52 protein-coding genes and 3 tRNA genes (2 of these 55 only partly in view) are annotated in these 56556 nt (G+C 61.4%); 45 read left to right on the top strand and 10 right to left on the bottom strand.

The window, feature by feature from the left end; all coding sequences use genetic code 11:
• Window positions 1-455, bottom strand: the 5' portion of a protein-coding gene (gene parA / locus CWS72_RS04695) for a ParA family partition ATPase (RefSeq protein ID WP_420824047.1). 205 nt of this gene lie to the left of the window's left edge; the window shows 455 of its 660 coding nt (coding positions 1-455); it begins with the start codon at window positions 453-455; its stop codon lies off the left edge, out of view.
• A gap of 222 nt (window positions 456-677) precedes the next feature.
• Window positions 678-1940: a D-amino acid dehydrogenase gene (locus tag CWS72_RS04690; RefSeq protein WP_101249402.1), complete on the bottom strand. Its 1263-nt coding sequence runs from the start codon at window positions 1938-1940 to the stop codon at window positions 678-680.
• A gap of 289 nt (window positions 1941-2229) precedes the next feature.
• On the opposite strand from CWS72_RS04690, the gene CWS72_RS04685 reads away from it, so the two are divergent.
• Complete coding sequence (locus CWS72_RS04685; RefSeq protein ID WP_101249401.1) at window positions 2230-3771, top strand: NAD(P)H-hydrate dehydratase; 1542 nt, start codon at window positions 2230-2232, stop codon at window positions 3769-3771.
• Window positions 3741-5180: a malonyl-CoA decarboxylase gene (locus tag CWS72_RS04680; RefSeq protein WP_101249400.1), complete on the top strand. Its 1440-nt coding sequence runs from the start codon at window positions 3741-3743 to the stop codon at window positions 5178-5180. The genes CWS72_RS04685 and CWS72_RS04680 overlap by 31 nt, the downstream gene beginning before the upstream one ends.
• Before the next feature lie 49 nt (window positions 5181-5229).
• Here CWS72_RS04680 and CWS72_RS04675 read toward each other — a convergent pair whose 3' ends face one another.
• Window positions 5230-6561, bottom strand: coding sequence for a globin-coupled sensor protein (locus CWS72_RS04675; protein WP_101249399.1), 1332 nt, complete (start codon window positions 6559-6561; stop codon window positions 5230-5232).
• Window positions 6562-6710: 149 nt separating this feature from the next.
• The gene (locus tag CWS72_RS04670) at window positions 6711-8009 is read right to left on the bottom strand and encodes a globin-coupled sensor protein (protein ID WP_241911576.1); all 1299 of its coding nucleotides are present in this window, start codon (window positions 8007-8009) and stop codon (window positions 6711-6713) included.
• A 256-nt stretch (window positions 8010-8265) separates the two neighbouring features.
• Here CWS72_RS04670 and CWS72_RS04665 point away from each other — a divergent pair.
• The 7 genes from CWS72_RS04665 (at window position 8266) to CWS72_RS04635 (ending at window position 15984) form a co-directional block, all read left to right on the top strand.
• A tRNA-Leu gene (locus tag CWS72_RS04665) sits at window positions 8266-8350 on the top strand.
• Between the two features lie 90 nt (window positions 8351-8440).
• Entirely contained in the window at window positions 8441-9841 is a 1401-nt protein-coding gene (gene tig, locus CWS72_RS04660; RefSeq protein ID WP_101249397.1) for a trigger factor, read from the top strand.
• 160 nt (window positions 9842-10001) lie between these two features.
• Window positions 10002-10646 carry an ATP-dependent Clp endopeptidase proteolytic subunit ClpP gene (gene clpP, locus CWS72_RS04655; protein ID WP_101249396.1) on the top strand — a complete coding sequence of 215 codons (645 nt, stop codon included), beginning with the start codon at window positions 10002-10004 and terminating at the stop codon, window positions 10644-10646.
• 217 nt (window positions 10647-10863) lie between these two features.
• Window positions 10864-12129 (top strand): ATP-dependent Clp protease ATP-binding subunit ClpX, encoded by a 1266-nt coding sequence (gene clpX, locus CWS72_RS04650; RefSeq protein WP_101249395.1) that lies wholly within the window; start codon window positions 10864-10866, stop codon window positions 12127-12129.
• 151 nt (window positions 12130-12280) lie between these two features.
• Window positions 12281-14695, top strand: a complete 2415-nt coding sequence (lon, locus tag CWS72_RS04645) for an endopeptidase La (protein WP_101249394.1) — start codon at window positions 12281-12283, stop codon at window positions 14693-14695.
• A gap of 238 nt (window positions 14696-14933) precedes the next feature.
• Window positions 14934-15209, top strand: coding sequence for an HU family DNA-binding protein (locus CWS72_RS04640; protein ID WP_241911575.1), 276 nt, complete (start codon window positions 14934-14936; stop codon window positions 15207-15209).
• A gap of 322 nt (window positions 15210-15531) precedes the next feature.
• Window positions 15532-15984, top strand: a complete 453-nt coding sequence (locus tag CWS72_RS04635; protein WP_146002621.1) for a hypothetical protein — start codon at window positions 15532-15534, stop codon at window positions 15982-15984.
• A gap of 90 nt (window positions 15985-16074) precedes the next feature.
• Here the strand turns inward: CWS72_RS04635 and CWS72_RS04630 are convergent, their stop codons facing one another.
• Window positions 16075-17049: a zinc ribbon domain-containing protein gene (locus CWS72_RS04630; RefSeq protein WP_146002620.1), complete on the bottom strand. Its 975-nt coding sequence runs from the start codon at window positions 17047-17049 to the stop codon at window positions 16075-16077.
• Window positions 17050-17156: 107 nt separating this feature from the next.
• On the opposite strand from CWS72_RS04630, the gene CWS72_RS04625 reads away from it, so the two are divergent.
• The 21 genes from CWS72_RS04625 to CWS72_RS04530 all read left to right on the top strand — a co-directional run bounded on the left by CWS72_RS04625 (window position 17157) and on the right by CWS72_RS04530 (window position 36588).
• Entirely contained in the window at window positions 17157-18929 is a 1773-nt protein-coding gene (locus tag CWS72_RS04625; protein ID WP_101249390.1) for a caspase family protein, read from the top strand.
• Between the two features lie 2 nt (window positions 18930-18931).
• Window positions 18932-19912: a 4Fe-4S binding protein gene (locus tag CWS72_RS04620; protein WP_101249389.1), complete on the top strand. Its 981-nt coding sequence runs from the start codon at window positions 18932-18934 to the stop codon at window positions 19910-19912.
• A 57-nt stretch (window positions 19913-19969) separates the two neighbouring features.
• The gene (locus CWS72_RS04615) at window positions 19970-20332 is read left to right on the top strand and encodes a hypothetical protein (protein WP_101249388.1); all 363 of its coding nucleotides are present in this window, start codon (window positions 19970-19972) and stop codon (window positions 20330-20332) included.
• 147 nt (window positions 20333-20479) lie between these two features.
• Window positions 20480-20626: a hypothetical protein gene (locus tag CWS72_RS27670; protein ID WP_158240508.1), complete on the top strand. Its 147-nt coding sequence runs from the start codon at window positions 20480-20482 to the stop codon at window positions 20624-20626.
• A gap of 133 nt (window positions 20627-20759) precedes the next feature.
• Window positions 20760-20835, top strand: a tRNA-Val gene (locus CWS72_RS04610).
• A gap of 455 nt (window positions 20836-21290) precedes the next feature.
• Window positions 21291-21367, top strand: a tRNA-Asp gene (locus CWS72_RS04605).
• Between the two features lie 197 nt (window positions 21368-21564).
• Window positions 21565-21930, top strand: a complete 366-nt coding sequence (locus CWS72_RS04600) for an NADH-quinone oxidoreductase subunit A (RefSeq protein WP_101249387.1) — start codon at window positions 21565-21567, stop codon at window positions 21928-21930.
• Entirely contained in the window at window positions 21921-22472 is a 552-nt protein-coding gene (locus CWS72_RS04595) for a NuoB/complex I 20 kDa subunit family protein (protein ID WP_101249386.1), read from the top strand. Before CWS72_RS04600 ends, CWS72_RS04595 begins: the two co-directional genes overlap by 10 nt.
• Window positions 22473-22496: 24 nt before the next feature.
• Window positions 22497-23096 (top strand): NADH-quinone oxidoreductase subunit C, encoded by a 600-nt coding sequence (locus CWS72_RS04590; RefSeq protein ID WP_101249385.1) that lies wholly within the window; start codon window positions 22497-22499, stop codon window positions 23094-23096.
• Between the two features lie 2 nt (window positions 23097-23098).
• Complete coding sequence (locus tag CWS72_RS04585) at window positions 23099-24277, top strand: NADH-quinone oxidoreductase subunit D (RefSeq protein WP_101249384.1); 1179 nt, start codon at window positions 23099-23101, stop codon at window positions 24275-24277.
• Entirely contained in the window at window positions 24274-24903 is a 630-nt protein-coding gene (gene nuoE / locus CWS72_RS04580) for an NADH-quinone oxidoreductase subunit NuoE (protein ID WP_101249383.1), read from the top strand. The genes CWS72_RS04585 and nuoE overlap by 4 nt, the downstream gene beginning before the upstream one ends.
• Window positions 24904-24907: 4 nt before the next feature.
• Entirely contained in the window at window positions 24908-26191 is a 1284-nt protein-coding gene (nuoF, locus tag CWS72_RS04575) for an NADH-quinone oxidoreductase subunit NuoF (protein ID WP_101249382.1), read from the top strand.
• A 9-nt stretch (window positions 26192-26200) separates the two neighbouring features.
• Entirely contained in the window at window positions 26201-28261 is a 2061-nt protein-coding gene (nuoG, locus tag CWS72_RS04570) for an NADH-quinone oxidoreductase subunit NuoG (protein ID WP_101249381.1), read from the top strand.
• Entirely contained in the window at window positions 28254-29267 is a 1014-nt protein-coding gene (gene nuoH / locus CWS72_RS04565) for an NADH-quinone oxidoreductase subunit NuoH (protein WP_101249380.1), read from the top strand. The genes nuoG and nuoH overlap by 8 nt, the downstream gene beginning before the upstream one ends.
• An 11-nt stretch (window positions 29268-29278) precedes the next feature.
• Window positions 29279-29767 (top strand): NADH-quinone oxidoreductase subunit NuoI, encoded by a 489-nt coding sequence (gene nuoI, locus CWS72_RS04560; protein ID WP_101249379.1) that lies wholly within the window; start codon window positions 29279-29281, stop codon window positions 29765-29767.
• Between the two features lie 256 nt (window positions 29768-30023).
• Window positions 30024-30635, top strand: a complete 612-nt coding sequence (locus CWS72_RS04555) for an NADH-quinone oxidoreductase subunit J (RefSeq protein WP_101249378.1) — start codon at window positions 30024-30026, stop codon at window positions 30633-30635.
• A 2-nt stretch (window positions 30636-30637) separates the two neighbouring features.
• Window positions 30638-30946 (top strand): NADH-quinone oxidoreductase subunit NuoK, encoded by a 309-nt coding sequence (gene nuoK, locus CWS72_RS04550; RefSeq protein ID WP_101249488.1) that lies wholly within the window; start codon window positions 30638-30640, stop codon window positions 30944-30946.
• Between the two features lie 6 nt (window positions 30947-30952).
• Window positions 30953-32881, top strand: a complete 1929-nt coding sequence (gene nuoL, locus CWS72_RS04545) for an NADH-quinone oxidoreductase subunit L (protein WP_101249377.1) — start codon at window positions 30953-30955, stop codon at window positions 32879-32881.
• Between the two features lie 4 nt (window positions 32882-32885).
• Window positions 32886-34400 carry an NADH-quinone oxidoreductase subunit M gene (locus tag CWS72_RS04540; RefSeq protein ID WP_101249376.1) on the top strand — a complete coding sequence of 505 codons (1515 nt, stop codon included), beginning with the start codon at window positions 32886-32888 and terminating at the stop codon, window positions 34398-34400.
• A 17-nt stretch (window positions 34401-34417) separates the two neighbouring features.
• Complete coding sequence (nuoN, locus tag CWS72_RS04535; RefSeq protein WP_101249375.1) at window positions 34418-35857, top strand: NADH-quinone oxidoreductase subunit NuoN; 1440 nt, start codon at window positions 34418-34420, stop codon at window positions 35855-35857.
• Window positions 35854-36588 carry a biotin--[acetyl-CoA-carboxylase] ligase gene (locus CWS72_RS04530; protein WP_101249374.1) on the top strand — a complete coding sequence of 245 codons (735 nt, stop codon included), beginning with the start codon at window positions 35854-35856 and terminating at the stop codon, window positions 36586-36588. Before nuoN ends, CWS72_RS04530 begins: the two co-directional genes overlap by 4 nt.
• A gap of 225 nt (window positions 36589-36813) precedes the next feature.
• Here CWS72_RS04530 and CWS72_RS04525 read toward each other — a convergent pair whose 3' ends face one another.
• Window positions 36814-38001 carry a trans-sulfuration enzyme family protein gene (locus CWS72_RS04525; protein WP_241911573.1) on the bottom strand — a complete coding sequence of 396 codons (1188 nt, stop codon included), beginning with the start codon at window positions 37999-38001 and terminating at the stop codon, window positions 36814-36816.
• 228 nt (window positions 38002-38229) lie between these two features.
• Here CWS72_RS04525 and CWS72_RS04520 point away from each other — a divergent pair, with 228 nt between their 5' ends.
• The 3 genes from CWS72_RS04520 to mce all read left to right on the top strand — a co-directional run bounded on the left by CWS72_RS04520 (window position 38230) and on the right by mce (window position 41158).
• Window positions 38230-39003, top strand: a complete 774-nt coding sequence (locus tag CWS72_RS04520; RefSeq protein ID WP_101249372.1) for a type III pantothenate kinase — start codon at window positions 38230-38232, stop codon at window positions 39001-39003.
• The gene (locus CWS72_RS04515; protein ID WP_101249371.1) at window positions 39000-40658 is read left to right on the top strand and encodes a ribonuclease J; all 1659 of its coding nucleotides are present in this window, start codon (window positions 39000-39002) and stop codon (window positions 40656-40658) included. Before CWS72_RS04520 ends, CWS72_RS04515 begins: the two co-directional genes overlap by 4 nt.
• Before the next feature lie 95 nt (window positions 40659-40753).
• The gene (gene mce / locus CWS72_RS04510; protein WP_101249370.1) at window positions 40754-41158 is read left to right on the top strand and encodes a methylmalonyl-CoA epimerase; all 405 of its coding nucleotides are present in this window, start codon (window positions 40754-40756) and stop codon (window positions 41156-41158) included.
• A 73-nt stretch (window positions 41159-41231) separates the two neighbouring features.
• On the opposite strand, the gene CWS72_RS04505 is transcribed toward mce, so the two are convergent.
• Window positions 41232-41513: a hypothetical protein gene (locus CWS72_RS04505; protein ID WP_101249369.1), complete on the bottom strand. Its 282-nt coding sequence runs from the start codon at window positions 41511-41513 to the stop codon at window positions 41232-41234.
• Between the two features lie 342 nt (window positions 41514-41855).
• On the opposite strand from CWS72_RS04505, the gene CWS72_RS04500 reads away from it, so the two are divergent.
• From CWS72_RS04500 to CWS72_RS04470, 7 genes are all read left to right on the top strand, one after another.
• Window positions 41856-42392: a DNA-3-methyladenine glycosylase I gene (locus tag CWS72_RS04500; protein ID WP_101249368.1), complete on the top strand. Its 537-nt coding sequence runs from the start codon at window positions 41856-41858 to the stop codon at window positions 42390-42392.
• A gap of 316 nt (window positions 42393-42708) precedes the next feature.
• Window positions 42709-43176: a hypothetical protein gene (locus CWS72_RS04495; protein WP_101249367.1), complete on the top strand. Its 468-nt coding sequence runs from the start codon at window positions 42709-42711 to the stop codon at window positions 43174-43176.
• A gap of 84 nt (window positions 43177-43260) precedes the next feature.
• Window positions 43261-44916 carry an NAD+ synthase gene (locus tag CWS72_RS04490; protein ID WP_101249366.1) on the top strand — a complete coding sequence of 552 codons (1656 nt, stop codon included), beginning with the start codon at window positions 43261-43263 and terminating at the stop codon, window positions 44914-44916.
• 8 nt (window positions 44917-44924) lie between these two features.
• The gene (gene gltX, locus CWS72_RS04485) at window positions 44925-46262 is read left to right on the top strand and encodes a glutamate--tRNA ligase (RefSeq protein WP_101249365.1); all 1338 of its coding nucleotides are present in this window, start codon (window positions 44925-44927) and stop codon (window positions 46260-46262) included.
• Between the two features lie 255 nt (window positions 46263-46517).
• Complete coding sequence (cysS, locus tag CWS72_RS04480) at window positions 46518-47897, top strand: cysteine--tRNA ligase (RefSeq protein ID WP_101249364.1); 1380 nt, start codon at window positions 46518-46520, stop codon at window positions 47895-47897.
• A gap of 12 nt (window positions 47898-47909) precedes the next feature.
• The gene (locus CWS72_RS04475) at window positions 47910-48824 is read left to right on the top strand and encodes an ABC transporter ATP-binding protein (RefSeq protein ID WP_101249363.1); all 915 of its coding nucleotides are present in this window, start codon (window positions 47910-47912) and stop codon (window positions 48822-48824) included.
• Window positions 48814-49626, top strand: a complete 813-nt coding sequence (locus CWS72_RS04470; protein WP_101249362.1) for a hypothetical protein — start codon at window positions 48814-48816, stop codon at window positions 49624-49626. The genes CWS72_RS04475 and CWS72_RS04470 overlap by 11 nt, the downstream gene beginning before the upstream one ends.
• A 108-nt stretch (window positions 49627-49734) precedes the next feature.
• On the opposite strand, the gene CWS72_RS27345 is transcribed toward CWS72_RS04470, so the two are convergent.
• The gene (locus CWS72_RS27345; RefSeq protein ID WP_146002619.1) at window positions 49735-49998 is read right to left on the bottom strand and encodes a helix-turn-helix domain-containing protein; all 264 of its coding nucleotides are present in this window, start codon (window positions 49996-49998) and stop codon (window positions 49735-49737) included.
• A complete protein-coding gene (locus tag CWS72_RS27340) occupies window positions 49949-50209 on the bottom strand; it encodes a hypothetical protein (protein ID WP_146002618.1) in 261 nt (86 codons plus the stop codon). Before CWS72_RS27340 ends, CWS72_RS27345 begins: the two co-directional genes overlap by 50 nt.
• Before the next feature lie 179 nt (window positions 50210-50388).
• On the opposite strand from CWS72_RS27340, the gene CWS72_RS04465 reads away from it, so the two are divergent.
• The 5 genes from CWS72_RS04465 (at window position 50389) to CWS72_RS04445 (ending at window position 56377) form a co-directional block, all read left to right on the top strand.
• A complete protein-coding gene (locus CWS72_RS04465; protein ID WP_101249361.1) occupies window positions 50389-52605 on the top strand; it encodes a CRISPR-associated helicase/endonuclease Cas3 in 2217 nt (738 codons plus the stop codon).
• Window positions 52606-52616: 11 nt separating this feature from the next.
• Window positions 52617-52868 (top strand): CRISPR-associated protein Cas5, encoded by a 252-nt coding sequence (cas5, locus tag CWS72_RS28885; RefSeq protein ID WP_476718206.1) that lies wholly within the window; start codon window positions 52617-52619, stop codon window positions 52866-52868.
• Between the two features lie 87 nt (window positions 52869-52955).
• The gene (locus tag CWS72_RS04455) at window positions 52956-54131 is read left to right on the top strand and encodes a YncE family protein (protein WP_199175542.1); all 1176 of its coding nucleotides are present in this window, start codon (window positions 52956-52958) and stop codon (window positions 54129-54131) included.
• Window positions 54132-54395: 264 nt separating this feature from the next.
• Complete coding sequence (locus tag CWS72_RS04450; protein WP_101249360.1) at window positions 54396-55730, top strand: AAA family ATPase; 1335 nt, start codon at window positions 54396-54398, stop codon at window positions 55728-55730.
• Window positions 55727-56377 (top strand): DUF4276 family protein, encoded by a 651-nt coding sequence (locus CWS72_RS04445; RefSeq protein ID WP_101249359.1) that lies wholly within the window; start codon window positions 55727-55729, stop codon window positions 56375-56377. Before CWS72_RS04450 ends, CWS72_RS04445 begins: the two co-directional genes overlap by 4 nt.
• 117 nt (window positions 56378-56494) lie before the next feature.
• Here CWS72_RS04445 and CWS72_RS04440 read toward each other — a convergent pair whose 3' ends face one another.
• Window positions 56495-56556: the end of a family 4 glycosyl hydrolase gene (locus tag CWS72_RS04440; protein ID WP_101249358.1), read on the bottom strand. Its footprint extends 1222 nt past the window's final position; 62 of the gene's 1284 nt are visible here — the last part of the coding sequence; its start codon lies beyond the right edge, outside the window; it ends in the stop codon at window positions 56495-56497.

Below are 56556 nucleotides of genomic sequence, written 5' to 3'. Positions count from 1 at the left end.
TCGAGCAGCTTGCCGCGCGCAGGGGCGCGGTTCAGCAGCAGGAGAGCCGCGCCCTTTTCACGTTTGGCCAATTCCAGTGTGGGCTTGGTCGCCCACAAATCCACGGGACTCGGCTGCAGGGGGACAAGAATCAGGGAGGCGGCGCGCACCGCAACCCGCGCGTCTGTTTCGGCATGGGGCGGGGTGTCGAGCAGCAGGACGTCATAGTCGTTTTTCAATCGGTCGATTTCGGTGGACAGCTTCCATCCCGGGATATCGCCGACGAACAGCGCTGGTACCGTCCCTGCCGTCTTGCGCAAGCCATGCCAGGCCGACATCGAGCCTTGCGGGTCGACATCCAGCATGGCGACCCGGTATCCCGCCAGCGCCCAGGCGACACCCAACTGGACGGCAATGGTGGTTTTGCCGGCGCCGCCTTTTTGCTGCGCGATGGCCACTGTCTTGGCTGTCATCATCCCTCCCGCCCTCATTTCCGAGCGTCGCGGACATCATGGAGGTTTTTCAATATTTAGTCGAGCAGTGGTAAGCGATTTGCTCTTGAGGGTTGGTTGTCGACCGGGGCAAAATCCTGTCCCGGATCCATGCAGCCCGAGCGGCGCCTGAGCCCGGGCGGCAAGCGGAGCGGAGGCGTCTTAATGGCATCCTGAAGGTTTGGGACAAATTTTTGTCCCAAACCTTCAGGACAGGGCGAAGCGATCCAGTCCGAGGCCGGTCATATCGATATCGGGGGGGCGGTTGGAAATCAGGTCCGCCAGGACCCGGCCCGAACCGCAACTCATGGTCCATCCCAAGGTACCGTGACCGGTATTCAAGAACAGATTGTCGATTCGGGTGCGGCCCAGGATGGGAACGGAATCCGGCGTAACGGGACGGAGACCGCACCAGATCTGCGCCTTGTCGAAATCTCCTGCGCCGGGAAACAAGGCTCGCGAGTGGGTGGTGACGATCGAGGCCCTGACCGCGCTCATATTCAGGTTCCATCCGGCCAGTTCCGCCGTTCCGGCACAACGCAGACGATCACCCAGCCGACTGAAGACCAATTTGTGCTCGTCGTCGGTAATGGCGATTGTCGGCGCCTTGGTCGGATCGGTGACGGGGAGCGTGGCCGAATAGCCTTTGGCCGGATAGATCGGCAAGGTCAGTCCGACATGCCGGGCCAACTTCGGACTCCAACTGCCCAGCGACATGACGAAGGCGTCGGCACGGAGCCGGCCCTTGTCGGTGGCCACCGAAACCATGCGCCCACCGTCCATTTCAAGGCCCAGGATGGTTGTACCGTAATGAAAGACGACGCCCTTTTGTGCGCAGAGAGCGGCCAAATTCTGGGTGAAACGATGGGCGTCTCCGGATTCGTCGCCCGGGGTGAAGATCCCTCCCGCCAACTCCTTATGGGCGGCGTCCAGCGCCGGCTCGAGGGCCAGGGATTCCTCCACGGACTTGACTTGGCGCTCCAGGCCCATCCCCGTCATCATCTCGGCGGCGCCGACGGCGTGCTGGAAGCTTTGCGGATCGCGGTAAACGTGCAGGATACCTTGGGTTTTCTGATCGTACTCGATGCCCGTCTCGGCCCGCAGGCTTTGCAGGCAGGCACGGGAATAGATGGCGACGCGCAAGGTGCGATCGGTATTGATGCTCGCGCGGGACGCCGTGCAATTCAGCAGAAAACGCGCTCCCCACGCCCACAGCCAGGGATCCCAGCGCTGCCAGCGAAAGGCCAGCGGAGCGTCTTCCCGTCCCATCCATTTCAACGCCGTCTTCGGCGTCGATGGATTGGCCCAGGGTTCGGCGTGGCAGGGAGAGATCTGGCCGCCGTTGGCAAAGCTGGTTTCAAGCCCTGCGCCGGGTTGACGGTCCACCACCACCACCTCATGTCCCGCCTTGGCGAGATACCATGCCGAAGTAACGCCAACCACGCCTGCGCCAAGTACGAGTACCTTCACGATCCGTCCTCTCCGATTCCCTTTGGCGCCCCACTTCGGTAAAAATCGCGTGGGTCGCCGGCCGTCTGGAAAATGGCGCGGTGGGCGCCCATAGTCCGATCGCGTCGTCCGGGCCCGTCCATCCATGGTGGGCGTCGCGCCGCCGACCGCGACCTATATAACGCCCTTCACCGTCAGCGACCAGTGCGCTGGCGGTGAGATCACCTATGAATTTTATGGTTATATGCCCCTGTGGGGTTGCCAAGCCGTCGATTGGGTTTAACCTTTAACCAGAGCGCCCGGGAGGCCGATGTTGAGTTGCCTGCTGTCCACCGCTGAAATGTTTGCCGCCGATGAGGCTGCTCTTGCCCTGGGCATCCCGGGCGAGATCCTGATGGAGGCGGCCGGGTGGCAGGTCGCCACGGCCATCCGCAAACGCTGTCCTCCTCGCCTGGTGCATGTGCTGTGCGGTCCGGGAAACAACGGCGGCGACGGATTCGTGGTGGCGCGCCTGCTTGAATCCTGGGGCTGGCCCGTTCGTCTGTTCCTGTTGGGCGAACTCGCCGGTCTCAAGGGCGATGCCGCGCTGATGGCATCGCGCTGGCGGCATGAAATTTTGCCGCTCACACTCGCAAGCCTGGATGGGGATCCCCTGGTGATCGACGCCCTGTTCGGCGCCGGCTTGTCCCGGCCGCTCGAAGGCTTGGCGCGCCGGGTGATCGAGGAGATCGGCATTCGCGGCCTCGACATGGTGGCCGTCGACGTGCCGAGCGGGATCGATGGAAACAGCGGGCAGATGCTGGGGGCCGCGGCCCAAGCCTGGTTGACCGTTACCTTCTTTCGGCCGAAGCCCGGTCATCTGCTGTTGCCGGGACGCCTTTTGTGCGGCGAGTTGGTCGTCGGCGACATCGGCATACCCGAAACCGTGCTGGCCGATATCGCTCCGCAGACATTCGTCAATACGCCGAGCCTGTGGCGCGACAAGATCAAATGGCCGCAGCCGGCCGGGCATAAGTACGACCGCGGTCATCTGCTGGTGGCTGGCGGCGCAGTTCTCACCGGTGCCGCAAGGCTGGCGGCAATGGCGGCCCGCCGGGCCGGGGCCGGACTGGTCACTCTGGCGGCTCCGGAAGGCACCGCCGACGTTTATCGGGGCGATCATCCGGGCGTGATGGTGCAGCCGTCGATCGCCTGGGAACGTCTGGTGCTCGATCGCCGGGTGACGGCCGCGGTCATCGGGCCGGGATTGGGCATCGGACGCGGGACGAAAGCCCTGGTCGCCGATGCGCTCTCGGCCGACAAGCGTTGTGTGCTCGACGCCGACGCCTTGACCAGTTACGCGGACGATCCGCAGGCTTTGTGGCAACTGGGCAAGATGCCGGTGCTGACTCCGCATGACGGGGAGTTCAACCGCCTGTTCGATCATACCGGCGACCGCCTGACCCGGGCGCGGCGGGCCGCCGCCACGAGCGGCGCGGTTATCCTGCTGAAGGGATCGGACACGGTGGTGGCCGCGCCCGACGGCCGCGCGGCGATCTCCGTCGGCGCTCCTCCCACCTTGGCCAGCGGGGGGACGGGAGATGTCCTGTCCGGTTTGATCGGTGGATTGTTGGCGCAAGGGATGGATCCTTTCGAAGCCGCCTGCCTGGGTGCGTGGATGCATGTGCAGGCGGCGCAAATGATCGGTCCAGGATTGATCGCAGAAGATCTTATCGGAGAGATGGCGTCCGTCTGGCGGCGCCTTTCCGACGACGATATCCCGTCTTGGTCGGAGAGGACGGGCGGACCGGAACGCTTTCATCTCCGGCGGAGGAGAGCGACATGGACGACGGAAAGCTGGCGGGACTTGTGACGCAGGCCGCCAATTACGGACTGTTCGACCGATTGAAGACGTTGCGCGGGCTTTGGCGTGATATCGCCCAGTCCCTGGGTGGCGCTCCGAAAATCGATCCCGAGTTGCCTGCGGATGACGCGGCCTTGCTGCGCAACCAGGTGCGGGAATGTTTGCAAGGCCGGGGGGGCGAGGTATCCGCCCGAGCGCGGGCCGCCACCCTTGGGCGCTCCTATTTGGAGCTGAATGCCGTCGGCCGGCGAAACTTTCTGAAAATGGTGGCCGACGAATTCGGTCCCGATACCGGCCAGGTCGACAAGGCGATGGCCGATGTGGCCAAGGCTTCCGGACCCGCCGAGCGTCATGCCGCGGAGCGTTCCTTGCGTGAAGCCCTGGAAAGCCCCCGCCAACGGCTTCTCACGCAGTTCAATGCATTGCCGGAAGGCGTGAAGTTCCTGGTCGATATGCGGGCCGAGCTTTTGCCTCTGAGCAAGGGCGATCCCGCCATGCAGGCTTTTGAGGCCGATTTGAAGGAGCTGTTAAGCGCCTGGTTCGACGTCGGTTTCCTGGAATTGCAACGCATCACCTGGCGGTCCCCGGCCCTGATTTTGGAAAAAATCATGGCCTATGAGGCTGTGCATGCCATCCAGGGATGGTCTGATCTTAAGAATCGACTCGATTCCGACCGGCGTCTTTACGCCTTCTTCCATCCCCGCATGCCCGACGAACCGTTGATTTTCGTAGAGGTGGCGCTGGTTCGCGGCATCGCCGGCAATATCCACGATCTGTTGGATGAGCATGCTCCGGTGGAAGATCCGAAGAAGGCGGATACCGCCATATTCTATTCGATCAACAATGCGCAGAAGGGATTGGTCGGCATCAGTTTTGGCAATTTCCTGATCAAGCGCGTGGTCGATAGCCTGTTGCACGAATTTCCCAATCTGAAGACTTTCTCCACCCTGTCTCCCATCCCCGGTTTCCGGACCTGGCTTAACCGCCGTTTGGCCGAAGGCGAGGACGCGATATTGGAGCCGGCGGAACTGCGCGCTCTGGCGGCATTGCCGGCGAAAGGAGAGGGGGCTCCGCAGGGGTTCGCGCAATTGCTCGATAGCCGCTGGGTTGACGATGGAGCCACTGCCCAGGCCCTGCGCACACCTCTGATTCGCCTCTGCGCGCACTATCTTTTGGAAAAGCGCTCCGGAACGTCGCGGGCGCTGGACCCGGTGGCGCATTTCCACCTGACCAACGGGGCGCGCATGGAGCGCCTGAACTGGCTGGCCGACACTTCCGACAAGGGCGTGGCCCAGTCGGCCGGCATGATGATCAATTACCTTTACAAACTTTCAGAAATCGAAGCCAACCACGAGGCTTATCGGGGGCAAGGAAAGATCGTCACCTCGGCCGCCGTTCGTGCGCTCGGCAAAGGCTGAATGGAACAGTTCTTCCGTGCGGCGGGGATTGCCCATCGCACGGAAATGGTCAACTCGCGCGGACGGCGACGAGGAAATTGCCGACGGCGCCGGACAGGCGTTCCGACTGTTTGGACAATTCGCCGGTCGCGCTCAGCACTTCTCTCGCCGCATGTCCGGTTTCCCCGGTGGCCTGCGTGACGGAGCCGATGTTGGAGGTGACCTGATCGGTCCCTGAAGCCGCTCGTTGGATATTGCGGGCGATTTCCTGCGTCGCCGCGCCCTGCTGTTCGACGGCCGCGGCAATCGCCGCGGCGACCCCGTTCATTTTTCCGATCGTTTCGCCAATGCCGGTGATGGCTGCCGCGGCCTCCTTCGTCGCGTTCTGCACCGCGAGGATCTGCGCGCCGATATCCTCGGTCGCCTTGGCGGTCTGATTGGCAAGATGCTTGACCTCGCCGGCGACCACGGCGAAGCCTTTCCCGGCGTCTCCGGCTCTGGCCGCTTCGATGGTGGCGTTCAAAGCCAGCAGATTGGTCTGAGAGGCGATGTTGTTGATAAGTTTGACCACCTCGCCAATACGCAGGGCCGCTTCGGTTAGTCCCTGCATTTTCTGGTTGGTGCGGTCCGCTTCATCGGCGGCGGTACTGGCGATCTTGTTCGACTGGACGACCTGCCGGTTGATTTCGTGAATCGATGAGGACAGCTGTTCGGTGGCGGCGGCGACGGTTTGCACGTTTTCCGAGGCCTGTCGGGCCGCCGCGACGACGACTTCCGCCTGTTGATTGGTTCGCTCGGCGGTGGAAACCATTGAACGGGACGTACTTTCCAACTCCGTGGTGGCGGCGGTGACGATGCCGACGATGGAAGACACGTCCCGTTCGAAAAGCGTGGCCTGGCCATTCAGTTTTTCATGCAGGGCGTCGATATAGACCGAGATGGCGAGATCCATGTCGAGAAAAGCCGCCTTGTTGATGGCGGCGATCACCTGGCCCAGACGCTCGGGAGCCGTCTTCTTCTTGCCGCCGTAATGTGCGCAGGCGAGATGGACCATCTTGTCCAGGCTGAAGCAGTAGGACGCGGTGTACCATCGCGGTTCCAATCCGATGCGGGCATGCGCCTGGCCGATCTTCTGAACCTGCTCAAAATAGGCGTCATCGAATCTGCCCGAGAAGACGTTGTCGAGCCAATGCTGCTTTTGCATGAGACGAGCCCGGTCCATGGAGTTTCCCGCGAAGGTCCTGGCCGCTTCGGGCGTTGTTTGGGCATGGCGATAGAAGTCATCGAGAAGGACATCGATCGCCGGTGCCAGGATCGCGTGGAATTCGCGAAGAGCCTCTCGCACCCCCTCATCAATGAGAAGAAATTTCAGCCGACCAGCTCTATCAAGATCATTACTCATCAATAACTTCTCCTAATGGGAGAAGTTAACCCTAGCTCGGCAAAACCAGGGCGGCAATATCTGAGTATGATAATGATCGATTTGGCGAGGCGTGGCCGGGCCGGTTAATAAAGGGACATCCCCGGGCCCGTCGGGCCCGGGGGGATGGGTCAGGCTTCCCGGATGACCTCGAGGAACATGTCGATGTCCGTCGACAGTCTGGTCGACTGCACCGAAAGTTCCCCGGCGGCGGACAAGACCTCCTGAGCCGCCTTTGCCGCATCCGTGGCGGCATCGGTGACGCCGCCGATGTTGGTCAGCACCTCGCCGGTGCCGGCGGCCGCTTGTTGGACATTGCGGGCGATTTCCTTGGTGGCGGCGCCCTGTTCTTCGACGGCCGCCGCGATGGCCGAGGCGATCTCGCTCATTTTTCCGATGGTGCCCCCGATGCCGTTGATGGCACCGACGGCATCCTTCGTCGCGTTTTGCACGGCAAGGATCTGGACCGAGATTTCGTCGGTGGCCTTGGCGGTCTGGTTCGCCAGGCTTTTGACTTCGCCGGCGACGACGGCAAAGCCTTTTCCGGCTTCGCCGGCCCTGGCCGCCTCGATGGTGGCGTTCAGCGCCAAAAGGTTGGTCTGGCTGGCGATATTGTTGATCAGCTTGACCACTTCGCCAATACGGAGCGCGGCATCGCTCAGTCCCTGGACCATATGATTGGTTCGCGACGCCTCGCCGACCGCCGAATTGGCGATTTCGGTGGATTGGACGACCTGCCGGCTGATCTCCTGAATCGAGGCCGACAGTTCTTCCGCTGCGGAAGCCACGGTCTGGACGTTTTCCGAGGCATGGTCGGCCGCCCGGGCGACGGCGGCGGCCTGACGGCTGGTCTGTTCGGAACTGGCGGCCATCGTCTGGGCGGAAGCGCGCAACTGCGTAGCCGCCGATGCGACGACACCGACCGACGAGGCGACATCGTGCTCGAAGTTGGTGGCGCTGCCCCGTAAGCGCGCGTCCTTCTTCCTCAAGGCCTCGATATAGACGGAGACGGCAAGGTCCATGTCGAGAAAGGCGGCTTTGTTGATGGCGGAAATCACCTCGACCATTCGTTCGGGTTTCTTGCGGTAGGTTTGCGCCGCCAGGCGGAGCAATTTATTGACGGTAAAACAGTATCCGGCCGTGTACCATCGCGGCTCCAATCCGACCTGGGCGTGCATCTGGCCGATTTTCGTCACCTGGGAAAAATATTCGTCGTCAAATTTTCCCGAGAAGACATTGTTCAGCCAGTGATGTTTCTGCATGGAGCGGGCATGTTCCATGGAGCGTCCGACAAATATTTTCGCGGCCGCTTCCGTCCGCCCGACATGGCGGTAAAAATCGTCAAGAAGGTCATCAATCACCGTCGCCAGGATGGGGCGAAATTCTTGCAATGCGTTTTTGACATTGTCGTCGATGAGTAGAAAACCCAAGCGGTCGTTCCTATTGAAATCCCCGGTCACTTATTTCCCTCCGTCAAGAGCGTTAGGAGATTCCTCCTTTGCGGTCTCTTATAACATTAAGTTTTCTAGGGTAATTCCCCTGGAATTGCTAATACTAAAGACATATATCGGGGATTTTTTGAATGATTAACCGTCGGTGCCGCCACGCGGTTTTGCGCTGTTTCCTGAAAAATGTCTGTGCTATAGACATCGGCTCCGGCCGGACGGCCGGGGCTTCGGCATGTCCGCGGGCGTGGTGGAACTGGTAGACACACTGGATTTAGGTTCCAGCGGCTTCGGCCATGGGGGTTCAAATCCCTTCGCCCGCACCACAACGCCCAGCGCGGCGCCGATTCCCCGGTCAAGGTTGCAAAACCGCCTGACGCGGTCGATATAGACATTTTCGATTGGCAGAGAATTCAATGCAGGTAACTCAAACCAATGCTGACGGCCTGAAGCACGAATTTAAGGTCGTTATTCCCGCCGGACATCTGGAAGAGAAGGTTTCGACCCGGCTCGCCGAGGTGGGGCGGACGGTCCGCATTCCCGGGTTCCGTCCCGGCAAGGTGCCGATGGGCATTTTGCGGAAGAAATACGGTTCCTCCGTCATGGGCGAGGTGCTCGAGTCCGCCGTCAACGACGGCACTCAGCATGCGCTTGATGAACATAAGCTGCGGCCGGCCGTGCAGCCGAAGGTCGAAATCACCTCCTTCAAGGAGGGCGACGACCTCGAGTTCACCATTGCCGTCGAAACCTTGCCCGAGGTGAAGATTTCCGGCCTCGGCGATCTGGCCCTGGAAAAGCCGGTGGCGGAAGTCACCGACGTCGAGGTCGAGCAGGCGCTGCAGAACATCGCCAGCCGTCAGGAAAAGACCGAAGCCGCTGAGAAAACCCACGCAGCCGAGTCCGGCGAAGTGGTCGTTATCGATTTCCTGGGTAAGGTCGACGGCGTTGCCTTCGACGGCGGCAAGGCCGAGGGTTATTCGCTGAAACTTGGATCGGGCAATTTCATTCCCGGTTTCGAGGACCAGTTGATCGGCGCCAAGGCTGAAGAAGAGCGGGTGGTCAAGGTGACTTTCCCGGCCGATTACGGCAGCGATGCCTTGGCCGGCAAGGATGCCGAGTTCGAAGTCAAGGTTCACGAGGTGCGCAAGGTCGTGCCGGCCGTGCTTGACGACGAGTTGGCCAAGGGTGTCGGCCTCGAGACCCTGGACGAGTTGAAAAAAGCCGTGCGCGAGGAAATCGAGCGCGACTATACCAACCTTTCCCGGGCTCATCTGAAGCGCCACCTGCTTGATCAGTTGGCCGCTCAATATGATTTCGGTGTGCCCGAAGGCATGGTTGAGCTCGAATTCGACGCCATCTGGAAGCAGTTGGAGAAGGACAAGAGCGAAGGCCGGCTCGATGCCGCCGATCAGGGCAAGAGCGACGAGACCCTGAAGGAGGAATATCGGGCCATTGCCACGCGTCGCGTGCGTCTTGGTCTGGTTCTCTCCGAAGTCGGGCGTGAAAACAACATCACCATCGTTCAGGAAGACCTGAATCGTGCGGTGATGGCCGAAGCGCGCCGCTATCCCGGGCAGGAGCATCTGGTGTTCCAGTACTTCCAGAAGAACCCGGACGCCCTGAACAGCCTGCGTGCGCCGATTTTTGAAGAGAAGGTCATCGACTTCATTCTCGAATTGGCCAAGGTGACCGAGAAGGTCGTCTCCATCGACGATCTGCGCAAGGATCCCGAGGATGAGACGGCGTCCGAAGCGGCCGATGCCGCTCCGAAGCCTAAAAAGAAAGCGGCGAAGAAGAAGGTCGCCGCTGAAGAATGACGCCGTAACTCAAGCCATCCCAATCCGTCTGCCGGAGGGAACGACCGCCTGCGTGGCCGGTCCCGGCCGGCGGCGGTCCGGGTGGTGGATGGAAATGGCGTCGGCGGGACACCGGTTGCGGTGAATGCCACCAGACGGAAGCATCAGGACGAGGTTGAAGATGAAAGACCGGGATCCCATCGAACTTTATATGAACACCCTCGTTCCCATGGTGGTCGAACAGACCAACCGGGGCGAACGTTCCTATGACATTTATTCCCGCCTGTTGAAGGAACGGATCATTTTCCTGACCGGTGAGGTATTCGACCAAGCCTCGGCGCTTATCTGCGCCCAGCTTCTGTTCCTTGAATCGGAAAACCCGACCAAGGACATCTTCTTCTATATCAATTCGCCGGGTGGCGTGGTGACGTCCGGTCTGGCCATCTATGACACGATGCAATACATCCGCCCGCCCGTGGCGACGGTTTGCATCGGCCAGGCGGCTTCCATGGGCTCCCTGCTGTTGACGGCGGGTGCCGCCGGCAAGCGGTTCTCCCTGCCCAACGCGCGGATCATGATCCATCAGCCGTCTGGCGGAGCGCAGGGGCAGGCCACCGATATTGAAATTCAGGCGCGCGAGATCCTGGCATTGCGGGCTCGGCTGAACAATATGTATGTGGAGCACACCGGCCAGACCCTGGACGTGATCGAAAACGCCATGGAGCGCGATAAATATATGACGGCGAACGAGGCCAAGGATTTCGGCTTGATCGACGAGGTGGTGACATCCCGTCCGCCGGTTCCGGAGGCAACCTCCGCTGCCTAAGCAAGTCGCCTTATTTTCCGCCACATTCCACCTGTTCCGCGGAGACGCGGAACAGGACGATTTCTGTCCGATCAATCCGGCGTCGACCGTTCGAACCGCACCCCGGCGGCGGGACGGCGGACCCGAGTGGTCGAGCCCGGCCATATTTAGCATTGTCTGGCGGCGGCCCAAGGGTCTAACATAATTCTGCTGCGGCCGCACACCTTATGGAGAACCGATGACTAAGTCCACCAGCAGCGATTCCAAAAACACCCTCTACTGCTCCTTCTGCGGAAAGAGCCAGCATGAGGTGCGTAAGCTGATCGCTGGGCCGACCGTGTTCATTTGTGATGAATGCGTCGAGCTGTGCATGGACATTATCCGCGAGGAGCACAAGACGCATCTCGTCCGCTCCCGCGATGGCGTCCCGACCCCGCGCGACATCTGCGCGGTCCTGGACGACTATGTCATCGGCCAACAGCACGCCAAGCGCGTGCTGTCGGTGGCGGTGCATAATCATTACAAGCGCCTCGGTGCCGGAGGAAAGAATTCGGACATCGAAATCGCCAAGTCGAACATCCTGCTGGTCGGCCCGACGGGCTGCGGCAAGACGTTGCTGGCGCAGACGCTGGCCCGGATCCTCGATGTGCCGTTCACCATGGCCGACGCCACGACATTGACCGAAGCCGGTTATGTCGGCGAGGATGTGGAAAACATCATTCTGAAGCTGCTGCAATCGGCCGATTACAATGTCGAGCGCGCGCAGCGCGGCATCGTCTACATCGACGAAGTGGACAAGATCAGCCGCAAGTCCGACAACCCGTCGATTACCCGCGACGTCTCGGGCGAGGGCGTGCAGCAGGCCCTGCTGAAGATCATGGAGGGAACCGTCGCTTCGGTTCCACCGCAGGGCGGCCGCAAGCATCCGCAGCAGGAATTCCTGCAGGTCGACACGACCAACATTCTGTTCATCTGCGGTGGTGCCTTCGCCGGTCTGGAAAAGATCATCGGTGCGCGCGGCAAGGGCACCTCGATCGGTTTCGGCGCCGATGTGCGTGGTCCCGATGAGCGTTCGACCGGCGATATCCTGCGCGAGGTCGAGCCCGAGGATCTGCTGAAGTTCGGTCTTATCCCCGAGTTCGTCGGTCGCCTCCCGGTGCTGGCCACCTTGACCGACCTGGACGAGGCCGCCCTGGTCGACATCCTGTCGAAGCCGAAAAACGCCCTCGTCAAGCAGTACCAGCGTTTGTTCGAGATGGAGGACGTCCGTCTGTCCTTCAACGAGGATGCGCTGAAGACCATCGCTCAGAAGGCCATTCTCCGGAAGACTGGCGCGCGTGGTCTGCGTTCGATCATGGAGAGCATTCTGCTGGACACTATGTTCGATCTGCCGGGCCTCGACAGCGTCGAGGAAGTCGTGATCAACGGCGAAGTGGTCGAAGGGCGCGCTCAGCCTCTTTATATCCATGCCGACCGCCGCGAAGACGTCGGATCGAGTGCCTAGAGCTTTGCGGTTGCCTTTGACTTTATCCCGGGAAGTGGGGTTCGGTCGGGTAGCCCCCCTTGACCCGGCGGAAAAGGAACCGAAGTATTAGTCAAAGGGCTGCGAAGCAACACCTTCCGGCTAATCCGAACGCTCGTGAATAAGAGGTAGCATGGTCGAACTTTCGCGCGGAGACGTTTTTCCCGTTCTTCCGCTTCGGGACATCGTCGTCTTTCCACATATGATCGTCCCCCTGTTCGTGGGCCGCGAGAAGTCGGTTCGCGCCCTGGAAGACGTCATGAAGGACGATAAGCAGATTCTTCTGGTCGCCCAGAAGAACGCTGCGCAGGACGATCCTACCGCTGACGACATTTACAAGGTCGGTACGGTAAGTACCGTTCTGCAACTGCTGAAATTGCCTGACGGCACCGTCAAGGTGCTGGTGGAGGGTGGTCAACGGGCGCGGATCACCGGTTTCACCGAGAACGAAGTGTTCTTCCAGGCTTATGGCGAAATGATCGGCGAGAACTCCGGCGACTTGCAGGAGTTGGAGGCGCTGTCGCGTTCGGTGGTTGCTCAGTTCGAGCAATATATCAAGCTGAACAAGAAGATTCCGCCCGAGGTGCTGGTTTCGGTCAATCAGATCGAGGACCCCGGCAAGCTGGCCGACACCGTGGCCTCGCATCTGCAGCTCAAGATCTCCGAGAAGCAGGAGCTTCTCGAAATCGAGACGGTGTCCGAGCGCCTGGAGCGCGTCTATTCCTACATGGAATCGGAAATCGGCGTTCTGCAGGTCGAGAAGAAGATCCGGAACCGCGTCAAGCGGCAGATGGAAAAGACCCAGCGCGAGTACTACCTCAACGAACAGCTCAAGGCCATTCAGAAGGAATTGGGCGAGGGTGAGGACGGCAAGGACGAATCGGCGGAGATCGAGGAGCGTATCGGCAAGACGCATCTCTCGAAGGAAGCTCATGAAAAGGCCGTTGGCGAGCTGAAGAAGCTCCGCAATATGAGCCCGATGTCGGCCGAAGCGACCGTGGTCCGCAACTACCTGGATTGGATCCTGTCCATTCCGTGGAAAAAGCGAAGCAAGGTCAAGCGCGACCTCAAGCAGGCCGAGAAGATCCTGAACGCCGACCATTACGGTCTGGAAAAGGTCAAGGAACGTATCCTCGAATATCTCGCCGTGCAGCAACGCACGGTGAAGGTAAAGGGGCCCATTCTTTGCCTCGTCGGCCCGCCCGGCGTGGGAAAGACCTCGCTCGGCCGTTCGATCGCCAAGGCGACGGGGCGCAACTTCGTGCGCGTGTCCTTGGGCGGCGTTCGCGACGAATCCGAGATTCGGGGACATCGCAGAACCTATATCGGATCGATGCCGGGCAAGATCATCCAGGGGATGAAGAAGGCCAAGTCGTCCAATCCCCTCTTTTTGTTGGATGAGGTCGATAAATTGGGTGCCGACTGGCGCGGCGATCCGGCCTCGGCTCTTCTTGAGGTCTTGGATCCTGAGCAGAACAGCACTTTCAACGATCACTATCTCGAGGTCGACTACGATCTGTCGGACGTGATGTTCGTCACCACGGCGAACACGCTTCGGATGCCGCAGCCTCTTCTTGATCGTATGGAGCTCATCCGTCTGTCGGGTTACACCGAGGATGAGAAGGTTGAGATCGCCAAGGGTCATCTGATCGACAAACAGATCAAGGCGGCCGGTCTCAAGAAGGGTGAATGGTCGATTTCCGACGAGGCGTTGCGCGATTTGATCCGCTACTACACGCGGGAAGCGGGCGTCCGGAGTCTCGAACGTGAAATCGCCAATCTCGCCCGCAAGGCGACGAAGGAGATTTTGACCAAGGGCACGCCCGGCGCCAAGGTCACGGTTACCCGCCGCAATCTGGAGAAATACGCCGGAGTCCAGCGCTTCCGCTATGGTGAGGTGGAGCTTGAGGATCTGATCGGTGTCGTCACGGGTCTGGCCTGGACCGAGGTGGGCGGCGAACTTCTCTCGATCGAAGCGGTCTCCATGCCCGGCAAGGGCGTCTTCACGCATACGGGTAAGCTTGGCGATGTGATGCAGGAGTCGATTTCGGCCGCGCGCTCTTATGTTCGCGCCCGATCGGTCAATTTCGGCATCAAGCCGTCGGTCTTCGAGAAGCGTGACATTCACGTGCATGTGCCGGAAGGGGCCACCCCGAAGGATGGACCGTCCGCGGGCGTCACCATGTGCACGGCGATCGTCTCCGTGTTGACCGGTATTCCGGTACGCAAGGATGTGGCGATGACCGGCGAAATCACACTGCGGGGTCGCGTTCTGCCCATCGGCGGTCTGAAGGAAAAATTGCTGGCGGCCCTGCGGGGTGGCTTGAAGACAGTGATTATTCCAAAGGACAATGAAAAGGACCTGGCCGATATCCCCGACAATGTGAAGCGGGGGCTGACGATCTTGCCGGTGTCAACAGTTGACGAAGTATTGAGCAACGCTTTGACTGCTCCTTTTTCTCCGATCGAGTGGGAAGCCGAGCAACAGCCGGTTACCATGGCCAAGCCCGAGCCGAGCGAGGAGGAGGTGGGGGTCGTCACCCACTAAAGCCGTAAATCGCTTGAGTTTTCCGTGAAGGCCGCCTCGGTGACGAGGCGGCCTTTCCTTTTGGTTGGGCAAACCGCTTCCAGCTCGCCAAATGCAGCAGATTCGGCAGAAAAGCTGGGGATAGCTGCGCTTCTTCGATTGACGAGTATCCAAGTGCCGTTTTAGACTGCCTGCATCCTTTATGGTAGTTGTCTTGGAACTGACTATAACTTGCAGTTTTAACGGAAGGGGGCAGCAAGTGGCTAATAAGAACGATCTCGTGGCCGTCGTGGCGAGCGCCGCCGGGCTTTCGAAAGCCGACGCGGGTAAGGCGGTCGATGCCGTGTTTGCGGCCATCACCGATTCTCTCAAGAAGGGGGATGAAGTGCGCTTGGTCGGCTTCGGCACCTTCGCGGTGTCCGAACGTGCCAAGTCGGAAGGGCGTAATCCTCGGACTGGCGCGAAGATTGAAATTCCGGCATCCAAGCAGCCGAAGTTCAAGGCTGGCAAGGGTCTCAAGGACGCTGTGAACTAAGCGTTTTTTTGCCGAATTCATTGATAATGCCGGCAGCTTGCTGCCGGCATTATTATTTTGGGCCGGGCAATCGCTGCCGGCCGACATTTTCTCCCGGGAATAACTGAGGGACAAGGGACGGCCTGACGGCCGGGCCGGTCTTGATCCGTGTCCGCCTTGATCCGTAACGTGCCTCTTGCTCTTTCCTGGCTGGGCCGAGCCATGCCGATTGCGCGCAGCCGGCTTGTGTGGGGCGGATGGCGCCGGGCCAAACGTCGGTTGACGCTGGGGCGGCAGGTGGGAATGCTATGGGCCATCGCAAGAGCATCCGATCGAGGGTCGCGTGACAATACGTTTTTTCCAACGCACCAGTTTGGCGTTATGCGCCGGATTGGTTTTCTGGTCGGGTTCGGCTGCCGCCGTCACTTTGATTACCGATGACGAAGCCAAACGTCCGAATGATCCACAAGTTACGGCAACCCGCGGGATTACCCGTGGGCCCAGCATTCTGTTCGAGCCGCCGGCGACAGGACCGGCGCCGCATGCACCATTCGACTTTCGTGTGCATTTCGAAGCGCACGGCGGGGCCACCGTCGACCCGGCCCATATCCGCATCATTTATCTGAAGATGCCGAACGTCGATTTGACCGAGCGTCTGCGGCCGTACATCACGGCCGAGGGGATCAATATGCCGGCCGCCCAGATTCCGTCGGGCGAACATCTGTTCAAGATCGAAGTCGAGGATAGCGACGGCCGCAACGGAGAGGCGACCTTCACCGTGAAGGCCGCCAAGTAAGCCTCATTCCGGCGCTTCCCGGTTATCGGCCGGTTTCCTTGTCTGGCGGGCTTGAGGCGATATTCTCTTCAAGCCCGCCAGGACATCGTATTAGTGGAAGAAACGGCCGACACCGGTGGCGATGGAGCAGGCGGCTGTCACCATCAGGGCCATGATATTCAGCCAGTTCGCAATAGCCTCGACGCGTTGCTTGGCATGGACCTTGGTTTCGTTGCGCGGCGCCGAACTGCGCGCCAGCAGGGTGGCCATTTCGTAGACCAGCGAATGTCCGGCTTTGGCGGGAGACTTCCTGGCCGCCCACCATTCCGCCACCAGGCGGCCTGATCCGTAAGCCAACCCGATGCTGGCGACATATTCCAATGTTTCGATCCAATCCCGCGTTCCCTGGGGCAGCACCGGCACATGGTCGATGGCTCCGGTGATGACCAGCATGCCCCAAACCGCGGCGACGGACGCCGTTGCCGCCATCCCGATGGTGGCGCGGAGCGAGCGGGGGCCGGTCAGTCCGAAGGGCAGGGGGATGAGAATCGAGACGAGTCGCAGCACCAACGTATTCAGATCGAGAATGCCGATAATCACCCAGTGGGCGATCAGCAGCAGGGCGACCAGCGCCACGAAATGCCCTACCATGCGGCGGACGGCGGCGAAGTCGCCAAATCCGGAGCCGGCTGCGGGGGGCAGGCTGTTCGTCCGGACGGTGTCGACATGTCCGGAAAGGGTGTGCAAAGCCGTTTCGACGGCGACGAGTCGCGTTTCGATATCGGCGAATCGATCGAGGACGGGGCGCAGGATCAGCAGGTCGCGTCCGCAATGTTTGCAGACGGTTGCGCGATCCTTAATCTCTTCGTCGCAGAATGGGCAGTTCAACGGGGCCTCCCGCAGCGTCGACGCCGATGCGGGCGTGCCGACCGGATGGGGCGCCTTGAGCGGGATGCTCGATGGCGCCGATGATAAACATTTTCCACTCTTGCCTGCCTTGACCGGGCATTGCAAGGGTTCCCGCGGAATTGATGCCGGGGGCGGGGGGGCGGCAGTACCAGCAAGACCGCATGACAGCCATGCCATATTTGTACTTCCGTTCGATCCCCACCTCGGTTGCCCTGTCGAACCGTCTCCCCGGACGGTGGCGCGCTTGGCGTCCCGGAAAGGGGCTTGGGATAGGTGAACCTTCGATGATCATGAGATCGCATGGAACAGAGGGAATTTTCCGGCTTCGGGGAATTCTGTTGGGACTTTTGCTGGCTTCGGCGGTCACGGCCCTATTGCCGTCTCTCGCCGTCGCGCAGGATACGTCCGACCAACCGGCTGAACGCAAGGTCGCGCTGGTCATCGGCAATGGCGCCTATCGCAATACCACGCCGCTCACCAATCCGTCTCATGATGCCGAGCTGATCGGCGGGACCTTGACGCAATTGGGGTTTTCCCTGGTCGGCGGCGCTCCGCTGATCGACGCGGACAAGGCGACGATGGAACAGGCCATTCGTGAATTCGGCCGTCAATTGCAAGGCGGAGCGGTCGGGCTGTTCTATTACTCGGGCCACGGCATCCAGGTGAACGGCTCCAATTATCTCATTCCGGTCACGGCGGATGTGGCGCGCGACGTCGACGTCAAATATGAACTGGTCGACGTGGGGATAGTCCTCGACGAAATGACCCATGCCGGTAATCGCCTCAACATCGTCATTCTCGACGCCTGCCGGAACAATCCGTTCGGTAAGCGGGGGATGCGTTCCGTCTCCTCGGGATTGGGGCAGGTCGTGGCGCCGGCCGGCACGGTTATCGGCTATGCCACCCAGCCGGACAATGTCGCGGCGGACGGCACGGGCAGCAACAGCCCTTACACCACGGCCCTGGCGGCGGCGCTTCGCAAGCCCGGCCTTGACCTGTTCGGCATGTTCAACGAAGTCGGTCTGCAGGTGAAACAAGCCACGAGCGGACAGCAGCAGCCCTGGCTGGCGGCATCGCCGGTCGAGGGGCAATTCTATTTTTCCGGTGCGCCGGCCGGATCGGCCCCGGTGGCCGATCCCGACACGGTTTATTGGGACAATATCAAGAGCAGTGCCAGCTCCAGCGATTTCCAGGATTACCTGTCGCGATTCCCGCAAGGCCAGTTCGCCAGCCTGGCCAAGCGGAAATTACTGACGGACTGTGACGCCCTGGCCGCGGCTCCCAATGATCCGGACAAGTTGAGTGCCGGCGTCGCGCCCGCGGCGATGGATACGCGTCGCGCCATTGCCGCGTGCCGTACCGTCCCTGGCGATGCCCGCGCCGACTACCTGTTGGGCCGGGCTTATGAGGTGGCCGGGCAGTTCGATGGTGCCGCCACCGCCTATCGCCGGTCCGCCGATCAGGATTACGGCACGGCGCAGGCCGCGCTCGGCGCGCTTTACGACACCGGCCGCGGTGTGGCGACCGATCCCGCCGAGGCGATTCGCTGGTATCGCAAGGCGGCGGGACAAGGCATCGCGGCCGCCCAGACGGCGCTCGGCATGCATTATGAGATGGGACGCGGCATCGCCAAGGATGAAGGCGAGGCGGGGCGGTGGTATCGCAAGGCGGCTGAACAGGGGTATGCGCCGGCTCAGGCGGCCTTGGGGCAGCTCTACAGCACGGGACACGGCGTGGCGCGTGACGAGGCCGAAGCGGTCCGTTGGTTCCGCAAGGCCGCGGAGCAGGGGATCGTGCCGGCGCAAACCCGCCTTGGCGAGGCCTATGGCGAAGGTGTCGGGGTACCCCGCGATGCCGCCGAGGCGATCCGCTGGTACCGAAAAGCCGCCGAGCAGGGTGATTCGGCCGCGCAATACGACCTCGGATGGTGCTATCAATTCGGCCTTGGCATCGCGGCCGATAGCTCCAACGCGGTTTCGTGGTATCGCAAGGCGGCGGCGCAAGGAAATGAACGGGCGAAGAACGCCCTGGCGACGCTGACCGGCGCGACGGAGTGAGCATGAGGCAGTACCGGACTTTGCGTTGGGGCGTGCAACTGTTTTTCGTCCTGTTGACCGTATGGATCGGCTGCGAGTTCGTTCTCTTTTATCAGCAGGTCAAGGGGATGGAGCCGGTGACGATCCATCGGCCCGCCGGGGTGGAGGCCTTCCTGCCCATATCGGCGCTCCTCGGGTTGAAGCGCTGGCTGTTCACCGGCCTATGGGACGAAATCCATCCGGCGGGTCTGACGCTGCTGCTGGCTTTTCTCATCGGGACCGTTGTGGCGCGGCGGGCCTTCTGTTCGTGGATCTGTCCGGTGGGAACGCTTTCGCGCGGACTGGAGTGGCTGCGCTATCGCCTGTTGCGTCTGCCGCCCAGATGGAAAGTGCCGATGCTGCTGCGCCGCGTCGCCGCTTTGGCGAAGTATCCCCTGCTGTGCGGGTTCCTTTGGGTCATCGGCAGCATGCCCTTGTCCTCGATCGAGGAATTCCTGCACATGCCCTACAATGTGGGGGCCGACGGGGCGATGCTGAAGCTGTTCCTGCATCTCTCCCTGACCGGTACGCTGGTCGTCGGCGTCCTGTTCCTGTTCTCCCTTATCCTGCGCAACGGATGGTGCCGCGTGCTGTGTCCCTATGGCGCCCTGTTCGGAGTGGTCGGCGTCCTGTCGCCATTCCGGATCCGGCGCGATGTGGGGGCCTGCAAAAGCTGCGGCGCCTGCACCAGGGCATGCGGCATGGGAATCCCCGTCGGTGAGCTGACGACGGTGAATTCCCTTGAATGCACCACATGCCTGTCCTGCGTGTCGGCCTGCCGGGTGAACGGAGCCTTGGGCGTGCGCGCCGTCTGGGGGGCGCGCGTTCGCCCCTGGCTGTTGCCGGCCGGGGCCCTGGCCGTGTTGTTTGTGGCCTACGGCCTGGCTCGCGCCACGGGGCATTGGGATGCCGTTCTTCCTCTCGATAACTACCGTTTCGCTTATCTGTTCGGCGGCCACGGGTGATGGGCGTGTCAGCCAGATGGAAACCAGCCACTTCTTTACGGACAAGGATGGTCGTTCATGAAGGCTAAGATCGTTTTCCCCATACTGGTTTCGATGGTCGTCGTCTCTTCCGCCATGGCGCAGATGCCCGATGCGCCGCCGCGGATGACACCGGCCCAGATGGATGCGGTTCACGAATGCGCCGCGGCGCAGGGTATCGATCTGCCGGCCCCTCCTTCCGGGGGGCCCGGCGCGCGGGGCCCGATGGGCGGAGATCACGCCATGATGGCGCGCCCCGATGGAAAGGCGCCGCCGCCCGATGACAGCGACGACGGGAATCCTCCGGCCCGGTTGAGCGATGCGCAGAAGAAGATCGTCGACGCCTGTTTCGCCGCCAACGGCCTTACCCCACCCCCGGCTCCGCCATCCCAGCCCAGGTAGTGGCGTCAACGGGTGGCACAAGGAAAACGGCGGGCTTTGCGGTCGGAAGACAGGTTCGCAAATCCCGCCGTCCAGTGAACATAGAGGGGAGCCATGGGCTTGTTGTTTCCGTATCACCTTCGCCGATCCGCGCCACGCCAAGTTTTCATGACGATCACGGAGGTCGGGAAGAACAAGGTCAAGCTGGCTTGCCCCGCCTGCGGCCATACCGAGGGCTGGGTTGTCGGCCTGACCTCAACCGAGATGCGGCGGCAACCCTGTCCAAACTGCAATGCCGGCGGTGCCGGAAAATAGGTCGGCAAGGGCAAGGGGAACGACCGGGGCGCATATTCCGGTGATCGTTCGGACGTCTGGCGCATTCATGCGTGTTTCGTTCCAATCATGGAACTTGCCAAAATGACTGAAACTCCCTAGAAAGCGCTGGCGCGGGCGGTTAGCTCAGTTGGTAGAGCGCGTGCTTTACACGCATGATGTCGGGGGTTCGAGCCCCTCACCGCCCACCACGCCGCTCATTGTCAGGCAGGCTGTCCCTGGCCCGCCGGACCCTCCCAGCCCCCCTTTTCCACCTGTTACGAAAAAAGCTCAGACGCAAGAGTCCGCGTTTCGCGGCCTCTTGAAAGGGTGGATTCAAGTCCCCACCTTTTGTGGGTAATACTTTGGCCCATTCTTGGAAAACGAAGAATTGGCCGAGGAAAAAATTTTGTAGGGTGGGGGCATGGGGCTATCACCATGGATATAATAAGGGCTTTCCTGGTATCCAAAGCCACAAACAGCCGGGTGTTTCTGCGGCGTCTCTTGCCGCTATTTATCGAAATATGGCTGTTTTTCCTTCATGAGAGCTGCCCATTTTCACAGCAACTGGCGAAGTCGGATGGAAAGAGTGCTGAATCCATGGTGTGTCCCTTGACAGCTTTGTGACCCTGGATTACACCTCCCGCACCTACGCGGGGTCTTTTGCGGGGGTGTAGCTCAGTTGGTTAGAGCGCCGGCCTGTCACGCCGGAGGTCGCGGGTTCGAGCCCCGTCACTCCCGCCATGAACCCAAGTTTTGCCAAGCGTTGACTTAGTAACTATAAGTAGGGGGATCTCGCCACCTTATATCCTCGTTTGACGCCCTTCGGTCCTTTGTTTAACATTTCAACCAGATCTGTTTGACGCGACCGACGCCATGGCGTGAACTTGGCTGGTGGTCGAAGTCTTTCTCGGATCTGTCGATAGGAGGAGGGCAGAAACATGGACACCATGCTCCTTGAATACCTCCCGATTCTTCTTTTCCTCGGCATTGCCGTGGCCTTTGCCGCCATCGCCGTCGGGGCTTCCTGGCTGGTTGCCCGCCAGAAGCCGGATGTGGCCAAGGACTCGGCTTACGAATGCGGCTTCGACGCCTTTGACGATGCGCGTTCGAAGTTTGAGGTGCGCTTCTATCTCGTAGCCATTCTTTTCATCATTTTCGATCTCGAAGTCGCCTTCCTCTTTCCGTGGGCCGTGTCGCTCGGAAAGATCGGCCTGTTCGGGTTCTGGTCGATGATCGGGTTCCTTGGCGTGCTCACCGTCGGCTTCATCTACGAGTGGAAGAAAGGAGCGTTGGAATGGGAGTGACCCCCGGTTCGACCGAGACTGGTCCGCTGCCGGTTCCCAATGCCGGGCAGAACGCCGTTCTGGAGGCCGCCGCCGAAGAGCTCAACCGCAAGGGGTTTTTGTTGTCGAGCGTCGACGCCCTGGCCAATTGGGCGTTCACCGGCTCGATGTATCCGATGACCTTCGGTCTGGCCTGCTGCGCGGTGGAAATGATCCATTCCGCCTGTTCGCGTTACGATCTCGACCGCTTCGGGGTCGTTTTCCGCCCAAGTCCCCGTCAGTCCGACGTGATGATCGTCGCCGGCACCCTCACCAATAAGATGGCGCCGGCGTTGCGCAGGGTCTACGACCAGATGCCCGAGCCGCGTTGGGTGATCTCCATGGGGTCCTGCGCCAACGGCGGCGGCTATTACCATTACTCCTACTCGGTAGTGCGCGGCTGCGATCGCATCGTGCCCGTCGACATCTACGTCCCCGGATGCCCTCCGACGGCGGAAGCGCTGTTGTACGGCATCCTTCAACTTCAGAAGAAGATCCGCCGCACCCACACCATCGCGCGCTGATCGTCTGCCTTCCGGCGAGTGACCATGACGCAAGCTCTGCAAGATCTCGGCGATTACATCGCCGCCGCGCTGTCTCAGGAAGTGCTTTCGGCCCAGTTGCTGTCCGATGAACTGGTGATCATCGTTCGCGGCGCCGCCATTCAGAGGGTGATGACCTTTCTGCGTGACGACGCCAATTGCCAGTTCAAGCAGGTGATGGACATCACCGCCGTCGACTACCCGGAGCGTGAACAGCGTTTCGAGGTGGTCTACAACCTGCTGTCGCTGAAGCACAACCAGCGGATCCGGGTCAAGGTCAACACCGACGAGGATACGCCGGTGCCGACGATCACCGGGATCTACTCGGCCGCCGATTGGTTCGAGCGCGAGGTCTGGGACATGTTCGGGGTAACCTTCGCCGATCATCCCGATCTGCGCAGGATTCTCACCGATTACGGGTTCGAGGGGCATCCGTTGCGCAAGGATTTCCCCCTCACCGGATTCGTCGAACGGCGTTACGACGACGAACAGAAGCGCGTCGTTTATGAGCCGGTCAAACTGACCCAGGATTTCCGCAATTTCGACTTCCTCAGCCCGTGGGAAGGAATGCTGCCGGGCGATGAAAAGGCGGGGAAGGGGGAATAAGCATGGCCGAAGCCCAGATCAAGAATTACTCCATCAATTTCGGCCCGCAGCATCCGGCCGCCCATGGCGTGATGAGGCTGGTTCTCGAAATGTCGGGCGAGGTGGTGGATCGTGCGGACGCGCATATCGGCCTGCTTCATCGCGGCACCGAAAAGCTGATCGAATACAAGACCTATATGCAGGCGGTGCCCTATTTCGACCGCCTGGATTACGTCTGTCCGATGAATCAGGAGCACGCCTTCTGTCTGGCGGCCGAGAAACTGTTGGGCATCAAGGCTCCCGAACGGGCCCAATATATCCGCGTCCTCTATGACGAAATCGGCCGCATCACCAACCATCTGCTGAACACCACCTCCTTCGCCCTCGACGTCGGCGCCATGACGCCGATGCTCTACGGCTTCGAGGAACGCGAGAAGCTGATGGAGTTCTACGAGCGTATTTCCGGGGCGCGCCTGCATGCCGCCTTCTGCCGCGTCGGCGGCGTGGCGGCCGATATGCCGGCCGGGCTGGCGGAAGATATCCTCGCCTGGACCGAAACCTTCCCGAAGGTGCTGGACACCATCGAATCCCTGCTGAACGAGAACCGCATCTTCAAGCAGCGCACCGTGGATATCGGCATCGTCTCGGCGCAGGAAGCGCTCGATTGGGGATTTTCCGGGCCCAATCTCCGAGCCTCCGGCTTCTCCTGGGACTTGCGCAAATCCCAGCCCTACGCCGTTTACGACCAGTTGGATTTCGATATTCCGGTCGGTAAGCACGGCGATTGCTACGATCGCTACAACGTGCGGATCGAGGAAATCAAGCAGTCGTTGCGGATCATGCGCCAGTGCATCGAAAAAATGCCGTCCGGTCCGGTCCGCGTCGACGACCGCAAGATCGCCGCCCCGCCCAGGGCCGAGATGAAAAGCTCGATGGAAGCCTTGATCCATCATTTCAAATTATTCACCGAGGGTTTCCACGTTCCGGCGGGCGAGACCTATACGGTGATCGAGACGCCGAAGGGCGAATTCGGCGTCTATCTGGTTTCCGACGGCAGCAACCGGCCCTATCGATGCAAGATCCGGCCGCCGGCGTTCGCCCATTTGCAAGGCATCGACTTCATGTCCAGGGGCCATATGCTCGCCGACGTCGTGGCGAATATCGGCTCTATCGACATCGTTTTCGGCGAGATCGACCGATGAGCAGCAGCACCGAACAGTCCTTTCAGCCCGCCAGCTTCGCCTTCAGCGAGGAAAACCGCGTCAAGGCCCAGGCCTTGATCGCCAAGCATCCCGAAGGCCGTCAACGGAGTGCGGTCATTCCGTTGCTCGACCTCGCGCAGCGCCAGGAGGGCTGGGTTTCGCTGGCCGCCATGGACCATCTGGCCGAGATGCTGGGAATGGCCCGCATCGAGGTCTATGAGGTGGCGACCTTCTATTCCATGTTCAAATTGCAGCCGGTGGGCCGCTACCATCTGCAGGTCTGCACCAATCTGCCCTGCATGCTGCGCGGCTCGGCCGAGATCGTCGAGACCTGCGAGAAGGAACTGGGGGTCGGCCTGGGCGAGACGACGCCCGATGGCCTGTTCACCCTGTCCGAGGTCGAATGCCTGGGGGCCTGCGTCAATGCGCCGGTCATCTGGATCGGCGACGATTATTACGAAGATCTCGATATCGAAAGCACCAAGGCGCTTGTGCAGGCTTTGAAGCGCGGCGAGACGCCCAGGCCGGGGTCGCAGACCGGCCGCAGCGGCTCGGCGCCCCAAGGCGGTCCGACCACGCTGACCGCCGCGGGGGGAAGCCTTCCATCCTCAGGGGGAGATGCTTAAAGCCATGCTGCACGATAAAGATCGCGTCTTCACCAACCTCTACGGGCTTCACGACTGGCGGCTCGCCGGCGCCCGCGCCCGCGGCGATTGGGACGGCACCAAGGAAATCCTGGCCAAGGGCCGCGACTGGATCATCGACGAGATGAAGACCTCGGGCTTGCGTGGTCGCGGCGGCGCCGGTTTCCCCACGGGGCTCAAATGGTCCTTCATGCCCAAGGAAGTGGGCGCGCGGCCGCATTATCTGGTCGTCAACGCCGACGAGGGCGAGCCCGGCACCTGCAAGGACCGCGATATCATCCGCCAGGATCCCCACAAGCTGGTCGAGGGATGCCTGATCGCCAGTTTCGCCATGGCGGCGCATACCTGCTACATCTACATCCGGGGCGAATTCATCCGCGAGGCCGAACATCTGCAGGCGGCGGTCGACGAGGCCTATGCGGCGGGGCTGATCGGAAAGAACGCCTGCGGTTCCGGCTGGGATTTCGATCTCTACGTCTATCGCGGCGCCGGCGCCTATGTCTGCGGCGAGGAAACCGCGTTGATCCAATCGCTGGAAGGCAAGAAGGGGCAACCTCGTCTGAAGCCGCCGTTTCCCGCCGGTGTCGGCCTTTACGGCTGTCCGACCACGGTCAACAACGTCGAATCCATCGCGGTGGCGCCGACCATCCTGCGCCGGGGTGCTGCCTGGTTCGCCGGCCTGGGACGGCCGAAGAACAGCGGAACCAAGGTCTTCTGCATTTCCGGCCATGTCGAGCGGCCCTGCAACGTCGAAGAGGAAATGGGCATTCCCTTGCGGGAGCTCATCGAGAAGCATGCCGGCGGCGTTCGCGGCGGATGGGACAATCTGCTTGGCATCATTCCCGGCGGTTCGTCGGTACCGGTGCTGACCAAGTCCATCTGCGATACGGTGCTGATGGATTTCGACAGCCTGCGCGACGTGCGCTCCGGTTTGGGCACGGCGGCGGTGATCGTCATGGACAAGTCGACCGATATCGTCCGTGCCATCACCCGGCTCTCCAAGTTCTACAAGCATGAGAGCTGCGGCCAGTGCACGCCCTGTCGCGAGGGGACCGGCTGGATGTGGCGGGTCATGGAACGCATGAGCGTGGGCCGCGCCACCGTCGAGGAGATCGACATGCTCGATGACGTCACCCGTCAGGTCGAGGGACACACCATCTGCGCCCTGGGCGACGCGGCGGCCTGGCCGATCCAGGGGCTGATCCGCAGTTTCCGTCCTGAATTGGAGCGGCGCATCGCAGAAGCCCGCGCCAATGCCGTTGCCGCTTGAGGAGTTGACATGCCCAAACTGACCATCGATGGACGCGAGGTGGAGGTCGAGGCGGGGACATCGATCCTGCAGGCCGCCGAAGTTCTCGGCATCGAAATCCCGCGCTTCTGTTACCACGAGCGCCTGGCCATCGCCGGCAATTGCCGCATGTGCATGGTCGAGGTGGCCAACAGTCCGAAACCCGTGGCCTCCTGCGCCATGCCGGTCGCCGACGGAATGGTCGTGCGGACCAATACCCCCGTGGTCGCCAAGGCCCGCAAGGGCGCCTTGGAATTCCTGCTGATCAATCATCCGCTCGATTGCCCGATCTGCGATCAGGGCGGCGAATGCGACCTGCAGGACGAGACCATGGCCTATGGTTACGACCGCGGCCGTTTCGCCGAGAACAAGCGGGCGGTTCAGGACAAGAACTTCGGTCCCCTGGTCAAGACCACCATGAACCGCTGCATCCATTGCACGCGCTGCATCCGTTTCATCACGGAAGTGGCGGGCGTTCCCGAACTGGGGGCGACCGGGCGCGGCGAGAACATGGAGGTCACGACTTATGTCGAAAAGGCCCTGTCCTCCGAGCTTTCCGGCAATATCATCGATCTTTGCCCGGTCGGCGCCCTGACCAGCAAACCATATGCCTATACCGCGCGTTCCTGGGAACTGAAGAAGACCGAGAGCATCGACGTCCTCGATGCGGTGGGCGCCGCCATCCGCATCGACAGCCGGGGCAACCAGGTGATGCGCATCCTGCCGCGTCTCAACGACGACGTGAACGAGGAATGGCTTTCCGACAAAAGCCGCTTCGCCTGCGACGCCCTGGTCCGTCAGCGTCTTGACCGTCCCTACGTGCGTCGCGACGGAAAGTTGAGGGAAGCCACCTGGAACGAGGCCTTCACCGCCATTTCCGAGCGCCTGAAGGCCACCTCCGGCGCCAGGATCGCCGCCATCGCCGGCGATCTGGCCGACGCTGAATCCATGCTGGCCCTGAAGGAACTGTTCACCGCCTTGGGATCGGTCCATCTCGATGGGCGCCAGGACGGCGTGAAATTGGCCGGTCCACGGGGATCCTACATCTTCAACAGCGGAATCGCCGGGATCGACCGGGCCGACGTCCTGTTGTTGATCGGAACCGATCCCCGCAAGGAAGCGCCGGTGCTCAATGCGCGGATCCGAAAACGCTGGCTGAAGGGTGGTTTTTCCGTCGCGGCCGTCGGCCCGAAGGCCGATTTGACCTATCGGCACGACAATCTGGGTGACGATCCGGCCATCCTTGCCGCCATTGCCAAGGGCGAACATCCTTTCGCCGACAAATTGAAGGCGGCGAAAAACCCGATGCTGATCATCGGGCAGGGCGCCCTGACCCGCACCGACGGAGCGATCCTGCTGGGGCTGGCCCGCAAGATCGCCGAGACCGGCGGCATGGTGCGCGACGACTGGAACGGCTTCAACGTTCTGCATACCGCCGCCGCCCGTGTCGGCGCCCTCGATCTCGGGTTCCTGCCCGGTATCGGCGGGCGTGACGTCGAGGGCATCCTGGCGGGTGCGGAAAAGGGCGACATCGACCTCGTCTATCTGCTGGGCGCCGATGAAATCGATATGGCCCGCCTGGGTCGGGCCTTCGTCGTCTACCAGGGCCATCACGGCGATGCCGGCGCGCATCGGGCCGACGTGATTCTGCCCGGCGCCGCCTACACCGAGAAGAACGCCACCTACGTCAACACGGAAGGGCGCGTTCAGCGGACCAGGCTGGCCGTTTTCCCGCCGGGCGACGCCAAGGAGGACTGGACGATCGTCCGGGCGCTCTCCGAGGTGGTCGGACACAAGCTTTCCTTCGATACGCTGGAGCAGCTTCGCCTGCATCTGTCCGCCGTCAGTCCGTCGTTCGCCACGCTCGACCGCCTTCAGACGGTCGATTGGGGGGCCTTCGGGGCGGAAGGAACGCCGGCCTCCGATCCATTGGTTTCGCCCATCGAGAATTACTACATGACCGATTCCATCAGCCGCGCCTCGAAGACCATGGCGGAATGCACCGCCACCTTCGTCGGCTGCGCTCATCAGAGGAGCGGCACCCATGGCTGATCTGTGGACGGGTTATGTCTGGCCGACGGCGATCATCGTCGCCCGGATCTTCGCCATCGTGCTGCCCCTGCTGGTGGCGGTGGCTTATCTGACCCTGGCCGAACGCAAGGTGATCGGCGCCATTCAGATCCGCAAGGGTCCCAATGTGGTGGGCCCGTTCGGATTGCTGCAACCCCTGGCCGACGGCATCAAGCTGTTCTTCAAGGAAACCATCATTCCGTCCGGCGCCAACAAGACGGTCTTCTTCATCGCGCCGGCACTGACCTTCATTCTGGCCCTGGTCGCCTGGGCGGTCATTCCCTTCGACGAAGGGTGGGTGCTGGCCAATATCAATGTGGGCATCCTCTATCTGTTCGCCATTTCGAGCCTGGGCGTCTACGGCATCATCATGGCCGGCTGGGCGTCCAATTCGAAATACGCCTTTTTGGGCGGTTTGCGCGCCGCCGCGCAGATGGTTTCCTACGAGGTCTCGATCGGTTTCGTGATGATCTCGGTGCTGCTTTGCGTGGGCTCGCTCAATCTGTCGGACATCGTCCATGCGCAGGCGGAAAAGGGGTGGTTCGTCTTCTGGCATCTGCCCCTGTTCGTGATTTTCTATACATCCTGCCTGGCCGAAACCAACCGTTCGCCCTTCGATCTGATGGAAGCCGAATCGGAACTGGTCACCGGCTACAACGTCGAATATTCGGCGATGACCTTCGCCCTGTTTTACCTGGGCGAATATGCCAACATGATTCTGGTTTGCGCGATCACCACCGTCCTGTTCCTGGGCGGCTGGCTTTCGCCGCTGCCCTTCGCCCCCTTCACGCTTGTGCCGGGCATCATCTGGTTCGCGCTCAAGATTTCCGTGCTGCTGTTCGGCTTCCTGTGGATCCGCGCGACCTTCCCGCGTTATCGCTTCGACCAGTTGATGCGGCTGGGCTGGAAAGTGTTCCTGCCGTTCTCCCTGGTTTGGCTGGTCCTGACGGCGGGCGTGCTGGAATACGCCGGCTGGCTGCCGAAGTGAGGAGAGCACCAATGTCGTTCCTGGATCGTACCGCGCGCACCTGGTTGCTGGCCGAGCTGATCTCCGGCATGGCGGTGACGCTGCGCCACTTCTTCGCCCCCAAGGTGACCATCAACTATCCCTTCGAGAAGGGGCCCTTGAGCCCCCGCTTCAGGGGCGAGCACGCCCTTCGGCGCTATGCCAACGGCGAGGAACGGTGCATCGCCTGCAAACTCTGCGAGGCGATTTGCCCGGCCCAGGCGATCACCATCGAAGCCCAGCCGCGCGCCGACGGCAGCCGCCGGACCACCCGCTACGACATCGATATGACGAAATGCATCTACTGCGGTTTCTGCCAGGAAGCCTGTCCGGTGGATGCCATCGTCGAAGGCCCGAACTTCGAATTCGCCGCCGAGAGCCGGGCCGAACTCATGTACGACAAGGACAAGCTGCTCTCCAACGGCGAGCGCTGGGAAACCGAACTGGCCGCGCGGCTCGCCGCCGACGCGCCTTACCGGTGAAAGGTGCCGTCACGATGAACCGACAAGTCGCCAAGAGGCCAGGGAAAGAAATGATCTCATTCTTTTCGTCATCCCCGCAAAAGCGCTACGGCATTCGACAAAACGGTGCCGTCCATGGGCGCCCGGATAAGCCCTCGCCCCTCTCCCGCAAGGGGCGAGGGGATCTTTTCCCTATCCGACGCTCGCGAACGACGCGCGTTTCGCTACCGGAAAAAAGATGTGTGAATGCCGGAGTAAGAGTTAAGGGGGACGCCGCATGATTCAGGCTCTCGTTTTCTATCTGTTCGCGGCGATCACCGTGGCCAGCGCCGTGATGGTGATCTCGGCCCGCAATCCCGTGCATGCGGTGCTGTTCCTGATCCTCGCCTTCTTCAACGCCGCCGGATTGTTCCTGCTGGTCGGCGCCGAATTCCTCGCCATGGTGCTGGTGGTCGTCTATGTCGGCGCGGTGGCGGTGCTGTTCCTCTTCGTCGTCATGCTGCTCGACATCAATTTCCTGAAGCTGCGCGAGGGCTTCTTGCAATATCTGCCGATCGGCGGCGTGATCGGCCTGATCCTGCTGGCCGAGCTGGCCCTGGTGGCCGGAAGCTGGAGTTTCGCGCCCGACGCGCCCTTGTCGGTGGGAACACATGTCCCCGACCCGACGGTGGTGACCAATACCGATGCGCTGGGGCGGCTGATCTATACGGACTATTTCTACCTGTTCCAGATCGCCGGCCTGATTTTGCTGGTGGCGATGATCGGGACCATTCTTCTGACGCTGCGCGGCCGTACCGACGTGCGCAGGCAGTCGATCGCCGAACAGGTTGCCCGAACCAAGGCAGATTCGGTGGAAATCCGCAAAGTGGCCAGCGGGGGAGGCATCTGATGTTGGAGATCGGTCTCGCGCACTATCTGACGGTGGGCGCCATTCTGTTCACCCTGGGGGTCTTCGGCATTTTCCTCAATCGCAAGAACGTCATCACCATTCTGATGTCGATCGAGCTGATGTTGTTGGCCGTCAATCTGAACTTCGTCGCCTTTTCGCACTTCCTGAATGACCTGGGCGGCCAGATCTTCGCCATGTTCGTGCTGACCGTGGCGGCGGCCGAAGCGGCCATCGGCCTGGCCATCGTGGTGGTGTTCTTCCGTAATCGCGGCACCATCGCGGTGCAAGACGCCAACCAGATGAAGGGGTGAGCGGGAATGTATACAGCCGTTGTCTTCCTCCCGCTGTTCGCCGCGATCATCGCCGGCCTGTTCGGCCGCAAGATCGGCGACAAGGGCGCGCAGATCATCACCTGCGGCGCGGTCGGCCTGTCGGCCCTGCTGTCCATTCCGATTTTCATCGAGGTGGTCTTAAACGGGCATCCGGCCAGCTTCCAGCTTTTGAACTGGTTTTCCTCGGGGAATGTGGAGGACGCCTGGGCGTTGCGTTTCGACACCCTGACCGCGGTGATGCTGATCGTCGTCAACTGGGTCTCCTTCATGGTGCATGTCTATTCCATCGGCTACATGCATCACGATCCCTCGGTGCCGCGCTTCCAGGCCTATTTGTCGCTGTTCACCTTCGCCATGCTGATGCTGGTGACCTCGGACAATCTCGTGCAGCTCTTCTTCGGATGGGAGGGCGTCGGCCTCGCCTCCTATCTGCTGATCGGCTTCTGGTACGAGAAGCCCTCGGCCTGCGCCGCGGCCATCAAGGCCTTCGTCGTCAACCGCGTCGGCGACTTCGGCTTCGCGCTTGGCATCTTCAGCGTTTTCGTCCTGTTCGGCTCGGTCAATTTCGATCCGATCTTCGCCGCCGCGCCCGCCAAGGCGTCCACGGTCATCCATGTCTTCGGCATGGACGCCAACGCCATCACCGTCTGTTGTCTGCTGCTGTTCGTCGGCGCCATGGGCAAGTCGGCGCAGCTCGGCCTGCATACATGGCTGCCCGACGCCATGGAGGGCCCGACCCCCGTTTCCGCGCTGATCCATGCGGCGACCATGGTGACGGCCGGGGTCTTCATGGTGGCCCGCATGTCGCCGCTTTTCGAATATTCGCAGACCGCGCTCAATGTCGTGACGGTGGTCGGCGGCCTGACGGCGCTTTTCGCCGCGACCGTCGGCTGCGTGCAGAACGACATCAAGCGGATCATCGCCTATTCGACCTGCTCGCAGCTGGGCTACATGTTCTTCGCCATCGGCGTCTCGGCCTATCAGGCTGGCATCTTTCATCTGTTCACCCACGCCTTCTTCAAGGCGTTGCTGTTCCTGGGCGCCGGCTCGGTGATCCACGCCATGTCGGACGAACAGGATATCCGCCGCATGGGCGGCATCTGGAAGCGGATACCGCTGACCTGCGTGCTGATGTATATCGGCAGCATCGCGCTTGCCGGAATCCCGCCCTTCGCCGGCTACTGGTCGAAGGATACGATCCTTGAGGCGGCCTGGGGCGCCGGAACGCCCTTCGGGCAGTTCGCCTACGCCCTCGGCGTCGCCGCGGCCTTTCTGACAGCGTTCTATTCCTGGCGCCTGCTGATCCTGACTTTCCACGGCAGGCCGCGTGCCGATGAGCATGTGATGGCCCATGTCCATGAATCGCCGGCGGTGATGACCGTGCCTTTGATGGTCCTGGCGGCGGGCGCCATCTTCAGCGGCTATGTCGGGCACGAGGACTTCATCGGCGAGGGAATGGGACGCTTCTGGAGCAAGTCCATCCTGCTGATCGATGGACATGAGGCGTTGCACAACGCCCATCATGTGCCGACGACCATCAGCCTGCTGCCGACCATCGTCGCCGTCAGTGGTATCGCGCTCGCCTATGTGATGTATATGTTCGCGCCGGCCCTGCCGCGCTGGCTGGCCAAACGGTTCCATGGCATTTACCGGTTCCTGCTCAACAAGTGGTATTTCGACGAGCTTTACGACTTCCTGTTCGTCAAACCGGCCTTCTGGTTGGGCAACGGCCTGTGGAAGGGGGGCGACGGCGCCGTCATCGACGCCTGCGGTCCCGACGGCCTTGCCGCGGTCACGCGGGATCTGGCGCGCCGCGCCAGCGCCCTGCAGAGCGGCTATCTTTACCACTATGCCTTCGCCATGTTGATCGGGGTCGCGGCCTTCGTGACATGGTACATCGTCAAAGCGGGGTGACGTGATGACCGACTGGCCTTTGCTTTCCATCACGACCTTCCTTCCCCTGCTGGGAGCGGCGTTCATCCTGTCGATTCGTGGCGAGGCCGAGGTTGTGGCGCGCAACGCCCGCAACGTGGCTTTGCTGACCAGCGTGGCGACCTTCCTGGTCTCGCTGCTGGTTTGGGCAAACTTCAACAGCGGCACCGCGGATTTCCAGATGGTCGACCAGGCGCGCTGGCTGCCCGGATTCGACATCTCCTACAAGATGGGCGTCGACGGCATCTCGCTGTTCTTCGTTCTCCTGTCGACCTTCCTGACGCCGCTTTGCATCCTGTCCGCCTGGGTCGCGGTGCAGAAGCGGGTCAAGGAATACATGATCAGCTTCCTGATCCTCGAGACGATGATGGTGGGCATGTTCTGCGCCCTCGATCTGATCCTTTTCTACGTGTTCTTCGAAGCCGTTCTGATCCCGATGTTCATCATCATCGGGGTGTGGGGCGGGCCTCGCCGGGTCTATGCGGCGTTCAAGTTCTTCCTCTATACCCTGTTGGGATCGGTGTTGATGCTGCTGGCCATCCTGGCCATCTATTTCGACGCCCACACTACCGACATCCAGGTATTGATCGCCCACCCGTTCCCGGTGGCCATGCAGACCTGGCTGTGGCTGGCCTTCTTCGCCTCCTTCGCGGTCAAGGTCCCGATGTGGCCGGTGCACACCTGGCTGCCCGACGCCCATGTCGAGGCGCCGACGGCGGGGTCGGTCATCCTGGCCGGCGTGCTGTTGAAAATGGGTGGTTACGGGTTCCTTCGCTTCTCCCTGCCGATGTTCCCGGTTGCCTCCCATGATTTCGCGCCCCTGGTCTTCACGCTGTCCATCGTCGCGGTGATCTACACCTCGCTGGTCGCCCTCGTGCAGCAGGACATGAAGAAGCTGATCGCCTACAGCTCGGTGGCGCATATGGGTTTCGTCACCATCGGCGTCTTCACCGTGCAGGTGCAGGGTATCGAGGGCGCCATCTTCCAGATGCTGTCCCATGGTGTCGTCTCCGCCGCGCTGTTCCTGTGCGTGGGCGTCGTCTACGACCGGATGCACACGCGCGAAATCGCCCGTTACGGCGGTCTGGCGTCGAAGATGCCGGCTTACGCCCTGATCTTCATGGTCTTCACCATGGCCTCGGTCGGGTTGCCCGGCACCTCCGGATTCATCGGCGAGTTCCTGGTGTTGATGGGCGCCTTCCAGACCAACAGCTGGGTGGCCCTGCTGGCCGCCACCGGTCTGATCCTCGGGCCCGCCTACATGCTCTATCTTTACCGCCGGGTCATCTTCGGCAAGCTGGTGCGCGAGGATCTGAAGTCGATTCTCGACCTGAGCGGCCGTGAAATCGCGGTCTTCGCCCCCCTCGTCGTGGTGGTGATCTGGATGGGCGTCTATCCCGTGTCCTTCCTTGAGCCCATGCATGCCTCGGTGGCGAAATTGATCAATGACTACCAGCTCGCGCAAACCGCCGCCGATACGGCGTCGGTCGCCGTGCGCTGAGAGGGGAGGGGGTACTCGTGCAGGAATTGCCGAACTTCGCGCCGGCCTTGCCGGAAATCTTCATCGCCTTTTCGGCCATTGCGCTGCTGCTGCTGGGCGTCTTCCGCAAGGAGGACGCGACGCAGGGGATCACCGTGCTCGCCATCGTGGCCATGCTGTTTGCCGGGCTTCTGGTCCCGGCGGCGGCGGGCGGACGAGTGGTGACCTTCGGCGGCATGTTCGTGGTCGATGGATTCTCTGCCTTCACCAAGGTCCTGGTGCTGCTGGCCTCGGCTTTCACCATGGCCATGTCGGCCAACTGGCTTCATCGTGAAAAACTGGAGCGTTTCGAATATCCGGTGCTGATGCTGTTGGCCACGCTCGGCATGATGCTGATGATCTCGGCCAACAATCTGATGGCGCTTTATCTGGGTCTTGAACTGCAAAGCCTCGCGCTTTACGTCCTGGCGGCCTATCAGCGCGACAGCGGACGGGCGACCGAGGCGGGGCTCAAATATTTCGTCCTGGGCTCGCTGGCATCGGGCATGCTGCTCTACGGCTCGTCCCTGATCTACGGCTTCGCCGGCACCACCGGCTTCGACGCGCTGGGCCATTCCTTCGCCCAGGGCGTTCCCGTCGGGGTGACCGTCGGCATGGTGTTCGTCATCGCCGCCCTGGCCTTCAAGATTTCCGCCGTGCCTTTTCATATGTGGACGCCCGATGTCTATGAGGGGGCTCCCACGCCGGTCACCGCCTTCTTCGCCGTCGCTCCGAAGATCGCCGCCTTCAGCCTTCTGGTTCGGGTCATGGTCGGTCCGTTCGGCGATCTCACCCATCAATGGAGCCAGGTGGTGATCTTCATCTCCCTGGCCTCGATGGCGTTGGGTGCCTTCGGCGCCATCGCGCAGAACAATATCAAGCGGCTGATGGCCTACAGCTCGATCGGTCATGTCGGCTATGCGCTGATCGGTCTGGCGGTGGGCGACCAAGTGGGGATCCGCGGCGTACTGATCTATCTCGCCATCTATCTGTTCATGAACGTCGGAACTTTCGCCGTCATCCTGGCGATGCGCCAGAAGGGGCGTCTTATGGAAGGGATCGACGACCTCGCCGGGCTGTCGAAAACCCATCCGATGAGCGCCGCGGCGATGGCCATCTTCATGTTTTCGATGGCCGGGATTCCGCCGCTGGCCGGATTCTGGGGCAAGCTCTACGTCTTCATGGCCGCCATCGAGAAGGGCTTCATCACCCTCGCGGTGGTCGGCGTGCTGACCAGCGTGGTCAGCGCCTATTATTATCTGCGCATCATCAAGGTGATGTATTTCGATGAACCGGTCGAGGCGCTGGATCATGGCACGGGCAAGGGCCTGAGCTTCATCGTCGCCTTCAACGCCATCCTCATCGTCGTCTTCACCTTCCTGCCGTCCTCGCTGGTTTCTTCCGCCAGCACGGCGGCCGCGGCCTTGTTCGGAGGATGACGGCCTATTCCCTAGCCGCGCCGTTCCGGCTGATCGCGCTCGAAAAGGTGGACAGCACCAACGACGAGGCCCGGCGCGCGGCCCAGGCCGGAAGCGGACACGGGACGGTGGTCTGGGCCCGCGAGCAGACGGCGGGACGCGGCCGCCGTGGCCGCGAGTGGGTCTCTCCGGCCGGCAATCTCCATTGTTCCCTGCTGTTGGATGGCGGTCCCGAGCCCAGCCGGACGCCGCAACTGGCCTTCGTCGCCGCCGTCGCCGTCCGCGCCGCCCTGGCCGATCTGGTGCCGGGAGCGGTGTTCCAGGTGAAATGGCCGAATGACGTGCTTTGCCATGGGCGCAAAATCTCGGGCATGCTGCTCGAGCAGGCGTCGTCCCTGATCGTCGCCGGCATCGGGGTGGATGTCGCCTTCGCGCCGGAACCCGGTCTTTATCCGACCACCTGCCTGCGCCAGCTGGGCAGCGGAGCCGAGCCCTTCGACGTGTTGGCCGGTCTGTGCGAGCATCTGGGCGTCTGGTACGCCCGCTGGCGGAGCGAGGGCTTCGCCCCGATCCGGCAGGCCTGGCTGGACGGGGCCGCCGGCCTGTCGGGACCGGTGACCGTCCGTCTGTCCGATGAGACGGTCCTGGAAGGGACGTTCGCCGGCCTCGATCCCGAAGGGGCCCTTCTTCTCGTCGAAGCCGGCGGCGGGCAGCGCAAGGTGCTGGCCGGCGATGTCTTCTTCCGTCGCTGAGGATTGGATGTAAGAGGGGGGCAAAAGGGCGGACAAAAGCCCTTCTCCCCTCGTGGGAGAAGGGGTGGGATGAGGGGCATTACGCCGACAGGCGGAAGAGAACTCTCAGGCGTCGTGCGACATTCTCCCTCACCCTCCCGCTAACGCGGGCCCCTCCCTCTCCCACAAGGGGCGAGGGAGAAGACTATGAAGCCCGGCCTTTCGCACCTCTTACGTCCCAAGCCCTCAAGCCAGGGCGCGGTCGAGATCTTCGATGAGATCGTCGGGATCCTCCAGCCCGACCGACAGGCGGAAGGTGCCGTCTCCCGTCCAGGCCCGGTAGTTCGCCTCGTCGGCGCCGGTCAGGCGGAACGACGAGCGGATGATGTCCTCGCTCGGCACATAGCAAAGCAGGCTGCGCGTCTTGCCGAGGGAAACCGCGTAGGAAAACACCGAGACGCGATCAGCCAGTTGCCGGGCCAGTGCCGGTCCGTTCTTTGCCGAGAATGAAACCATCCCCGAGAAGTTGCGCATCTGGCGTTTGGCCAGTTCGTGTTGCGGGTGGGCGGGAGAGCCCGGCCAATAGACCTTGTCGAGGCGCGGGTGGCCGGCCAGGAAGTCCGTGACGGCGGCGGCATTGCTTTGGTGGGCCCGCATGCGCAAGGGAAGGGTTTCCAGCCCACGCATGATCAGCCATGCGGCGAAGGGATTGAGGGTTCCGCCGAAGTGGATCAAAGCCTCCTTGCGCAGGGAATCGATCGCCTCTTTCCGGCCGATGACGGCCCCGCCCAGGGCATCGCCATGCCCGCAGATGTATTTCGTCAGGGAATGGATGACATAATCGGCCCCCAGGCTCAGCGGATTGGTGCCGAAAGGGGTCGCCAGCGTCGAATCGACGGAAAGCTCGGTGCCGTTGGCGCGAGCCAGGGCGGCGATGGCGGCGATGTCGGAGAGCCGCAGGATCGGGTTGCCCGGCGTCTCGATGTGGATCAGCCGGGTTTCCGGCCGGAAAGCGGCGGCGACGGCCGCGATGTCGGAGGTGTCGACGGCCGTCGACAGGATGCCGTACTTCGGCAGGATGTCGTGGACCAGTTCGGCGACGCCGGCATAGCAGACGTTGGAGACGATCAGATGGTCCCCCGCTTTCAACCGTTCGAGGAAAAGGCCGGTGACGGCGGCCATGCCGCTGGCGAAGGTCAGCGCGGCTTCGCCGCCTTCCAGGAGGGCCAGCCGCTCCTCCAGAAGATCGGTGGTCGGATTGCTCCAGCGGGTGTAGAAATGCGGCGCCTTGTCCGTCAGGTCGTTGGCCGAAAATCCGACGGCATCGGGGTGGCTGTAGAAGCTGGTGGCCGGCGAAAGCGTGTTGAGCACTGGCTCGCCGACGGCCTTGGCGGACGTTCCGCCATGGATGGCCTGGGTAACGGGTTTGGTCACGAGGTTTGGGACCTTTCTCATGATGCGGGCATGACGACCAGGCTTGTTGTGGCCAGCGCCTTGTTCTTGCCCTTCCGAAGACACATGTCCTGCGGACAGGGCCGACCGGTGACGTTTGCGCTTCGCACTTCGCCTCGTCGCGACTAGTATGCCGCCCTTCCGCGTGCCCATCCTTGGACAAGGGGGGCGTTTTGCCGATGGCGCCCTGCTTTAAGACTGGGAACGAGGATGCTGCTGGTTATCGATTCGGGCAACACCAATATTGTTTTTGCCTTGTTCGAAGGAGATCGGGTCCGGGGGGAATGGCGGTCCTCGACCGATACCAACCGTACCGCCGACGAATTCGGCGTCTGGCTCGACCAGTTGCTGTCCATGGAGGGCATCGACCGGCGTCAGGTCAACGCCTGCATCATCGCTTCCGTGGTGCCGGCGATGGTCTTCTCGCTGAAACAGCTCTGTCGCCGTTATTTCGGTTGCGAGGCGCTGGTGGTCGGTGACGAGGATGTCAATCTGGGCATCAAGGTGCTGGTCGACCGCCCCGAGGAGGTCGGCGCCGACCGGCTGGTGAACTCCGTCGCCGCCCACAGCGCTTACGAGGGGCCGCTGATCGTCATCGATTTCGGCACGGCGACCACCTTCGACATCGTCGACGAAGACGGCAACTACTGCGGCGGCGTCATCGCGCCCGGCATCAATCTGTCGCTGCAGGCACTGCATATGGCCGCCGCCAAGCTTCCCCGCGTGGCGATCGGCCGGCCGAAGACCGTCATCGGCAAGGCGACGGTGCCTGCCATGCGGTCCGGGGTCTATTGGGGATATGTTGGCTTGATCGAGGGACTTGTGGGACGCATAAGACATGAATTCGGCTCGGATATGACGGTGGTGGCGACCGGCGGCCTGGCGCCCCTGTTCGCCGAGGCCACCGAGGTGATCCAGCATCTCGACTTTGACCTGACCCTTCGCGGTCTTTTGCAAATTTACCGATTGAACCGTCCCTCATGAGCACATCAGACAACGACGAACTGGTCTTTCTTCCCCTCGGCGGGACCGGAGAGATCGGCATGAACCTCAATCTGTACGGCTGCCGTGGCAAATGGCTGATCGTCGATCTGGGGGTATCCTTCGGCGACGACAGCATGCCCGGGGTCGAGGTGTTCATGCCCGATCCCGGCTTCATCGCCGACCGCCGCAAGGATCTCCTCGGCATCGTCCTCACCCATGGGCATGAGGATCACCTGGGCGCCGTCGCCCATCTGTGGCCGCGCTTGCGCTGTCCCGTCTATGCTTCGCCCTTCACCGCCTCCCTGCTGAGAACGAAGCTGGTCGAAGCCCATCTGGAGGACGAGGTCGAGGTGCATGTGGTGCCGCTCGGCGGAGCCGTGCGCCTGGGGCCGTTCGGTATCGAGTTCGTCACCCAGACCCATTCGATTCCCGAACCCAATTCACTGGCCATCGACACGCCGTTCGGCCGCGTTCTGCATACCGGCGACTGGAAGTTCGATCCCAGGCCGCTGATCGGCGCGCCCGCCGACGAGAAGCGTCTGGCGGCGCTGGGCGACGAGGGCGTTCTGGCCCTGGTCGGGGATTCCACCAATGTCTTCAAGCAGGGCGCCGCCGGTTCCGAATCCGATGTCCGCGACAGCCTGACCGAATTGCTGGGGCGCTATCGGGGGCGGATCGCCGTGGCCTGCTTCGCCACCAATGTGGCCCGGCTGGAATCCATCGCCGTGGCCGCCGCGGCCCATGACCGCCATGTCGCCCTGGTCGGGCGCTCCTTGTGGCGTATCGAGAAGGCGGCGCGGGAAAACGGCTATCTGAAGGAAATCCCCGAGTTCCTGACCGAACATGACGCCGCCTATCTGCCCGAGGACAAGGTCGTCTACATCTGCACGGGAAGCCAGGGCGAGCCGCGTGCCGCCCTGGCCCGCATCGCCAACGATACCCATCCCCATGTGACGCTGAAGACGGGCGATGTGGTCATCTTCTCGTCGCGCATCATTCCGGGCAACGAGCGTTCGATCTTCCGTCTGCAAAATCAACTGATCCGCCAGGGGGTGGAGGTCGTCACCGAGAAGGACCATTTCGTCCATGTCTCCGGCCATCCGGGACGCGACGAGATGTGCCACCTTTATGAATTGGTGCGGCCCAGGATCAGCGTTCCCGTGCATGGCGAGGCCCGCCATCTTCAGGAACATGCGCAACTGGCCAAGGATTGCGGTGTTCCCGAGACCGCCATCCTGCAGGACGGCGAGATGCTGCGTCTGGCGCCGGGACCCGTGGAGGTCGTCGATTTCGTTTCGATCGGCCGGCTGGCCGTCGACGGGACGCGCCTGGTGACGATGGATTCGGTCATCATGCGTGATCGCCACCGCATGGTGCATAACGGCAGCGCCGTGGTCACCATCGTGCTCGACCGGTTGGGGAGCCTGCTGGGCGATCCGCAGATTTCGGCCCATGGCCTGCTCGACGCCGAGCAGGAGGCCGACGCCCATGAGGCGGTGGTCGATGCCGTGCGCGACGCCATCGAGGAAATGCCGAGGTCGGGCCGGCAGAACGACGATCTGGTGCGCGAGGCCACCCGTCTCGCCCTGCGCCGGCATATGAAGCAAAGCCATGGCAAGAAACCGCTGACCGACGTGCATCTGGTGAGGGTCTGATACCGGAGAATCCGATCTTTTGAGGAAATGGGTATAACCTTAATTTTTTTATGTGTATAACTCTGTCTTCCTCATTGTTAGGGAGTACCCGTTCTATGATCGGTAAACTCAACCATGTCGCCATCGTCGTTCCCGACCTCGACGCCGCGACCAAGACCTACCGCGACGTCCTGGGCGCCAAGGTTTCCGAACCCCAGACACTGCCTGCCCATGGCGTGACGGTGGTTTTCGTCCTGCTGGACAACACCAAGGTCGAATTGTTGCTGCCTTACGGCGAAAACTCGCCGATCCAGGCGTTCCTCGACAAGAATCCGTCGGGCGGCATTCATCATGTCTGCTACGAGGTCAAGGACATCATCGCCGCTCGCGATAAGCTGAAGGCCAGCGGCGCGCGCGTCCTCGGCAATGGCGAGCCGAAGATCGGCGCCCATGACAAGCCGGTGTTGTTCCTGCATCCCAAGGATTTCATCGGAACCCTGGTCGAACTTGAGCAGGCGTGAGGCTGGGAAGCGTTCGTTTGAAACGTGCGAACTGCGCCGGCCTGTTTTGGCGCGGCGCAGTTCTCATGTCCGGTTAAGCTTCCCGGGCGTGGTTCCAGGTTGAAAAGACGCTGAGGGCGGCGTCGTAGACCTCGACCAGATTGTCGTCTTTCTCCGCCAGGGCGGATGTCCGCAGGGCACCGATTTCGGTTTCGGTCTCCTTGATGATCGACAGCACGTTCTCGCCCTTCAATTCCTTTTTGCCCCGATCGAGGTAGTCGCGCGTCTTGATGCGCGACTGGGCTTGCCGTTCCCCGGTGTTCACGCCGGTACGCGCGACGAGAAGTTGGCTGAGAAGATCTTCAGCTTTGCTCATGAAAGTTCTCCGCAAGCGTCCAACGGCCTTTACGGCGGCGACGCTCTCGCGGCAGGGCAAAATTGCCATGCGACAATGTTCAGTCTATTTGAAGATGTATGCTGTCATCAAATAAATAATTATGTAGTAAATGTTATGTCGTCATTGCGACATTTATTGTATGTATTCCGACATTTTGTTAGAAAAGAATGGATGTCGACAAAAGGAATTTTTGAAAAATCTTCCACCCATGGTTTGCCGCCAAATTTTGATATGCGCGGTATCGTTTGATGCCGGCGAGCCATCCCCGGAGAGGGAAATCCGGGTTATAATCCCGGCGCAACGAGGAAAGGGTTTCCCCCTATGAGCTGGTATTGCGACGTCGCGCCGGGCCATCCCTATCATGGGCCCTATCATGATCGGGAATATGGCTTTCCTCTTTCCGACGACGCGGCGCTTTTCGAGCGCTTGTGTCTGGAGATCTTCCAGGCCGGCCTGTCCTGGCTGATCGTTCTGAAGAAGAGGGAGTCCTTGCGCGCCGCTTTCGACGGATTCCGGCCCGACGTCGTCGCCCGCTACGGCGAGGCGGAGGTGGCCCGTTTGCTGGCCGATGCCGGCATCATTCGCAATCGCCGCAAGATCCTGGCCGTCATCGAAAATGCCGGGCGCCTTCTGGCGTTGTCCGCTCAATACGGCTCCTTCGCCGCCTGGCTGGCGGCGCAGCCGGCCCAGTCGAAGGAGGCCTGGGTCAAGCTGTTCAAGAAGACCTTCACCTTCACCGGGGGCGAGGTGGTCAACGAGTTCCTGATGAGCATCGGGCTGTTGCCGGGAGCGCACCGCCCGGATTGTCCGGTTCAGTTGCGTCTGGACACGTTGGCGCGGGAACGCGCGGCGAAATGACCGATTTCAAAGAAAGGCGTAATGTCGGGAAGATGAAGGTGGGGCCCAAAAAGAATGGCAAGACCCGGAGGCCTTGCCAGTGTTCCTTCTCCCCTCGGAAAAGCGCCTTGGAAGGCGCTCTTGCATCCTCCCTAAACTCGGGCCTACCTCTGCGGGATTTGTTGCGCCCCTTTCTTTGTGAGGCGAGATTACGAAACTTCGGAGCCGCTGTCATCACAAATCACAAATGTATAATGGTTGGATTGAATATATTTTTGTTGCGAACGCGTCGCACTGGGCGACACAATCGGAAAGATCAAGGCAGGAGCGGTTTTCGATGATCTCGCGCGTCGTCTTTTTCACCATCCTGATGATCCCCTCGATCGCCCTCGCGGACCCGGTCGGAGTATCGGGGGCCGGCGTCTATGTCACGAGGAGCGATTGCATGGCGCTGGTCCGTCATCACCCGTCTCCCGACGTCGCCTATCAGCCGGGAACGGACGTGCATGGAAAATATGTCGCGCCGGCCGACCTGCCGGCCGACAACGGGGGTTTCACCCTGCCCGACAAGGTGCAGTTCGACCTGAAGATCAATCCGATGGATTACGTGAAGGGCCAGCAGAGCGGCTCGTCCAGCACCAGCGGGACGACCACCTCCTCCAGCAAATATGCCAATACGGCCATGCCCGTCGCGCGCATTTCGGTCGATCTGAAAACGGGGCAGACGTCGCTGAATGGCCGGCCGCTGGAGGGCGAGCAGGATCTTTATGTCCTGGAGGCCTGCCGCAAGGCCGGTTTTCGCTGATCTGAAGGTGGTATTCTAAAATTGACACTTGCAAACGAGCCGCATAGCTTGCGGCGACGCACATGAAACGTCAGGCTGCGAACCATGTCCGACACGCTTTCCATCGCCATCGCCCAAATCAATCCGACCGTCGGGGACGTGCAGGGTAACGTCGCGCGCATTCTGGACGCGCGGGCGCGGGCCGGGGATGCCGATCTGGTGATGGTGCCGGAACTGGCGCTGTCGGGATATCCGCCCGAGGATCTGGTTCTCAAGGATGCCTTCCTCGATACCGTCAAGGAGGGCATTGCCGCCCTGGCGGCGGCGACCAGGGACGGCGGGCCGGCCTTGATCGTCGGGGCGCCCCAGCTGATCGAGGAGCGGCGGCACAATACCGCGGTCCTGCTCGACGACGGCGCCGTCGCGGCGACGGTGATCAAGCATCACCTGCCCAATTACGGCGTTTTCGACGAGGCCCGCGTCTTCGTGCCCGGTCCGCTGCCGCAGCCGGTGATGTTTCGCGGTTTCCGCCTCGGACTGATGATCTGCGAGGACATGTGGTACGAGGATGTGGCGGCGGCGCTGGGCCGGGCCGGGGCCGAGATCCTCGTCGTGCCCAATGGCTCGCCCTTCGAGATCGACAAGCCGGACGATCGGCGCCGTCATGCCGCTGGACGGGTCCGCGAGACCGGCTTGCCGCTGATCTATCTCAATCAGATTTGCGGCCAGGACGAACTGGTCTTCGACGGCGCGTCCTTCGTGCTCGACGCGAAAGGCGAGGCGGTTCATCAATTGCCCTCCTGGCGGGAGGTGGTGGTGACCACCCGCTGGCGGCGCGACGCGGCCGGACTGGTCTGCGAGCCGGGCGCCCTGACACCGCCGCCCCCACGGCTGGAGGCCATCTACCAGGCCATGGTGCTGGGTCTGCGGGACTATGTGACGAAAAATCGCTTCAAGGGCGTTCTGCTGGGACTGTCGGGCGGCATCGACAGCGCCCTGTCGGCTGCCGTGGCGGCCGATGCCCTGGGGGCGGACAGGGTGCGATGCGTCATGATGCCCTCGCCCTATACCTCGCGGGAAAGCCTCGACGACGCGGCCGAAGTGGCCCGGCTTTGCGGCATCCGGCTGGACAGCATTTCGATCGGACCGGCGATGGAAGCCTTCACCGGCATGCTCTCGGGCGTCTTCGCGGGCGCCCAGGCCGACACCACCGAGGAGAATGTCCAGGCGCGGTCGCGCGGGCTGACCTTGATGGCGATGAGCAACAAGTTCGGCTATATGGTGTTGTCGACCGGCAACAAGTCGGAAATGTCGGTGGGTTACGCCACCCTCTACGGCGACATGTGCGGCGGCTATTCGGTGTTGAAGGACCTCTACAAGACCACGGTTTTCGAGGTGTCCCGCTGGCGCAACGCCCATCGGCCGGATGGCGCCCTGGGGCCGCGGGGGCCGGTGATGCCCGAACGGGTGATCACCAAGCCGCCATCGGCCGAACTGAAGCCCGACCAGAAGGATCAGGACACGCTTCCGCCCTATGATCAACTGGATGCAATTCTTTATTGCCTGATCGAACGGGAACTGGGGCCGGCCGAAACGGTGGCCGCCGGTCATGACGCCGCCGTGGTGCGCCGCGTCTTCCGCATGCTCGATCGGGCCGAATACAAGCGCCGCCAGGCGCCGCCCGGCGTCAAGATTTCCAGCCGCGCCTTCGGGCGCGACCGGCGCTACCCCATCGTCAATGGTTTCACCGACACGATTTGATTGAACAGATGACCGTCACGGTACGCTTCGCGCCCAGTCCCACCGGCCGACTGCATGTCGGCAATGCCCGTCCCGCCCTGATCAACTGGCTTTTCGCCAGGAAGCAAGGCGGGCGCTTCGTCCTGCGCATCGACGATACCGATCGCGAAAGAAGCCGCCTCGACCATGAGGTGGCGATCGGCGAGGATCTCGTCTGGCTCGGCCTGACCTGGGACGAGCGGGTCAATCAATCGGCGCGCACGGCGCTTTACGAGGAGGTGGCCGAGCGCCTGAAGGCGGCGGGCAGGCTTTATCCCTGCTTCGAGACCTCCGAGGAGCTGGAGTACAAGCGCAAGCGGCAGATGGCCCGCGGCGTGCCGCCCGTCTACGACCGCGCCGCGCTGAAGCTGACCGAGGCCGAGCGGAAGGCGTACGAGGCCGAAGGGCGCCGGCCGCACTGGCGCTTCAAGCTGGACGACGGCGAGGTCCGCTGGGACGATCTGGTCCGCGGCGCTTGCCATTATGACGTCTCCCATCTGTCCGATCCGGTGCTCATCCGCGCCGACGGCACTCCGCTTTACACCTTGCCCTCGGTGTTCGACGACGCCGATCTCGGCATCACCCACGTCATCCGGGGCGAGGACCATGTCACCAACACGGCGGCGCAGATCCAGATTTTTCTGGCCCTGGGCGCCACGCCGCCGCAGTTCGCCCATCTGCCCCTGCTGACGGACGCCGCCGGCCAGGGTTTTTCCAAGCGCCTGGGCAGCCTGTCCCTGGGCGAGCTTCGGGCTTCCGGGGTCGAGGCCATGGCGCTCACCAGCCTTCTGGCCAAGCTCGGCACCTCGGACGCCATTCAGCCGCGCCAGTCGCTGGATGCCCTGGTCGCCGAGTTCGATATCGCCAAGTTCAGCCGGGCGACGCCGAAATTCGATCCGGCGGAACTCGACCATCTGAACGCCCGCCTGTTGCACGAGATGAGCTTCGCCGACGCGGCGCCTCGCCTGAAAGGGGTGGGGCTGGACGGCGACGAGGCTTTCTGGATGGCCGTCCGGGCCAATCTGACGCAAATCAACGATGCCCGCGACTGGTGGCATATCTGCCGCGAAACCGTCGCTCCGGTGATCGAGGATGCCGCCTTCGCCGGCCAGGCCGCCGGGTTGTTGCCGCCGGAACCCTGGACGGCGGATACCTGGAAGAGCTGGACCGGCGCCGTGCAGCAGGCCACGGGGCGCAAGGGCAGGGAATTGTTCCATCCGCTTCGTCTGGCTTTGACCGGTCGCGAGAATGGACCCGAGCTCAAGACTCTGCTACCCCTGATCGGCCGGACGCGCGCCGCTGCCCGGTTGTGCGGCGAAGCGGCGTGATTGGAGCTATTTTTTTCGTCATGCCCGGACCTAGTGTTCTGGCGCCAACGGAAAGTACCCCCATCCGTCATTCCCGCGAAAGCGGGAATGACGAGGGAAACAAGCGTTGGCGTCAGAACACTAGTCGCTTGATCCGACCATGTGGATCAGCGGGTCAGGCCCGGTGATGACGAAAAGAGTGAGTGTTTTCACGCCGGACCAAAAACCGATCCCGTTGGGCGCATGCGCCCCGAACCTTAAGGAAACGCTAAATCCATGTCGCTCGCCTTCTACAACACCCTGACGCGCCGCAAGGAACCCTTCGTTCCCCTCGATCCGAAATGCGTGGGTATGTATGTCTGCGGGCCGACGGTCTATGACAGCGCCCATATCGGAAACGCCCGTCCGATCATCGTCTTCGACGTGCTCTACCGCCTTTTGAAGCGGCTCTATCCGGCGGTCACCTATGTGCGCAACATCACCGACGTCGACGACAAGATCAATGCGCGGGCCAAGGAGAACAAGGAGCCGATTTCGGCCCTGACGGCGCGGACCACCGAAGCCTTCCATGCCGATATCGACGCCCTGAACGCGCTTCGTCCCGACGTCGAGCCCCGGGCCACCGCCCATATCGCCCAGATGATCGCCATGATCGGCAAGCTGCTGGAACGCGGCCATGCCTATGAGGCGGACGGCCATGTGCTGTTTTCCGTTCCCTCGATGCCGGACTATGGCTCGCTGTCGCGGCGCAGCCAGGACGAGATGATCGCCGGCGCCCGCGTCGAGGTGGCCCCCTACAAGCGCAATGCCGCCGACTTCGTGCTGTGGAAGCCGTCCTCCGACGATCTGCCCGGTTGGGACAGCCCCTGGGGACGCGGCCGTCCCGGTTGGCATATCGAATGCTCGGCAATGAGCCGGGAATATCTGGGCGTCACTTTCGATATCCATGGCGGCGGGCAGGATCTGGTGTTCCCCCACCATGAGAACGAGATCGCGCAAAGCGTCTGCGCCCATGGCCAGCCCTTCGCCCGCTATTGGCTGCATAACGGCTATCTGATGGTCGAGGGCGAGAAGATGTCGAAATCCCTCGGCAACTTCTTCACCGTCCGCGATCTTCTGGACCAGGCGCCGGGCGAGGCCATCCGCCTGGCCATGCTGGCGGCCCATTACCATCAGCCGTTCGACTGGACGGCCGAAGGATTGAAGCAGGCCCGGACCGGGATGGACCGGCTCTATCTGGCCCTGCGGACCGTCGCCGACATTCCGGCCGAAGGGCGCGACCGGGTGCCGTTCGAGGTGATGGCCGCGCTGGAGGACGATCTCAACACGCCCCTGGCCATCGCCCATCTCCACGATCTGGCCACCCAGCTCAACAAGGCCGTCACCACCGACGAAAAGGCGAAGTGCAAGGGCGCCTTGCTGGCCGCCGGCGATGTGCTGGGCGTCTTGCAGCAGGATGTCGAGGCCTGGTTCCGCTGGGTCCCGCAAGCGGGCTCGGCGCTGTCCGACGATGCCGTCGATGATCTGATCAACCGCCGCATCGAAGCCCGCAAGGCCAAGAATTTCGCCGAGGCCGACCGCATCCGCAAGGAGCTGGCCGACCAGGGCGTGCTCCTTGAGGACGGGGCCGGCGGCACCACCTGGCGGCGGGCCTGAGGCGAGGGCCGATTGGCTGCGTTTCTGGACGTCGAGAAGGTTTCCAAGACCTACGGTCGCGGCGGCGGGGTCGTCGCCGCCCTGGACGATCTCAGCCTGCAGGTCGCCGAGGGCGGCATTTTCGGGCTGCTCGGCCCGAACGGCGCCGGCAAGAGCACGCTGCTGCGCGTCGTGCTCGGCCTGGTCCATCCGGATAAGGGATCGTTCCGTCTTTTCGGCAAAAGCCTGCGCGAGGCTCCCGGGGTGTTGCGTTCCGTCGGCGGCCTGATCGAGACGACCCGCCTTTATCCCTTTCTGACCGGCGAGGAGACGCTTTCCGTCCTGGCCGGATATGCCGGCGTTTCCTGTCCCGGACCCGAGCGCCGGGCCCTGCTGGCCCGCGTCGGACTGGAAGAGGCGGCCGGGCGCCGGGTCGGCGGCTATTCCCTTGGCATGAAGCAGCGGCTGGGCATCGCCTCCACCCTGATCGGCCATCCGCGCGCCGTGGTTCTCGACGAGCCGACCAACGGCATGGATCCGGTCGGCATCGTCGAAATGCGCGACCTGTTCCGCGATCTGGCGGAGCGGGACGGGGTGACCGTCATGCTGTCCAGCCACATGCTGGACGAGGTGCAGCGGGTTTGCGACCATGTGGCGATCCTCCATCGGGGCCGGCTGGCGGCCAGCGGGGCGGTGGCCGAGCTGATCGGCGGGGATCATCTGCTGCTCGACATCCGCCCGGTCGAAGAGGCTTGCCGCCTGATCGGCGATGCCGCCCGGCCGCAGCCGGACGGTCGGATCAAGGTCTCCATCACCCGTGACGAGGCCCCCCGTCTGTTGAGCCGTTTGACCGCCGCCGGCCTTGAGCTTTACGAGGCGAAATGGCAGGGGCGCGATCTCGAACGCTATTTCGTCGGACTGGTCGAGGAGGGCGGCGATGATCGGTGACGTCATGCGGGCGGAGGCCGAAAAGCTGCGCCGCGACGGCCGGCTGCTGTTCTGGGGATTCCTGTCCGTCCCTTGCGCCTTCTTCCTGTTCCAACTGGCCGCCATGCTGTTTTTTCGCGCCGCCGTCGTGGTGGACGTCAGCCATGTGGATGGCGTGCGGGATTTGAGCCATGCCCTGGGAATCGGCGGCAATCTTCTGGCCGAGATCTTTCTGGCCGGTGGCGCCGCCGGTCTGATGGCCGGCGATTATCGCTGGGAGACCTGGCGCTATATCGTTCCCCGCAGCGGCCGCACCGCCCTGATCGCCGGAAAGGTCCTCGTTTTCGTTTTGGCGGTCGCCGCCGTCGTCTGTCTGGTCGGATTGGCCGCCGTCGTCTTGGGTTTCCTCGAAGCCGGGCTGTGGCGCCATCCCATGCCGCGTTTCGACGGTTTGGCCACCGCCCTCGTTCCCCTGGCGGCGGCCTTCCTGGCATCCGTCCTGAAGGTGGCCATCTGGGGGGCGCTGGCCGCCCTGTTGGCGGTGATCACCCGCTCTCCGCTGGCCACCCTGTCCTCGGTCTCGCTGATCATCGTCATCGAGGCCGTAACCGCCGGAAGGCTGTCGATCGAGCATCTTTCCCCCCTCCAGCAATTGGCCGTTCCCAGCCTGGCGGTGGAGATGCTGCTGAACTGGAGCGTCGGGAGCGGCGGCGCCGACGGCATCTGGCCGCTGCTGGCGCCGCTTTCCCTGGCCGGCATGGCGGTTCTTTTGGCGGCGGCGGCGGCGGTCCTCTTCCATTGGCAGGACCTGGCGCGGGAGTGATCCGCGAAGACGCCCGGCGGTTATGCCGGGTTGATCTGGGAAAGCCGCCGCCGGGCGATTCGTTCATCCAGGCCGGAAAACTTCGAGTCGCTGTTTCTCTTGGGTTGATTACAAAAAGGCGGCCGGCGACACGGCAAAACGATTGCCCAATGCTTTCGCCTGCGCCGCCGTGATGTTGCGTTTGCCGCGCAGAACCTCGCTGACGACCGACTGTGTGCCGAATTCGGTGCGCAAATCGCTTTGCTTCAAGTCATGTTCGCGCATCAGGAAGGCCAGAACATCCGCCGGCGGCGCGTCCGGGATTTCAATATTCTCTCTCTCACTAAGCCTCGACCAGGGCCGACACCAAATCGAGCAGATCGACATCTTCATGTCCTTCATCGTCACCGATTTCGTCCAGAAGATCATTCATGAGCGCGGTCAGCGCCGAGTATTCCGCTTCGGAACGGGGCGGCGCGATCCGCACGGGCGACGATGCCCGGAAAGCCCGCCATGCATGCGACACCGTGGCGTCAAATGGGCTGTTCTCGGTAATCCTTTCTGTTTGCTCCGTTGTTTCCGACTCCGGCTGATCTTGCACCACTGATCATATTCCGGAGGCAATATGCGATATTAGAATAAGAAAGATTTTTCCGCGACCATGTGCTCCGTGTCGGGGGTGATCCGCAGATAAAGAGTTGCCGGCGCGGAAACAGTCTTGCCAGCCTTTAAAAGGGATCGCACAATTGAAAGCTGTATAAATCGTTGCCGTGATCCTGGAAAATGTATTTCGCGCACAGTCTTGCTGACGACGATAGCCAGGAAAAATGGCACAGGCTTCGCAATCATCTTACGGCGACCGGGACAAGGGCTTCGCGGTTCGCTGCGGAATTTGGCGGTGAGAATGCCGCCAGGATCGCCGGTCTTCTGCATGATTTGGGTAAATACTCCAGAAAATTCCAGGCGCGCCTCATGGGGGCGGCGGATCCGGTCGATCATTCCACCGCCGGGGCCAGGGAAATCCTGACGCTGGCCGCCGATGGCTTCGATCAGGTTGCCGCGCAGCTCGTCTCCTATGCCATCGCCGGGCATCATGCGGGGCTGGCGGATAAGGACGTCTTGCTGGATAGGCTCGGCAAATCCGTAGAGCCGATCGATGAAATCTGGCGGCAGGAAATCGATATCGATGTCGGGCCTTTGTGGCCGGCGGCGATCAAGCCGTCGCAAATATCGAGAGAGACCTGCGCCTTTCAACTGTCCTTTCTCGGACGGATGCTGTTTTCCTGCCTCGTCGATGCCGACTTCAAGGACACCGAGGGCTTTTACACGCCGGACGCCGATCGCGACTGGCCGGATTTGCGCGCGGAAATCGACGTTCTGATCGGTCGCTTCGACGCCTACATGGCGGACAAGCGAAAGAAGGCCGCCGTCAGCAATGTCAATGTCCTGCGCGACGAGATCCTGACGCATGTCCGTGGCCGGGCCTCGGACGGGAAGGGCCTGTTCACCCTGACGGTGCCGACGGGGGGCGGCAAGACCCTGGCTTCGCTGGGATTCGCGCTCGATCATGCCAAGGCGCACAATCTGCGGCGGATCGTCTACGCCATTCCCTTCACCTCGATCATCGACCAGAACGCCGCCATTTTCCGCTCTGTGCTTGGGGATGATGTCGTTCTCGAACACCATTCCTCCATCGACGAGGAAAAATTTCAGGAAAGAGAACGGCGGGATAAGCTGAAGCGGGCCATGGAGGATTGGGCCGCGCCGGTGGTGGTCACCACCAATGTGCAGTTGTTCGAAAGCCTGTTCGGCAATCGTCCCTCGCGGTGCCGCAAGCTGCACAATCTGGCCAACAGCGTCATCATTCTCGATGAGGCGCAGACCTTGCCGCTGAAGCTTCTGCGCCCCTGTCTGGCGGCGCTGGACGAACTGGCGCGACACTACGGCGCGACGATCATTTTGTGTACGGCCACGCAACCCGCGCTGGACGTCCGTGACTTCAAACATGGCGGTTTGGAACTGGAGGGGCGGGAACTCGCTCCCGACCCCAAGGCCCTGTCGCAAAAACTCAGACGGGTCCGGATTTCCAAGGGCCATGTCCTGGATGACGATGCGCTGGTCGACGCCTTGCGCGATCACCATCAGGCCCTGGTCATCGTCAACAGCCGCAGACATGCCCTGCGACTGTATCGGCAGGCCGGGCAGGCCGGTCTGGACGGCCTCGTCCATCTGACCACACGTCAATATGCCGTCCACAGGCGCCGAATTCTGGAGCGGGTCAGGACGGATCTGGAGAACGGAAAACCCTGCCGTCTGATCGCCACGTCGCTGATCGAGGCGGGGGTCGACGTCGATTTTCCATGCGTCTGGCGGGCGGAGGCCGGGCTGGACCAAATTGCCCAGGCCGCCGGACGGTGCAATCGCGAGGGCGGGCGGCCCATCGAGCAGAGCATCGTTACTGTTTTCAAGGCCAAGGACAATCCGCCGCCGGGCGAAGTCGCGCAACTGGCCGCCGATTTCGCCCGGATGGCGGAATCCCATGACGACCTTTTGTCGCCGGACGCCATGCGGGCCTATTTCAAGGAGGTCTTCTGGCGCAAGGGGGCGGGGCAACTGGATGAAAAGAAGATCCTGGGACAGTTCTCGCTGAGCGACGGACAAACGATGTTCAACTATCGGACGGCGGCGGCCGATTTCCGGATGATCGAAAGCGGTCTGGTCCCGGTGATCATCGATGACGGCGACCATGTGCGGCCGGTGCTGGACCGCCTGAATTCGCCGGATGCCTCTCCCGGCAAGGCCGCCCGCGATTTGCAATCCTTCATCGTTCAGGTACCGCCCAGGGATCGCGCCGCCCTGCTGGCCAATGGACGGGTGGCGTTCCTTCGGTCCGACCTGTGGGGGGAGCAGTTCGCCGTGCTGACCGATTCGAGCCTCTACCAGCCGGAAGTCGGCTTGGTCTGGGAAAACGCGGATGTTTTGGAAAATACGATTTTTTAGGGGGATAGCCCATGCCGCATGGCATCAGACTCTTGGTATCCGGTGATCACGCCCTGTTCACGCGGCCGGAAATGAAGGTCGAGCGGGTGTCCTACGACGTCATGACGCCCTCCGCCGCGCGGGGCATCCTGGAAGCCATTCATTGGAAGGTCGCTCCCCACAGGGGAGCGTGGATCGAAACGACGTTTACATGTGGCAAACGGCGGAACGAAAGGGTCGCTCCCCGCAGGGGAGCGTGGGGCGAAACCCTGGACATCCGCTAAATCACACATTTTAACATGGTTATTTGACAGACCTCCCCGCGCCGTCTCAAGCTACGGTTGATAATAATAAGGGGGAGGTATGTCACGATGACCCTTCGTTCGACCACGGCCTTGGGATTGCTCGCTTTCGTCCTGGCGTGCGGTCCTTTGGCGGCCGCCCAGGCCAAACCATTGATGATCGTCGGCAATGACGAGAAATATCTTTGGAACGACGACGGCAAGCCGGTCTTCTTTCCACCGGGCAGGGACAGTTTCGTCGTCGTCGATCTGTCCGATCCCGCCAATCCGAAGATCGACAGCGTCATCCCGCTGCCCAACAGCATCGCCGGCCCGCCGACCAACCTTGCCGTCCATCCGTCGGGGAAATTCGCCCTGCTGGCGGATTCCGTCGATGTGGCGGGCGATAACGGCACGCTGAAACTGGTGCCCGACAACAAGATTTTCGTCGTCGACCTGACGGTCGATCCTCCCCGGCTGCTCGATACCATCAGCGGAGGCAAGCAACCCTCCGGTCTCGATATCAGTCCCAAGGGGGACATGGCGCTGGTCGCCAACCGGGCGGACAAGTCGGTCAGCGTGTTTTCGATCAAGGGGACGGAGGTCAAACTGGTCGACACCGTTTCCCTTCCCGACAGCGTCGCCCATGTGCAGTTCACCCCGGACGGCAAGCGGGCGCTGGCGGTCCGCAATCTGGCCCATCAGATTTCCATCCTGGACATCGCCGACGGCAAGGTGTCCTACGGAAAGGTCGATCTGCCCACCGGCCTGATGCCCTACAATGTGGTGGTCACGCCCGACGGCAAATTGGCGCTGACCGTCGATCAGGGCAGCCTGGCGGCCGATGGCAGCATCGACGACATGACGGTCATCGATCTGGAAGCGCAGCCGCCGCGGGTCATCGACCGCATCGCCATCGGCGATTTTCCGGAAGGCCTGGCCATCAGCCCGAAGGGCGACGTCGCCGTGGCGACCGTCATCCGTGGTTCCACCGCCGCCAAGAATTCCTTCTTCTATGCGAAGAACGGCACCATCCAGGTGCTGAGGATCAACGGCAAGCAGGTGACCAAACTGAAGGAACTGGAGGTCGGCGGCGTGCCGGAAGCCATCGGGTTTTCGCCGGATGGCGGCTATCTCTATGTCGGTAATTTCAACGACGGCGACTTCTCGATCTTTCGTGTGCAGGGCACGGACGTCACCGATACGGGAAAACGCCTGAAGATGCCGGGACACCCCGCCTCGGCGCGGATCGGGCAGGGGCGGTAAGGGGCGGATTGGCTTGGCCGGGAAAACCTCGGCCAAACCCCTTTAGGCTTTTGTCGGAGTCTGTTTTTTTGTGCTTTTAGCGTGCGTCATTGTTTGTGCTATGTACATAGGCTTGTTTGAGTTGAAGGTAATCGGTTACGCAGGAGAGATCGCTTTCAGCAGAGGCCATTATCACATTCTGGGTTGACTGTGCTGTCGAGAACGGTCTTTTCTGAAAAGGGACTTTGTTGTCTAGCTCAACCTGAGGGACCGTAGCCCACCGAAATGCTGACACGAATCGAAATAGACGGCTTTAAGACGTTTGAAAATTTTGGTTTAGATCTCCGCCCTCTATCGGCCGTGGTCGGGCCAAATGCAAGCGGAAAATCGAACTTATTCGATGCTCTCCGATTTCTATCCCTTCTTGCTCAGCATGACATACGTACTGCAATGCAAGATTTACGAGGGGAGCCAGAGGAGCTTTTTCGAAAAACGCCTTCTGGAATTTCTGATTGCATGTCTTTTGCGATAGAGGTTTTACTGAGTCGTAAGGGAGTGGATGCTTTCGGAACAACTTATGAAATACCAGCACGTCGTCTTCGTTATGAATTGAAGCTCGGGTTAATTCTTGGTGCAGATGACATGCCGCGCGGCGTGTTTGTCCGCGAAGAATTTTGTGCCCCAATCTCAAAAAAAGATGATCGGGCCACGTTTTTTCGTAAATCTGAAGTCACTTACAATGCCCGCGTTAATCCATTCATACGGATCAATGATGATCGTGATGCGATTGTAGTGAGGCAGGATGGTCGGCAGAAACATGGTCGGCCAATGCAGCTTTCTCTCAAAGAGGCGTCTCGTACCGCGCTTTCAACGATCGCTACGGCTGAGTTTCCTCATCTTTATGCCCTTCGAGAGATGCTTGCGAGTATGAGGTTTCTTGAGATTAACCCCAGAGCAGCGAGGAGTGCAAACGACAGGTTCGAGGATCGAGCATTGAAACCAGATGCATCGAACCTATCGGCTGTCTTGGCGCGATTAAAAGATGAAACTGCGACAGAAACTAGGCCAAATGGCGTCCTGTCTGATATTAGCAGCGATCTTGCATCGCTTATACCATCAGTAAGTGGTCTCGATGTAAAAAATGATCCGAATCAAAGACAGTATTCATTTAGTATAGAATTTGTTGGTAATCAAGTTTTTAGTTCTAGGGTTATTTCTGATGGCACTTTACGGCTACTTTCTTTGCTTACAGTTCTAAATGATCCGGCAAGGCGTGGTACGTTATGTTTTGAGGAGCCGGAAAATGGTGTGCATGAAGGGCGCATACCTATGCTTGTAGATTTTCTGCGCAGTGCAGCTCACGCCTCTACTGAGCCATCTACCGCATCATTTCAGATTTTGATTAATACACACTCCCCAAAAGTTATGGCTGTACTTAGAGATGATGAGATTATAGTTGCGGACAGTGTAATAACGATTGACCCGACAACGCGTGCCCGAACAACACGAACGCGAATGCGGACAGGTATTGACCCGACTGGGGATTTACTTAATCCGGAGACGCGTCTTTCAAGGTTTGAAGCTGAAAGGCTGCTCCAGCATCCGACAGATGCGGCATGAATTACGTGAGTTGGGCAGCCCTATATGAAGGGGCGACGGATAGAGCGTATTTTGAAGTGCTCCTTCCAAAAATTATGGAAGAAATTGTACTTGTTGATGGCATATGCTCATCAATTATTCCTGATACGCCGTCTGTATTATTGACACGTTCAACAATTAATGATGTTGCTGAAGAGGCGTTCAGCGCCAGAGACGCTTTTAAGATAGTCTTTATTCATGCTGATACGGGGGGGCGTCTACTCGAGGGGGGGATGGAAATGCGCTCGTGCGCATACTGTACAGCCATGTATCTTAAATTTAAATTCCCTCTTGTTCGGTGCGTGGCGATCTCCCCACGTCACGAAACAGAAGCTTGGATACTTGCAGACCCAGATGCAGTCACTTCCGCACTCGGGTACTCTGGATCTGCTGAGTCACTAGAACTGCCTATCACCGCCACTGCCGCGGAGAGACTCGTTGATCCAAAACAGGTCTTGGAGCGCGCTCTGAAAATTGTTAGAGGTAGGCATCGTGCTGTAAACGTGCAGCAAGTATTTTCAGCTATCGCTCAAAGGCAGTCAGTTGACAGCCTTCGGCGAGCGGAATCTTTTCGATTGTTTGAGGTAAATCTTAGGGCTGCGTTAGCGGATCTTGGGTGTATTAAATAAATGAACTCTGTGGAGATGTGTCTGATTTGACGCAAATTTGGCTCCAGAATTGTTTTAATGTGAACGGCGGTTTCGAAGTGATGCCCGCTTCGAATAAAAAATAATTAATCGTGGATTCTAAACGCAAGGTCTGATGTAGTCCCTGTTCGCCTCCCACAGTTCGTCCAGGATCTCCGCCG

Source organism: Telmatospirillum siberiense (genome assembly GCF_002845745.1).
Classification (GTDB): Bacteria; Pseudomonadota; Alphaproteobacteria; order Rhodospirillales; family Magnetospirillaceae; genus Telmatospirillum; species Telmatospirillum siberiense.
Note: the sequence above shows the minus strand (reverse complement) of the source record. Positions and strands in the feature narration are given on the sequence as shown.

Excerpts from the sequence above, each read along its gene's own strand:
- CWS72_RS04540 (WP_101249376.1), top strand. The coding sequence starts at position 32,886 with ATGACCGACTGGCCTTTGCTTTCCATCACGACCTTCCTTCCCCTGCTG.
- gltX (WP_101249365.1), top strand. The coding sequence starts at position 44,925 with ATGACCGTCACGGTACGCTTCGCGCCCAGTCCCACCGGCCGACTGCAT.
- CWS72_RS04470 (WP_101249362.1), top strand. The coding sequence starts at position 48,814 with ATGATCGGTGACGTCATGCGGGCGGAGGCCGAAAAGCTGCGCCGCGAC.
- mce (WP_101249370.1), top strand. The coding sequence starts at position 40,754 with ATGATCGGTAAACTCAACCATGTCGCCATCGTCGTTCCCGACCTCGAC.
- CWS72_RS04500 (WP_101249368.1), top strand. The coding sequence starts at position 41,856 with ATGAGCTGGTATTGCGACGTCGCGCCGGGCCATCCCTATCATGGGCCC.
- CWS72_RS04495 (WP_101249367.1), top strand. The coding sequence starts at position 42,709 with ATGATCTCGCGCGTCGTCTTTTTCACCATCCTGATGATCCCCTCGATC.
- CWS72_RS04515 (WP_101249371.1), top strand. The coding sequence starts at position 39,000 with ATGAGCACATCAGACAACGACGAACTGGTCTTTCTTCCCCTCGGCGGG.
- clpP (WP_101249396.1), top strand. The coding sequence starts at position 10,002 with ATGAAAGACCGGGATCCCATCGAACTTTATATGAACACCCTCGTTCCC.
- cysS (WP_101249364.1), top strand. The coding sequence starts at position 46,518 with ATGTCGCTCGCCTTCTACAACACCCTGACGCGCCGCAAGGAACCCTTC.
- CWS72_RS04590 (WP_101249385.1), top strand. The coding sequence starts at position 22,497 with ATGACGCAAGCTCTGCAAGATCTCGGCGATTACATCGCCGCCGCGCTG.
- tig (WP_101249397.1), top strand. The coding sequence starts at position 8,441 with ATGCAGGTAACTCAAACCAATGCTGACGGCCTGAAGCACGAATTTAAG.
- nuoH (WP_101249380.1), top strand. The coding sequence starts at position 28,254 with ATGGCTGATCTGTGGACGGGTTATGTCTGGCCGACGGCGATCATCGTC.
- CWS72_RS27345 (WP_146002619.1), bottom strand. The coding sequence starts at position 49,998 with ATGAAGATGTCGATCTGCTCGATTTGGTGTCGGCCCTGGTCGAGGCTT.
- CWS72_RS04680 (WP_101249400.1), top strand. The coding sequence starts at position 3,741 with ATGGACGACGGAAAGCTGGCGGGACTTGTGACGCAGGCCGCCAATTAC.
- CWS72_RS04585 (WP_101249384.1), top strand. The coding sequence starts at position 23,099 with ATGGCCGAAGCCCAGATCAAGAATTACTCCATCAATTTCGGCCCGCAG.
- CWS72_RS04685 (WP_101249401.1), top strand. The coding sequence starts at position 2,230 with ATGTTGAGTTGCCTGCTGTCCACCGCTGAAATGTTTGCCGCCGATGAG.
- CWS72_RS04620 (WP_101249389.1), top strand. The coding sequence starts at position 18,932 with ATGAGGCAGTACCGGACTTTGCGTTGGGGCGTGCAACTGTTTTTCGTC.
- CWS72_RS04600 (WP_101249387.1), top strand. The coding sequence starts at position 21,565 with ATGGACACCATGCTCCTTGAATACCTCCCGATTCTTCTTTTCCTCGGC.
- clpX (WP_101249395.1), top strand. The coding sequence starts at position 10,864 with ATGACTAAGTCCACCAGCAGCGATTCCAAAAACACCCTCTACTGCTCC.
- nuoF (WP_101249382.1), top strand. The coding sequence starts at position 24,908 with ATGCTGCACGATAAAGATCGCGTCTTCACCAACCTCTACGGGCTTCAC.
- CWS72_RS04630 (WP_146002620.1), bottom strand. The coding sequence starts at position 17,049 with ATGGCATGGCTGTCATGCGGTCTTGCTGGTACTGCCGCCCCCCCGCCC.
- CWS72_RS04530 (WP_101249374.1), top strand. The coding sequence starts at position 35,854 with ATGACGGCCTATTCCCTAGCCGCGCCGTTCCGGCTGATCGCGCTCGAA.
- CWS72_RS04505 (WP_101249369.1), bottom strand. The coding sequence starts at position 41,513 with ATGAGCAAAGCTGAAGATCTTCTCAGCCAACTTCTCGTCGCGCGTACC.
- CWS72_RS04615 (WP_101249388.1), top strand. The coding sequence starts at position 19,970 with ATGAAGGCTAAGATCGTTTTCCCCATACTGGTTTCGATGGTCGTCGTC.
- nuoL (WP_101249377.1), top strand. The coding sequence starts at position 30,953 with ATGTATACAGCCGTTGTCTTCCTCCCGCTGTTCGCCGCGATCATCGCC.
- CWS72_RS04455 (WP_199175542.1), top strand. The coding sequence starts at position 52,956 with ATGACCCTTCGTTCGACCACGGCCTTGGGATTGCTCGCTTTCGTCCTG.
- CWS72_RS04675 (WP_101249399.1), bottom strand. The coding sequence starts at position 6,561 with ATGAGTAATGATCTTGATAGAGCTGGTCGGCTGAAATTTCTTCTCATT.
- CWS72_RS04450 (WP_101249360.1), top strand. The coding sequence starts at position 54,396 with ATGCTGACACGAATCGAAATAGACGGCTTTAAGACGTTTGAAAATTTT.
- CWS72_RS27670 (WP_158240508.1), top strand. The coding sequence starts at position 20,480 with ATGACGATCACGGAGGTCGGGAAGAACAAGGTCAAGCTGGCTTGCCCC.
- CWS72_RS04595 (WP_101249386.1), top strand. The coding sequence starts at position 21,921 with ATGGGAGTGACCCCCGGTTCGACCGAGACTGGTCCGCTGCCGGTTCCC.
- nuoI (WP_101249379.1), top strand. The coding sequence starts at position 29,279 with ATGTCGTTCCTGGATCGTACCGCGCGCACCTGGTTGCTGGCCGAGCTG.
- nuoE (WP_101249383.1), top strand. The coding sequence starts at position 24,274 with ATGAGCAGCAGCACCGAACAGTCCTTTCAGCCCGCCAGCTTCGCCTTC.
- CWS72_RS04445 (WP_101249359.1), top strand. The coding sequence starts at position 55,727 with ATGAATTACGTGAGTTGGGCAGCCCTATATGAAGGGGCGACGGATAGA.
- CWS72_RS04490 (WP_101249366.1), top strand. The coding sequence starts at position 43,261 with ATGTCCGACACGCTTTCCATCGCCATCGCCCAAATCAATCCGACCGTC.
- CWS72_RS04555 (WP_101249378.1), top strand. The coding sequence starts at position 30,024 with ATGATTCAGGCTCTCGTTTTCTATCTGTTCGCGGCGATCACCGTGGCC.
- CWS72_RS04625 (WP_101249390.1), top strand. The coding sequence starts at position 17,157 with ATGATCATGAGATCGCATGGAACAGAGGGAATTTTCCGGCTTCGGGGA.
- nuoG (WP_101249381.1), top strand. The coding sequence starts at position 26,201 with ATGCCCAAACTGACCATCGATGGACGCGAGGTGGAGGTCGAGGCGGGG.
- CWS72_RS04465 (WP_101249361.1), top strand. The coding sequence starts at position 50,389 with ATGTATTTCGCGCACAGTCTTGCTGACGACGATAGCCAGGAAAAATGG.
- cas5 (WP_476718206.1), top strand. The coding sequence starts at position 52,617 with ATGCCGCATGGCATCAGACTCTTGGTATCCGGTGATCACGCCCTGTTC.
- lon (WP_101249394.1), top strand. The coding sequence starts at position 12,281 with ATGGTCGAACTTTCGCGCGGAGACGTTTTTCCCGTTCTTCCGCTTCGG.
- CWS72_RS04520 (WP_101249372.1), top strand. The coding sequence starts at position 38,230 with ATGCTGCTGGTTATCGATTCGGGCAACACCAATATTGTTTTTGCCTTG.